Source organism: Sedimentibacter acidaminivorans (genome assembly GCF_017873955.1).
Classification (GTDB): domain Bacteria; phylum Bacillota; class Clostridia; order Tissierellales; family Sedimentibacteraceae; genus Sedimentibacter; species Sedimentibacter acidaminivorans.
On sequence record NZ_JAGGKS010000009.1, the window covers coordinates 1 to 57,671 of the forward strand.

The following is a 57,671-nucleotide window of genomic DNA, read 5'->3' on the forward strand; positions in this document are numbered from 1 at the left end:
TTCGCATCGCTATAAGTATAATGTCCTGTTAATGTCTGTCCAACTTGTGTCGTCCCCGTTATGCTTTGAACCGTCGCTGTAGGTGCTGCTTGCGCAGTTATGATTGCTCCTACTTTAGCACTTTCTACTGCAACTCCTGTTGTTGTTCCCGTTGAAGCTACCGGCGTTACTTCAAAGCTTATATATTTTCCGAGATCTGCAGCCTGAAGTAAATAAGTAGTTGCTGTTGCTCCTGCTATTGCTGCTTTATTTGTCCCAGATGCATCATCTGAACGGTACCACTTGTAGGTTGACGTACCTTCCGCATCTGAGTTCGCATCGCTATAGGTATAATGTCCTGTTAATGTCTCTCCAACTTGTGTCGTCCCCGTTATGCTTTGAACCGTCGCTGTAGGTGCTGCTTGCGCCACTGTAACCGCATTAAAGACACTTAACCCTGCACCGGTAATTGCAAATTCGTTGCTAGTAGTAGCATCATTGGTATATTGCTGTTTTGCTCCATCCGTATAAACCGTATAGGTAGCAATATCACTTGGCAATGTAAAAGCTATTGACTTATAATAACTTTCCGGCACCCACTCAATAACTGGAGCGAGCACAGTACCTACGGAATTGCGCATCTCTGTTTTCGTATTACTATTTTCAGCCGTAGTAAATGTTGCCATTAAAATATATGAGTTTATAGCGCTTCCCGTAACAGCCTGAATTGCAAGATCGCCATATTCACTTAACGCTTTTATTTTAGTTGACGCTTCAATAGTAATCAGAGCGCCTGGGCTTGTAATTCCACCACCGATGCCCGCAGCGTAGACGTCACCTATAGCTATAAGGGTTGAATTTTCAGTAATCGCTATCGTCCCTCCACTGGCACCAGATTTTCCACTCCCTACACCTGAACTATTTTGTCCACCTGCGGTTGTAACAATTGAATTGCCGCAAATCGTTATTTCTCCGCCGCTACCGTATCGACCCCCACCAATACCTGCACCGCCGTAATCACCGCCTGTGGCTGTAACAATTGAATTACCGCAAATCGTTATTTCTCCGCCTTCACCCTGGATTCCACCGCCACCGCCAATACCTGCACCGCCGGATCCTCCTGTAGCGGTTACCGTTCCACCGCTTATGTCAATCGTACCTCCAGACTTCAGTCCGCCGCCGCCAATGCCGGCACCATCACCATTACCTGTAGCTGTTACCGTTCCACCGCTTATGTTGACAGTAGCACTCGTCCCAGACATATTTCCACTTCCGATTCCCGCACCGTAAGTCCCACCTGTCGCTACAATTGTTCCGCCGCTTATATTAATGGTACCATTGTTTCCACCATTACCAGTACCGATACCTGCACCACCTGAACCAGTTTGTCCTACTCCTGTGGCAGTCACCGTTCCGTTATTTATTGTTATTATACCTGCACTGCCTTCATGTCCGCCCCCCATGCCTGCAGCATAAAGTCCACTTGTAGCGGTTATTGTTCCGCCATTTATAGTTATTGTACCTGCATTTTCTTTTTCTCCTCCACCGATGCCTGCAGCCCGTGATCCTCCTGTTACACTTAGAGCTCCGGATCCATCAATATTCAGGGTCGTACCGCTTGGAGCCTGCAATCCAGCCTTATTATATCCGCTTTTAAATGTATTTGTACCCGCAAGAGTTAAATTTACCGTTGCACCGGTCATGTCAAAAGCGCAAGCATCCGAAGTTGCACTTATATCAATTTCCACACCGTTTAACGTGATGTTGGCGGTGATGCCGCTTTGGACCACAATTTTATCCGATGTTGTAGTTACTGAGCTTATGCTGATTGCAGTACCGCTTGTTATCGTAAGAACATCTCCTGCATATGTATAATCTGTATTTAATACTCCACCAGTTACCGTCAAGCCCTCTGCTGCATAAACTGTGAATGTTGAGACCGGTAGCATGGCTAAAACCATGCACAATATCACTAATAAACTTGTTGTTTTTATTTTCATATTTTTTTCCTCCTATTTTTATCTGTCCTTGCTACTTGCTTATTTTTTACTGGGCATAGCTTCCTTTTGACCCACCTGCCTCAAAATACTTTCGGCTTGAAAATCCAAGAATACCTGCGGCTATAGAGGTCGGAAACATACGAATAGCACGATTTAATTTTGTCACACTATCGTTATAAATCAACCTGCTAGTAGAAACCATCTTCTCATATTGATCCACAGCATTCATTGTTTTGATATAGCTACTATCCGTCTTTAAATCTGGATAGCGTTCTGCCACCTCAATAATTTTCTCCTTAACCTCATCAATGATATTTTCTTGTTTGATCACATCGTCAGGAGAAGAGTCCTTCGTTATAGAACGTCTTGCTTGAATGATCTCTTTTATCGTCTTGTATTCATGTTCAACATATCCCCTGGTTAACTCCAAAAGGGATGTCAACATATCCCATCTTGATGATACCTGAACTCCAATTTGTGACATGGCATTGTTAATATTTTCATCCATAACCACAAGGGTACGCTGTACAGAAATGATCCAAAAAATAAGCGCCACTATAATAGCTCCAGATGCAATAATGTAATACATAAGTTTTCCTCCTTTTTTTACAGTAAAGCAAATTTGCCATTTTCTAATTTCTTTTATAAGGTTCTAAAGCCTGTGTTAGGTAGTTCTGCCTACAATTATCAATTAAATGTAATTTTGATATTTAAGGTTTACTCTGAAATTATAGCAGATTTATCATTAATAAAATGTCACTTGCATGAATTGATACATTTTCGACATGAAACGATTATCTTATAAGATTCTTTTACAACAGCTTCACCCGTAATATAAGTTGTTATAGACTTTTCATCACATATATTCTTATATCGATTAATAATTTCACTACTAATCTCATTTAAAGATACACTTTCAAAATTAATTTCGATTGGTTCAGAATCTAATTTCGACATTTCCAACATCTTTTTTATAATTTTATCCATACGATAGACATTAGTCTGAATATGACTGGCATAATGCTCTCTTTTTTCAGTATGAATATCTTTGATCATCCAATACCCTAATTGAATTTTTATAAGGCACTACTAAATAAATAGGGCGGGTACGAAAAAATCATAAAAAAATCCCCCTATCTATAAGCTGAAAATAGATAGGGGGGTGCCGAAAATATTTATTTTTTATTCTCCGTTAAAATAATTCGTGTCCATTAGTTATTAATAAGCTTCGATTCTACCAACAAATTCTTAATTCCCTGTGCTGCTTCTGCATAAGTTATATTTAATTTAGGCGATATTGTTGTTGTGCTTGTACCATTAAATACATGAGCCGCTAATACTTCTTTTACATAGCTTGTAGCCCAGTGGCTTACTTCTTCAAAGTCTTTATAATTCTGGTATCGATTTGAATCCATTCCAGTAAGCTTAGTCATCTTCATAGCTCTTTGATACATCGTCATAGCTTCTTCTCTCGTAATTAACTCATCGGGTTTAAAGGTCCCATCCGTGTAGCCACATACAATACCATATTCACTGGCAACGAGAATGGCTAATGTTCTTTCTCCGGTGCTGCTCACGTCTATAAACTTATTCTCATGGATCGTTTCTTCCCTGTATAAGCCTAGTGCACGAACAATATATTCTGCAAAATCTCCACGGGTAATGGCTTTATTTGGTTCAAATTTCTCTGGATTGAAGATGACAAGTCTTGAGGCCATATCATTGACCGCATCTTTAGCCCAGTGGTTCTCAACAGATTCTACTGTAATTGCATGCCAGATGACAGCGTAATTAGAATTTGTCAAAGAATTCAACTTCGCATACCATTTACCATCCTTAAAGAAGACTTCTGTTGGTACATGACTGTAGGTTCCGTCCGGGTTAAATACGATACCAGTAGTGATTTTACTCTGGTCCACTCCTTCTGGGATTTTCATTATTCTTTCTACATAGTTGCTAAACTTGCTAATTTCCACTTCTTCTGTTGTACCATCTGTTTTTGTGGTTTTTGCAACAATTTCAAATTCAACCGGTGGGAATACAAGCTCCGCACCATTCGCTTTGGCTACTTCGTTGTACTTCTTTACCACCGTCTCATTGAGATTGGTAATCTTCACTTCTACCTTGATGTCAGCGAGATCTTTTTCTGAAATACCAAGATTTTCCGCTACCTTGCTAATTGTAAATTGTTCAGCCGGAATGATGTACTCTATGGTGTCTCTCTTGATGGATACATCAAAAGTATTGTCTTCAAGTTTTTTAACAATATCGCCTGTCAGTTCAACTTTAGCAACTTCTGATTCCGTATCCGACACTGGTACTTGGATGGTGTTGCCACTTCCTTCTGTGTTATTTTTCACTGCATCTTCTATCTTTCCATCAATAGCTTCGCTATTAACAGCTATCGTTACAATACGTTTGCCTTCTTCCTCCGATTTGGCTTCTGTTCCAGCTTCTTCCTCTTTTCCGTTAACAATTACAAACACTTTTTCTTGCACTTGTGGGATTGGTGTTGAATCGTCTCTACCTGATGAACTGCTGCCACCTGAGGATGGCAATTGAGCAATAGTCTTACTTACATTTACTGTATCACTTGCACCATTTAATGTAAGATTCACTGTACCTGTAATAGCACCTGCTGTAGTACTTGTAGCCTTGGTTTTATTAAAACTGTTTGTATCATCCCATTCTACATTTACATCATGTAGTGTGGCATTTGTTGCATTAGTAAGAATAGTCTGTGCTGTGGTTTCGTTGCTCACTGTCAAATTAGAAATTGCTGTTTCAATTGAAGTTTTTGCTTCTGCTAATTTATCAGTATCAGTATGTTCTTTTGTCCACGTACCTGTTTGGGTGCCAGTATAAGTTCCGACACCTCCTGCAAGGTAAGAGCTTCTGAAATTGTTGTTCTTTGTTAGCATATTATCCCCAATTGTTATGTCTGCTTTTGACATTTTGATTGATGTTAATTGATTAGCATGAAATGCCCTACTTCCAATACTTGATACACTATCTGGTATAATAATTGTGGCTAGGCTGTTTGACCGAAATGCATCTTCGCCAATGCTCGTTACACTATCTGGTATTGTTACAGAGGTTAATTGCTTTTCATTGAATGTATCAGATCTAATATTTACAACATCAACTCCACCAATAGTACTTGGTATTACTACATCTTTAGGGCCATCATTTGAGTAATCAGTTATTGTACCTGTACCTTCCTCAAACGTAAATAATGACGGTAATTGTTCAAATGCTGCTGTGATGATACCTTCCTCAGCGTTATTAGTTGCGTTTCCTGTTACGCCTGCTGCTGTGAAGAAGTTTTCTGCTACACCTGTTAATGTGTATCCTGCTTTTGGTGTCAATGTGATTGTTGCTGTGTAGATCGTGCTTGCTGCAAATGTTGCATCTGCTGGTGACCATGTTACTGTTCCTGTATATTGAGCTGTTTCTGTGATTATTGTGACTGGTGTTGCTCCATTGACTGGTGCCGTTACTCCTTGTATCGCTGGAATGTTGATCGCTGATAATGCTATAGTCTTACTTACATTTACTGTATCACTTGCTCCATTTAATGTAAGATTTAATATACCTGTAATAGAACCTTCTGTAGTACTTGCGTTGGTTTTATTAAAACCGTTTGTATTATCCCATGCTACATTTACATTATGTAGTGTGGCATTTGTTGCATTAGTAAGAATAATCTGTGCTGTGGTTTCGTTGCTCACTGTCAAATTAGAAATTACTGTTTCAATTGAAGTTTTTGCTTCTGCTATTTTATCAGTATCAGTAAGTTCTTTTCTCCATGCACCTTCCTGGGTGCCAGTATAAGTTCCAACACTGCCTGCAAGGTAAGAGCTTCTGAAATTGTTGTTCTTGTATAGCATAGAGTCCCCAATTGTTATGTCTGCTTTTGACATTTTGATTGATGTTAATTGATTAGCATGAAATGCCCTACTTCCAATACTTGTTACACTATCTGGGATAATAATTGAGTCTAGGCTGTTTGACCGAAATGCATCTTCGCCAATACTCGTTACTCTGCTTGGTATTGTTACTGAAGTTAGTTGGTTTTCCCTAAATGCTTCATCGCCAATACTTATTACACTATCTGGGATTATAACATTTGTTAATTGATTTTCAAGAAATGCCTGATAACCAATACTTTTTACACTATCTGAAATTTTAACTGATGTTAATTGATTAAAACTGAAGGCATGATCACCAATACTTACAACATCAACTCCACCAATAGTACTTGGAATCACTACATCTTTAGGCCCTTCATTTGAGTAATCAGTTATTGTACCTGTTGCTGGAACAAATGTAAAAGGCGTATCTGCTGCAAATACCTGTGCGGTTCCTATACTTGTAACTAATAATGTTAATACTAATAATTTACTTAATAATTTTTTCATTTTTAGAATGCTCCTTTTTTCTTTTTCAATTATTTTTTAATAATTAAGTTACTCTCTATTCCTTACGCGAAAAGCGTTTATTCTATTTCCTAGCAAATCATTTTATTATCCATAATTTTAGCATATTTCTACAAAAAAAAGACCAAACCTTGCCAACTGGTAAGATTTGATCTTAACTTTATAATCTTAAGGATATTATTTAGGAATTGTTATAATTATCTTTGTCCCAATGCCCATCTTACTTTCTACTTTCAACTCCCCTTTAATGCTTTCAACAATTCCCTTTACCACCACTAGTCCTAGCCCTAGACCGTCTTTTGTCCTGCTATGGTCAATCCTATAAAAAGGTATAAGGATCTTGTCAATCTCTTCTTGATCCATCCCTATGCCACTATCTTCTACTGTAATAATCACTTGTTCATCTAACCTATATTCAACCTTTACTTCTCCCCCATCCTTATTATATTTAAATGCATTATCCACAAGATTATATAACATTCTATCAAACTGAAGAGGCTTAATCGGTAGTAAATAATCTTCTTCCTCCCACACCACTATAAATATTTGATTTTTCTGATTATATATCTGATAATGACTTTTCAGTTTTTCAAGACTTTCTTTCATGCTGGTGGTGTAATCCCCGCCTACATTACTTTCTAGATTGAGATACGCATTGATGTTATCTGTCATCTTTTCCAATTCTTGTACGGCTTCTAAACTGGTCTTTGTGTATACTTTCTTCTCATCACCAGCCATATCGTATTTTTCTAACATTTGATTATTGAGTTTAATCACTGAAAGTGGCAACTTTAAATCGTGACTAATACCCCTAATCAATAAAACTCTTTCGTATTCTTTTTGCTGTTTCTCATATTGGGCCATCTTATTTAGATAGGTCTTAATTACCGCAATCAAGAATCCTAAGACATAAATGATACTGCCAACTTGAGGACCATTCATAAGAGATGATAAATATCCTTCTTTAAAATAGTTTAATTTAATTAGAATCCAATAAAGATTAAATCCTGCAAAAACACTATAAGTGGTTAATAAAATCATGCTGTATGGCTTATCTTTGATATGGCCAATCACGGACATAGAAATCATCACAATAGCGCCCATTAGATATATTATTAAAAATGCAGGGCCATTCACTTCAAATATATATTGACTGGCTAAGATTAAAAACAACCCTAAATATAAAATAATATAGCGCCTTTTTATTTTAAATTGATATAAGGTATAGAGTAGGCTTTGATATAGGAAATAATTGATCGCCGTGGTTAAACTTTCAAAAAAATAGAAATTATGACTGGTAATACCAAAGACCTCACTGAATATATGTACTTCTCCTGAAATACTCCATTTAAAGACGGAAACAATGCTTATTAAAAGGATACTGAACATATATCTGTCCCGATCTCTACGATAAAGCACACTACTGATGATTAAAATAACAAAAAAACAAATCCCCATAAAGGTGTTAACCATGGTTCTTAAAGCAAGATATTTTCTTATAGTATCTTTTGTTCCCAGTAAAAAAAATGGTTTCATCTCATTAATTGTTTTGTTTTGTAATTGTATTTTAGCCCTATAACGGCCATCTATCTCTTTATAATCTCTTTCATTTAGTTCAAACACACCATAAGCAATTTCATTCGTGTAGCCGTCTAAGGTTTTATCATAATTTTGCATTCTGAGTTCATCCGCTATATAAATAGTGTAGGCATACTCGCCACCTTCAAAAACGAATGCTATTTCCTTTTTATCAGAAGATTCTATATAAAAAGTATATAACTCTTCATTATTATATGCCAATATTAACGCCTTTTTGGAGGTCTCTAAAACTTCATCTACATAAATGGTATGCAAATCATCTTTTATATAGTCAGTTACCTTTAGATTAAACCCATAAAAACTATAGATTGTCAATATTCTTATTACAATTAATATAAAGATAGCTAACCCTATTTTTTTAATGACATCTTTATGCATCTTTTTGTCCTCATTAACATACCACCAGTTGATAGCCCTTGCCATAAGCTGTTTCTATGATAATTTCTTGGCTACCAATCTCTGATAAATTCTTTCTAAGCCTCGCAACTAAGGTCTGCATACGATAATTCTCATTCATTTCTTCTTTAAAAAATTCACTGAACTCTGACTTATCAAGATAACTTTTTTCCTCGTACTTTTCAAACAAAACCTTTAAGAGTTTAATTTGACTGGGTTGGATATTAAAGGTTTTACCTCTACATGTTAATTTATTTGTATCGACATTAAAATCAATATCACCTACTTGAATTTCGCTTAACTGTGATATCATTCTTCTTCTCATAGCATTCAACTTATAGATCAATTCATATAAGTCAAATGGTTTAGTTATATAATCATCAGCCCCGTTTTCATAGGAGATACACTTACTTTCTCCATCATCAAGTGCCGTGATCATTAAAATCCTACTATTGTGATACTTCCTAAAAAAAGGAATTAAATCATATCCATTTCCATTTGGCAACATAATATCAAGGAGGATAATATGTGGACGTTCAACCAAAAATGTCTTTTTTCCGCCATCAATGTCTTTCTCGCCAAATGCCATGTATCTTTCTTTATTTAACATATTCACTAAGCTTTCATTTAAAGATGCCTTATCTTCTATCACTAGCACTTTTATTTTCATAGGTTTTTCCTTCTATCTCCCCGTCCACATTCGAAATGCACAAGGCGTATATTCTCATTTAATTTTAACCTAAATTATTCAATTATTAATAATAAATTCTGAACTCAGTTTTCTATCATAATTTTACTATTCTTTCTTTACTACTTCAAGTGCTTTTAAAATTACTTCCATAATTCTATCGGACGTTTATGTTGCACCACTTACAACCTGAAAATCTTTAGAGACTTACTATCATTATTTAACTCTGTTTCCTTGAACCCGCACTTCTTTTATGTTGGATGATTCTGATAATAAAAGTATTTTATGAAGCAAGTCCTCTGTATTTTTTTCTTTATAGAATCTTGGAATATTGTTATTAATATCTATTATTTGAACGTCAAACGAATAACCCTTTTCAAGTTTTCCTATTGGTAAGTCCAATGCTATACCAGCGGCTACCGTAGCAGAATAAAAAGCATTGTTAAGAGTTATGGAAGAGTCTTTTCTTCCTCTTACATCGCTTTGAAGTGAAGGATTAACTCCATCTTGTAGCATTCTTGAAGAAATAACAGCTTGTCGTATAGCTTGATACATACTTGGACTATATCCACCTGATATATCCGTTGCCATTCCAATATTAACACCTTTGCTAGCAAAATCCTTTAATGGCAATACTGAATTTGCAAAATATGCATTTGACAGCGGACTATGTGCAATAGTAGTTTTCTTCTCAGCTATCAGTTCCAAATCGTCTGCTTCTAAGAATGGAGCATGTGCAATAACTGTCTTACTTGTAATTAAACCAAACTTATCTAGTGCTTGAGCATCATTTAATCCATATTTTTCTTTTACAAATTTATGTGCCCAATCACTTTCACTGCAATGAGTTTGAATGTGTACATCATATTTCTTTGCTAACATTCCTAATCCTTCCAATACTTCACTGGTACAGCTTGGAATAAACCTAGGCGTTACAACTGGATAAACTTTTTGTTTATATAAACCTTTAATTTTTAATACTTCATTAATAAATTTTTCCGTTTCATTTATAGCTTCTTCTGGCGAAGAATCCCTACAATACTCAGGATTAGCTTTTGCTTCATCCATTACAACCTTTCCAACTAAGCCGCGCTGACCTAATTCACCGCATAGCCTTGCTAATAATATTGATGGCTCTGTGTCTACTGTAGCAAAATACAATGCTGTTGTTGTACCATGTCTTAATGTCGAGCTTATGATATCGCGATATACATCATTGGCAAACTCTAAATCTTTGTATTTTGATTCTAATGGAAATGTATATTCACCAAGCCATGTCTCTAGTGGTTTATCTAGTGCAGTACCTGCCTGTGGCCATTGTGAAGCATGAATATGTAAATCTACAAAACCCGGAAGCATAACCTCTGAATCAGAAAGTATTCTTAATTTTCCATTTTTCAAATATTTTAGCCTAATTAAATCATAGTCTTTATCTTTTTCTTCGTAAACCTCAACAATATAACCTTCATCATTTACACAAAATATGCCATTGTTTACATACCTTATTTTATCAAAATCCAAACTATAAAATGCATTTCCTTGGATTGCTGTATTATTTAACATAATTTATTCTCCTATTTTTCTTATTATTCATGATTAATAAAGATAGTTACATATATCAATTTACAAAAGCTTGTATTCAAATAAATAATAGGTCAATGAGAAGCACGAAGCCACTTTGTGGCGGCGCTTCGCGTTATTCAAACAAAAACAAGACAAGTAGGATATAGAGATTCTAAAAGTGGACGCTAAAGCGGAAAAGATAATATATAAAATGTTGAAATATATAAGAATATACTTCAACATTTTTTTAAAAAAAATAAAAATAGACGAGTTTTAAATTATCAATTAATATTTAATAACCACAAAAAATATAAAAAAACATTAAAACCACCTACTTTTATGAAAAAAACATACCATATAAATCAAAAAAAATCAATACTAGAATTTACAAGAGGACCACCTTTTTGAGAAGAGAAAATATTGCAAATCAGATTTTTAGGATTTAATTCTTGCAGGCAACACCCAGATTTGAACTGGGATTCCCTACAAAATCTCTTTATTAAAATGTCCTCTTGTGTCTGTTTCCTGATTAAAGACAGCTTTATCCACTCTGCCATTTAATTTGCTTAAAGCCTTCTTAATGGTTTTCACAACCTGCTCTTTTGATTCAACTGTGAAGTTTAATCTGAATGCCTCGATTCCTTTTATGCTTTGTAGCTCATCTAAAAGATTAAGAGTCTTTCCATTAAGGATAGTCGTTGTACAATCATCATGAGAAATGATAGGGAATGTTCCTTGCTCATCTTTTAACTCATAGCTCTTTGTTTTGCAAATACCGCATTGATTCATTTTTTTCATCGGACAATATTTTGTAAACATCAAAGGAGCCTTACCATATACAATCAATTCTAGTGCAGGATGGCCGTCATTTTCTTCATAATAGGCATTAATTAAATCTTCAATTTGTCTCTTATTCAATTCATAAGATAAAGTTACTCGCGCCGCACCTAATCTATATAATTCATAGCAACTAGCAGAATTAACAACATTTAGAGAATAGTCTGTAATAAAAGGATTCGTTTTTCTGTAGTGATAAATTCCGCCATATCCTCCGATTAGTAGCTGCCCTTCTTTTTCCATGTAATCATTCTGGTTTCTTCTAATAATGTTTTCAAAATAGATTTCCTTAATTCCACAGCTCACGCAAGCATCATACTGTTCCTTAGTCGTTACAGAGGCTGTAAGGTATGGTTTTTCAGAGGCAAAGCTTATTTTTTCTTTTGCTTTCAAAGCCTTGGTTCTTTTCTTTTGGCTGTTAAGCTTTAAGTCATATAAGGCCTGTACAATATCTCTTCTTGCTGAATTTAACAGTTTAGCTGGAATAAATGCATTGCATACCTCAAAATCTACATGATTAAGTTCGAATATAGTATCATTTAATCTTGAAAATTGCTTTATTATCTGCTCTTTTGTTGTTGGATTATTAATTGCTTCGCCTAGTATTTCATCGCTTTCATATAAATAATTAAAGCCTAAGCCCTCCGTATCAATGATAAGCTTTGAATCTGGATATGCATACACTCTAATATCTAGGTTAAACCGTTTAAATTCTTTTTCCAGTGATGATTCTAACTCTTTGTAATATAGATAATCCTTCGATATATATACTAAATCACCCTTGGACAACTTTTCTTTAATTTTGATATAGCAGACATCATCTGCTTTGTTGATTAAATTGCCATCTTTATCGTACAGTTTTACAACAGTTAAATTAACATCTTCATTGTTATGATTTATTCTGATTATATCGTTTTGATTTAAAGTGCGTGTAAGTGTTATTTCATACATGTCTTTAACAATCTTGCTAATTCTTCCAATTTCATAACCAAAGTTATTAGGCCTTAAGATGTTTGTAATATCTTTCTTATCTTCGTGAAACAAATATCCTTTAGTAAATGTCCTATTGAATGTTTTATTCAGATTTTCTTTATCTTTTTCGGTTATTTTATTATCTAGGGCCAAGCGATATTTTGATACAACATTAGCAACATACGCAGGCTCTTTCATTCGACCTTCTATTTTTAATGAGTCAATTTCTTTTAAATCATTGATATAATCGATTGTGCTTAAGTCCTTAGTAGATAGAATATAGTTTTTCCCTAAATATGTATCTGTTGTCTTATCAATTAGTTCATATTCCTTACGACATGAACCGACACATCTTCCGCGATTTCCGCTTCGATAGCCGATTAATCCAGACATTAGACAGTTTCCAGAATATGATACACATAAAGCTCCGTGAACAAAAATTTCTAAAGGTATTTTAGCTATTCTTCTTATCTCTTTTACTTTCTCAATCTCAACTTCACGGGACAGAACAACTCTTTTAGCACCAAGTTCTTTAAATAATAAAGTCCCGTCTAAATCGTCTATTCCCATTTGAGTTGAGCAATGTGATTCCATATCAAGAAAGTTTTTAACTATATAATCGAAGGCAGCCAGGTCCTGGACGACAATTCCATCAACACCGATTTCACTTAATTCATGCATCTGCCCTTTCATATCTTCAACTTCGTTTTCGAAAATGATGGTATTCATTGTAACATAGATTTTAACATTCCTCAGGTGCGCATACGTAACAGCCTCTTTTAACGATTCTAAATCAAAATTAGATGAGTATGCACGTGCACCAAATTTTTGCATTCCTAAGTAAATTGCATCACAGCCATTAGAAATTGCAGCTTTTAAAGCTTCCATATTTCCTGCTGGAGCTAATAATTCAGTCATTTTTTCCTCCATACTACCGCTATTGTGCGCTAAGCGCTTCTAACCGGTTGCAAAGTTTTTCTATCTTATAATTGTGTGTAAAATTAAGCTATCGCCCCCCTTGACTTAGGGGGTACACCTTTACGCAGTGTATCATCTTTCTATCAAAACACACGTGTAGACGGTTGCACTGCTTACGAGAAGCGAAAGGCGACTGACAGCATTCTACGACGAAGCCGCATTACGACTGAAGAAGCAGATGTACGGCCGCTTAAGGTTTCCCAAGAAGGGCAGCTAAACGGTCCTCTAAGGAAATTTTCCCTCAACTAATTAGTATGAGGTAACATATAAAAGGCTCTAAACCAGCTCTATTGACTCTCCTTCTGACCTGATAAATCCAGTTAACTGCAAATCTTCAATTCTATCTATTGCGATACTTCTAATTCCTAAAGTCTTCTTTGTTGTTTCATTCAATTCAATTAATTCTGCTTCCAAAATATTATCTAGTAGCCAAGCTCGTTCAACCTTTGAAATAGACTAAAATGGTTGTGTTTATATTTTCCTATTATTAATAAATTCCTCTTGCGACATATAATGCATATATCCCTTAACTTTATTATAATATAATTAAACCTATCATTCAACATTTTGTTTAGAAATAGGATATAAGTCTTCTAAAATTGAAGAAATTGTATGACAAAAAGGATACGAGGGCTCAGCCTCAACGTTAAGAAATTATATGATAAATTGGAAGCATAATTGCAAAAGTGAATATTTCAATAAAAGCACAGGAAAAAACATAGAAATTATTGAAAGAAAGAATTTAATAAAACTATTATATAGACCATTAGATAAAATAAAAGAATTAAATAAAGAAATATTAGAACATGTAAGTTTACAATATCCAGAGTTTATAAATATAGTAAATTTAGTAAAACTTATAGAATTTTCCATCAGCCAATGAAATATTATATTTCTTGCCTCCTAATGATATGAATAATTCTTCAGTCTATAAAAGATAGTGCTTTAAACACTCTCTTTTTAGGTTTTATTGGCTTAACATTGTCATAGTGTTATATAACATCTGTGCAACTTCTGCTCTCGTTGAAGTTGCAGTGGCTGTTACTGTTCCATTACCATTACCGTTTATAATATCTCTACTAACAAGGTACTCAGAGGCTTCTTTTGCATAACTCGATACTTCAACGCTATCAGTAAACTCTGATAACTTATCTCCAATATCAGTTAAACTATCAAGCTGACCATTCTTTTCCATTGCTTTATACACCATATACATCATTTCTTCACGTGTTATTGCCGTATCAGGTGCCATAGTATCATTATAAAATGTGGGTAATATGCTATTTGCTTTAGCTCTTCTGATGTAGTCATAATACCATTTTCCTTCTTCAACATCCTTATAGTTACCCTCTGCATCTGATGTTAAATCAAATATTCTTACCATTAGAGTTGCAAACTCTGCTCTTGTTACAATGCCTGAAGGTGCATATACACCCTCCGCTCTACCATATACTATTTCTCTTGCTCCAATATATGTTACAGCCTCATAGAACCAATCTATTTCCTTCACATCTTCAAATATTACTAGATTATAGCCAACTAAATATTTACTAAAGTGGTCAGTCTTAAAAACTATATTTCCTGTATCGGGGTTATAACTACCTTGTACTTGCTCTAGTTCTCCACTGTCATTAAGGAAGTAAACAACTAAAGCATTAGTGTCTTGACCTTCTTTTGGTGTATATGGAATAGATATTTTTACATAACCACCACCAAAGTCTGAAACTTGTTTAGATCCTTTTGTTACTGTAAAGTCAAATACTGGCACATCTGTATTAGCTAATATTTCTCTTACTTCTTCTGATAGCGTTTCTAAATCTACTGTTTCTACTGATATGCTTACATCACCTGATGAACTAGCATTCTTTAATGTTTCTATAGTTTCACTATCAAACTCTAGGCTTACCATACGATGATTTATTTTCACACTTGCATCCGTATTATCAGCAATATCATCAAATGAACTTCTTGGTATTACTACTTCAATGTTTTCAGTTTCTTTTGTGGTATCAAGGCTTATTTTGATAATTGTATTTTTCCCATCTTTTTCTGCTTTTTCAGCTCCTTCTATTAGAGCGTTAACAGTATTTTTGTCTGCTTCTGCTATCTGAGTATCACCTTTAACTTCTACCTTAACTTTAACAGATATTTCTGTTTGGCCCTCATCATTTATTGTAGTTTCTATTTCTGCTGTAGGAATTGTAGAATTTCCACTACTCCCGTCTGATGATCCGCCAGATGAACCGCCACTTGTTGATTGTGCAGCAGTTGAAATTGTACCTTCAGTGCTTACCGCTGATTCATAAGTAGTTGTCGTTCCTTTTACTCTTTGAGTAAATGTATAATTTGTACTGACTGTTAATCCGCTAAACACATTACTGTCTTGCCATGTACCACCATCTTTTCTATACTCATAACCTGATGTTGGGGATAGTGTAATGCTAGTTGTTGTTGCACTTTGTTTTGTTGGTGCATTTGGTGTAGCTAAAGTTTGTTTATCTACTGTTGTAGTCGCACTACTTTCAATAAAATTATCTCTATTTCCGTTTCCAATATCTGTATCTCTTACTTTTACATTTATTACACTTTCTATTTCATTTTCAGTTAATGTATATCTATTAGAAATAGCTCCGTTTATATCTACTCCATCAGCTTGCCACTGATAGACTAAAGTTCCAAGCTCATTTGTTCCTGATACGCCTACTGTTAGGGTTTCACCAAAGATTGCATTACCCGTTATCTGAACTGTACCAAGTAAAGCATTTGGTGGTGCCTCCGGTGTAGTCGCATCAAATACAGTTGCTGGAGCTGATGCCTTATGAGTTAAAGTTTCTTTTGCTCTTGCATATAAGTCATAGTCTGTTTCTGGAGTAAGTCCAGTAAATGATGTTGATGTTTGCCATGCTGTATTGATATCAAGTGCCACGCCATCATCAACACATGCAAACTCTACTCCGTTTTGTGCTATTACTACAATAGTATCATAAGTAATTGCACTCGTAGTTGTCACTTGCTGTGGCGTGATTATAGCATCTGCTTTTTGCACTACCCATGTTGTACCTTCTTTTATCCCTATACAGTCATCCGCTGTTACTTCTACTTTTATATACCTACCAATATCATCGGCAACTATTATATAAGTATTATTTATTGCATTTGTTATCTCCGTGGTATCTCTATACCACTGATAGCTAAAGTTATCAGTATCGCTATTATCTCCAGTTATACTTAGACTTACTGTTTCATTAAATACTGGTAAAGGGTTACTTACAGTTACTGTTGCTGTAAATTCTGGTGCTGATATTGCTACTATAGCGACATTTGTGTCAATTGTTGCAGTTTGAGTTCCGTTTACTGATGGAACATCATGAGCATCATTAGTTACCGTGCAATAGTAATACCCTGTTCCTGCTGTTGTTATGTCTAGCGTAGTATTTGTTCCTAATGTTTGTGGATTTGTTTTATTTACGTCATCACAGGTATACCACTGATACATTATCCTCCCATTATCAGATGTGGTAGATGTTGCATTAAGAGTTATTCTATCTCCTCTTGTTCCTGTTTGATTACTAAGTGTTGGAACTGTAGGTATCTGTGCATCTACTCTTGCTACTACAGTAATATTAAATGTTGCTGTTTCTCCACCGTATGTTATTGTTACATCTTGAGAATTTCCTACTGTATTAAGCGTATCTCCATTGGCAGGACTTGAGATTAGATCATCTTTGCCTTTTCTGTAATTTGTTCCATCATCGTAAGTTACTTTAACTTCTATACCTGTTAAATCTAGCGTTTCACCTTCTACATAATTAGTAGTTGTAGGCTCTGTTATAACCTCTAATCCACTTACTGCAGAAGGTATCCACTTAACAAAAAATGCCATGTCTCCCGTTGAATCTCGCGGTACGCCTGGCGTCCCATTATTAAAATCACTATCTGTAAACCAACCATCAAATGTATAACCCTCTTTTGTTGGTATACCTAATGTGATAGGGAGTGTTTCCATAGAATATGTTGTTGGTGCATTGCCAAGATTTGTAGCACCTTCCATATTATTATATGTGATGTTATATGTTATGGGTGTCCAATTAGCATAATACGTAGTATCTGTTGGTATAGTTTGAGGGAAAGTAGCTGTAGCACCTGGACCCCAATGCCATACATCAAATATATAGCCAATTCTGGTTGGATTTTCAGTAGGTGCTGTCACATTCTCACCAAGATTAACTAACTGATAAGTATGTTCTCCATATCCATAACCACCATTGCTGTTAAATGTTGCTTGGAATTCTTTTATATGTACATTCGTATTATCTGGAAAAATTTGAACCGGAGCAGCCAAGCTAATAATTAAACCATATGCATCACTTAGATTCTCACAAGAATTAAACATATACGGATGTAATCTCGTTACACTCTTTGGAATTGTTATTTCTGTCAATCCTGAACCTGCAAATGCATAATCCCCTATACTTGTTACACTATTTGGTATAACTACTTCTTTCAATGATGTACAACTAGAAAACGCACTAATACCTATACTTGTTATACTATCTGGCAAAATTACTTTTGTTAAGTTTGTACAACTAGTGAATGCACCATCACCAATAACTTTTACAGGTCGAGTACCTATAAAAGGTGGTATAAATAAAATGCCTTCAGCATCTGTATTACAATCAGTAATGGTTACTAAACCAGTTGAATCTTCAGTATATGTTAGTACTACATTAGTACCTTCAACTGCATAATCTGCTGCATAGGATATGATGCCAAAACTCATAACACAAGTTAGCAGTACCACTAAAAATAATATTTTTTTCATAATTCCCTCCTAATCTATATTACCCAAACTATATCCTGTCATCTTCATCTTGTCACAAAAAAACTCTGAACGACTCGTATTTGATGGTGAACTGTACTGATTAGGGGGGTGAACATTTTCATATATCTTTACGAACAAAAAAAACTAAGCAAGTAACTTATGCTTAGTTTTTTTTTGCGGAATCCAAGGCCTCTATTCAATCTCAAAATATTTTTTAACTTCTTGCAGATTGGTTTTTCCAATGAGAAGATAGGGCTGGTCTATACTTTTTTTGCTTCTTATTCGTTGTATATCCTGTACAAAAATACAGCCGCCTCAGCACGTGTGGAATAAGCAAGTGGGTTTAGCTTATCCCCTGATCCGGAAATTAAGCCTTCCTTAACCATGGTTGCTAGGCTTTCTATAGCATATGCGAAAATGTCTCTTTTATCACTGAATTCATCTAGCACGGTGGTATCACTTGTGGTAACTAAGTCTTGGTAATTCTCTAGGGCCCTTGCTGTCATCACTATCATATCTTGTCTAGAGATATTTCCCTTGGGATTAAAAAGGTTGTTTCCAATCCCTTCTGCAATACCGATTTTTTTAGCAATGCCCATAGCTTCATAATAGTAATCACTCGGTTTAATATCATCAAAGTTACTGTCAAAATCTGATGTTAAGCCTAGCGTCTTGATCAATAGCACCAGATAATCAGCTCTGGTAATATTTTCTACTGGAGAGTAGGTTGTTGTAGAAGTTCCGTTAATGATGCCTTTAGAGGCCATGATTTCTATAGATTTCCTTGCCCACTCCACACCGCTCAAGTCGCTGAAGGTTTTTTTAACATAAGCTACGGCATAGTAACTGAAATGGGTGGTCGTAAAGGTCACTGTACCGGTTGCAGGGTCATAACGCCCATTTGGTATGGAAACTGCATTCCCTTGACCGTCGATATACCATATGACGATATGTTCTGGGGCAAGCAACTCCATGGCTGTAGGTGTATAGGGTATTGATACTGATACAGGTGCCTCAGGGTTATTCCATCGGGCTTGTTCCCCGTTTAGGTTAAATGTAAGCTGCACTAAAGGCCTGTCATCAATAGCTTCTCTTTCTTCATCAGAGAGAGTAGATTTATTACCCTGTCCTATGGTGATGCTAAGTTTCTTTCCCTCTACTCCTGGAATGTTTGAAAACATATTATCAGGTATAGTGATACTTCCTACATCGGTAGAGAAAGTCAATGCGCTTTGCCCATGAGAAGTAGATTCGGCAACAGTTGGAAATTTCAAGGTGTAGTCAGTCACATTAGGGATAGAAGGCATAGTTATTACGGTTATCCCATCGTCGTCGAACACGTTGTTTGCCAGAGTTTCCATATCTACCGCAGAGCTACCAGTATTTAAATTTACACTGACTGGCAGCGTGGTTTCTGGTGTATCGGCTCTTGAAACAACTGCCTGATAGGCAGGTGTAGGATGGGAAGTACTGGTTCCTCCACTGGAACCAGTCACTGTAATTGGCGCGGTGGTTGTATTACTACCATATCCCGCCACTACTTGAAGTACTCCTGGCGAGACATCAGGAACCTTAAATGTATCGGAATAGCCTCCGTCACTATTTGATAATATGGAATTCAAATAAACGATACTGCCACTTGATTCCAAAACTTTTATAGTTATCCATATCTCTGGGTCTGCAGTTCCTGAAACTGTCACTTCATCCCCTGGATAAGCACTGTCCGGAGTTGCTATTACGCTGACATCTGCTGCAAAAACTAAACAAGGCGTCATTAATGACAAAGATATAATAATGCATATAAATATACTAAACGTTTTACTACCGAGCTTATTCAGTGTTTTTATCATCATTTTTCACTCATCTCCTTTCAATGTGACTATAGTATTTCTGGATTTGTTTCTGAATTATTGGTTAAATCATCTACTATAAAGGCTTTGATAATATCCCCCTCTTTTACATTAAATGCAGCTTTTGCTCGATTTACCGTATCAAAATCTGCCTCTGTTGCATTTATCCCTATCTGCTGCCCATTTCTTAAATGTACAAACACACATACCTCATTGCCACCGTGTCCTGTAACAGGAGCTATGGCTACAGAAAAATATTTAAACCCTGTTATTCCTTCATTGACAGTCATCATAGGTATGCCGTCATCTGTATATCCCCTTGTATAGGCTGAATCTTCATCTAGCTGGATAATATACGCGCCGTTTCCGCAGCCTAAATTAACGTTTAATGTTAAAGTTTTGCTCACCTCACTGCCATTGGTATCGGTTACCTTGACTTCTATCGTATAATTGCCTTCACTTAAAAATGTTCCTGTTATTTCTCCAGTTATTTCACTTAGGATAAGTTCTGTAGGAAGCCCTGTTGCTGTCCAGGTATAAGGCAATGTTCCCCCTTCTGCACTTAAGGTTGCCTGATAGGTTCCTCCTACAATGCCTATGGGCAAGGTTTCATTATTGATTGTTAATGCTTCTTTTCTTGTAACGGTGATGGTATAAGTCTTGGTACTTTCACCGTCTTTTCCTGTTACTACTATGTCAATGGCATTTTCTCCTACATCAAGACTAACTGGTTGGGATGGCTCCCCTCCGTTTACTCTGACCGTTGCATCACCATCCATCAGCGTTGGACTTATGCTAATAGCTTCAGTGTTATAGGGAACAGTGGCTGTATACGCTGTAGTAGCCAGATTAAAAGTTAGACTTAATGTCCCTTCACTTAAGGTTATATCACTAAGATTCACATCACCCGTTCCTCGATTGACTGTTACTGTATAGGTTTTAGTAGAAGCATCCTGAGCAACCACCATAACATCAATAGGATTTTCTCCAACTTCCACTGTTATTGCACTGCTGGTTGTAACACTTCCGTCTATAAGCACTAATGCTTTATTGTCTGATGGTATGGCACTTATATCAATCGTCTCCGTGTCATTGCCTGCGTTGACATAGTACTCCGTAGTATCCTTATCAAAGCTAAGATTTCCTTCGCTTAGGGTTAAGCTGCTTAAATCTGCATTGTCCACCGTCCCATTGATAGAGAGAATATACGCCTTTTGGCTAACGCCATCAGAAGCTGTGACCACAACGGGAATTAAATTCGCTCCCTGTTCAAGATAAACCGTTTTGGCCACGCTGTCAGCTGCCGTGTCCCCGGCAATGGTCAGGGTAGCCCCGGCATCTGCCAACTGGGCTGTGACGTCTATGCTGTCTATGTTTGGAACGGCTTCCACTTGGTAGACCACGGTGTTTTTGTCAAAGGCCGGGCTCAAACTACCAGCGCTTACTGTCAGGTCGACCAGGTCGATGGAGAAAGTCTGGTTAATAGTCAGGGTAAAGTCTTTCTCATCAGTTTTACCGTTTACATCGGTGACGGTAACCCTTACATTGAAGTTGCCCGTGTCTTCCGGGGTACCGCTGATCTCGCCGGTTGATTGGGCAATGGAAAGCCCTGCCGGCAGTCCGTTAGCACTCCACGTATAGGACCCGGTTCCGTCCAGGGCTGTTAAAGCCCCATTGTAGTACGGTGTCCCGATAATCCCGGTGGGCAAGCTGACACTATCGCTTACAATATTAGGATTCATAAATGTAATACTTTCGCTTACTGGGGTATTAGCATATTTGGTGTGGTGCGGTTCGCTGTATTTCTCATTCCAAAACCTGAGCGTATAGCTGTTATCACTTAGGGCCACCGGCAGGTTAAAAGTAGCCGTGCCGCTTTCGTTGTCCGCCGTCAGATTCTTGATGACGCCCCGGTAGGTATTGCTGCCGCTGGTTAGCTCTACACCAAGATAATTACTGTCGCCTGTGAAGGCGTCGCTGTAATTAACGGTGATTGCGCTGCCGCTGGTTCTGCTGCCGGCGTTCACATCACCGATGGTCAGTGTTTGGCTGCTATCAGCCATGGTTAATTTCATATCACCGGTGATTGGCGTTACTGCTGAAAGATTGCTCTCTACCGTCGCAGATGCGCCGCCTACCGCGTCAGATACGAAGATGACAGATGACAGATTTAATTTAAAAGCGGGGCGAATACCGTAGCTGAAGGTCACACTGCGGCCCCTCGAGTCGACATCGCCATTGCCGTCGACAAGGAGGACTGCACTGCTGCTGCCATAGCCAGGCGACCGCAACCACCAGCGACCCCTCCCTTCACGGTCTGCCTTTCCACCAGGGAAATAGGTGGGATTATTCGCCTCATCTGTTGAAAGTAGGAATGCCTTTTCACCAGCCGGATATCGAAAATTGGCTTTTTCCTCCGTTGTAAAGGAATCTTGAAATTCACCATTGAGCCAGTTGTATACATCAGAATTTTCATAATCGTTGGAATTATTATCAAATGCCCTCCAATCCACAGAATCATCCGCCAGCAGCAACAGTTCGCTGCTACTTTTATCCAGTATGCGCCACTTAATGGGGCTGCCGTTATATTTCCCATAATAGATATGCTGGTAGGTTGAAGCAACACCGGTATTTCCCTCCGGCCCTTTTAAATCGCTGGACGTTCCCGCCTCTACCGTCTCTGCCCATGCCTCCGTGGGCAGTAGACCCATGACCATGATGGCCGCCATCAAGAGCGACAGGATTTTGCGTTTTACTTTTGCTTTCATGATTCTCCTCCTCTATTTCGAAAAAATTATCTCATATTTATATATATAAATAATAGCGTGTGATTTTTATTTTGTCACAAAAAAACAGTGAACAGCTTTTATTTTAAGGTAAACGTCATAGATTAAAGTAGTGAACGTCATTAAGCACAAAAAAACTAAGCAAATAATTCATGCTTAGTCTTTTTTGTAGGCTCTTTTTAAACCCTTATTTCATATAGTTTTATGTCTCAATAAAGATGTTTATTCCATATCTAAATATTGCTTTACTTCTTGTATGTTACTTCTGCCAACAGGCACCTTTATATCTTCATAATCTAGTAGTAATTCATAAGTACTACCTAGTATTCTTTTTATCCTATATATATATTCCATGTTTACAATATAGCTTCTATGACACCTTAAAAATCCAACCTCTAATAGTTCGTTTTGCCAAAATTGTAGTTTTTCTTTAGATGTAACTTTCTCTTTTTTTGTCACCAGTATGGTTTTAGAGTCTAATGATTCAATATATAAAATATCTTTTATTTTTATAAAAGTTGTACTATCTCTTCCTTTTACACTTATCTTTTCTGGCAGTTGAGTTTTACCTTTAATGACTTTGATTTGATTATCTCTTGAGCCTTTTATTCTATCTATAGCTGTTATAAGTTTTTCTTTTCTTATAGGTTTTAACAAGTAGTGTGCTGCACCTATATCAAAAGCATCAATCGCATATTGTTTATATGCTGTTATAAATATTATGCTTATATTGCTATCTATTTTCTTTATTCTTTTAGCAAGCTCAACCCCGGTAATCTCAGGCATTTCTATATCCAAAAATGCTATATCTATATTCATATCAACTATATTTACAAGAGCTTGTATACCATCAGTATAAGTAGCAATGACTTCTATTTCATCTATACTCTCTATTGAAAATTCAAGTTCACTTATAAGTGCTTGCTCATCATCAACAATTATGCATCTTAACATTTTTTCCCTCCTACTGGTATTTTTATGGTAATACAAGTTCCTTGGTTTTTACTACTTTTGATCATTAAATCCGTATCATAATAAAGTTTAAGCCTTTTGCTAGTATTATTTATACCTACGCCTGTACTCTCTTGTTTTAGTAATTTAAACAGTGTATCTTCGTCTATACCTTTACCATTATCTTTTACCTGTAAAGATATATAATTATCCATCTTCTTGACTAAAATCTGAATTTTTACGCCTTTAATATTATCCTTCAATCCATGCTTTACTGCATTTTCTACAAGGGGTTGAAATATTAAGCAGGGTACTGTTATATCAATATTGTCATCAATATCATAAACTACTTCTAGCCTATCCCCAAACCGTACTTTTTCGATGGTTAGGTAAGATTTAATTAACTCGATTTCCTCTTTTAAAGCTATTTGCATATTTTCACTATCATAGTCAAACTTTCCTCTTAGATATGTGCTTAAATCCAATAGTAATTCTCTTGCCACATTGGGTTCTTGTCTACAATACGTTATGATTGTATTGATTGTATTAAATAAAAAATGTGGTTGTATCTGTGCATGTAAAAAATTAAGCTCTGAATTAAATATACTTAACTGATATTCTTTTGTATTTTGGGATAATACATAGGCAAATATTAGTAAATATATGAAATAAGTATAGGCATTTATTTCTCCTATTTTAGAATAAAATACCCCACTTCCTCTTAATATGTCATGGAAAGCACCAAAATACATTATAAAGCTACCTATACATAGAAGAACAGCTCTTTTTCTCTTCTTAACAACAGCTTTTACAAGTATATAACTTGAATATACCAGCATTATAAAAAATGAACCATCATAAAAAGCATCTTTAGAAGAATATACTGGTATATCTGTAAAAATAATAAAAATAGAAAAGATAATTGCAATGATCGTAAATATCTTGCTAATATGTTTCAAACGTTCTTCTTTGAACAAGCTTTCTGATATTAACATTAAAAATACACCACCCCATATATAACTTATATAATATAAGCTGGATGATACCATATAAATCAAACCTTCAGTATTATTAATCACGAGTAAGTTTTTTGTTACTATAACTCTCGTTATAGCAATCAAACATCCAATGGAAAAATACAGATTGTACTTCTCTTCTTTGTATGAAAAAAACAGATATAAAAAGTAGATAAAAATGGTCGTATATACACCTATTGAAAAATAGTCCATATTAGTTAGCATAATCATATCCTTTTGAATTTTCTTATTTATAGTGTATATCATTGTCTTGTCGATAGTCAATAAAATATACATGAACAACGCATTATTGACGCTCATCTGTATCGTTTTAGTGGGTGAATGGAATTTTGATTAAGTCATTCACTACTTTTGATTACGGTAAATTCTTACGATACTGTTTCAAAATAGTTTATATGCACCAAGTACTAAATCACTATAAACACTTACTATTGTTGTTTAAATCTTTTTCAGGTGCATTTAAACGCTTTTGATTAAACTTCTCATATTCTTTTTCAGCCAGTTCCTTAGCTACTTCATGAGAAATAGAACCTGCACCAGTAAGTATGTCTCTCTCATTAAATTTTAGGAAGGCATTCAATTTTTCTTCCCAATCCTTCATATACATAGGGTTACGTCTTTCAGCTTGATCTTCTGCATAATCTAGGTACATGGTTACAATTCTATTCAGTGATTTTATTTCTTTTTCCGTCAAATAATTCTTAGCAACGGTAATATCCCCTTTACGCACCTTATCACCCTTCCAAGTAGTAAGCCCCATATCGTCCTTTGAGGCATCGGCTCTTTGTTCAATGAGTTCTGCTGCTGTATGTCCATGAATGGCAAAACGAAGCTTGTTTTGCACCGTTGCAAAGAACTTTTTAGCTTCTTCTGATTTTCCATCATAATCTATAGATAGGGCATAGATATCCGTGATTTTCTTATAAAATCTTTTTTCTGATGCTCTAATATCACGTATACGCTCTAAAAGCTCATCAAAGTAATCATCACCGATATTACGCATACCTTTAAGGCGTTCATCATCCATGGTAAAGCCTTTGACTAAATACTCATTTAATCTTTCCGTTGCCCATCGTCTAAATTGGGTGCCTCTACTAGATCGTACACGGTAGCCTACGGCAATAATCATTTCAAGATTATAATGGCGTGAATTTCTCTGAACCGTTCTATTTCCTTCAGTTTGAACTTGTAAGTAATTCTTACAAGTTGAATTTTCCTCTAATTCACCTTCTTCATAAATGTTTTTTATATGAAGTGTTATATTTTGAGGCGTTGTTTGATAAAGCTCGGCAATGGCTTTTTGTGTCATCCACACTGTTTCATTTTCAAGCCTAACATCAATTTTTGTTTTACCGTCTTCCAATTGGTAAATAAGAATATCTGTTTTATTCTCCACATTATCCCCCCTTTCAATAATTTATTAATCAATTCGTCAGACACTGTCTGACGTTTTTAAGTGAACTATCCGGTAAATTCCGGATAGTTCATCTATGTTCCCAATTATTATTTTAATTTTACCACAGTGGTTACAACTTAACCACATAAACCTCGCTTCATTTTGTATTTTCTTTCCAACTCAGCTTTAATCTTGATGAATTCTTTTTCTGAAATCATCTTTTCATCAAGCAGGCTGGAAAGCATGGCTAACTGTATTTGAGTTTTAGTTGTTCATTTTCATGCTCCATTGTTTAACTCCTTTTTGCACCTCTACTTATAAGCCGATTTTTCTAGGGGTCTGGTCTATTCATTTTTCATTTTAATTTTTGCCCCTCACTATTAAGCCGAAAAATCATAGGGGGTGTACGAAAAAAAGTATAAAAAAATCCCCCTATCTATAAGCCGAAAATAGATAGGGAGGTGCCGAAATTATTTTATTTTTAATCTCCGTTAATTATCTGTGTTCATTAATCATTAATGAGTTTTGATTCGACCAATAAATTCTTGATGGCCTGTGCTGCTTCTGCATAGGTCAGATTTGATTTTGGTGAAATTGTTGTAGCCGTAGTTCCGTTAAAAACATGTGCTGACAATACTTCTTTCACATATGATTCTGCCCAAGGACTTACAGTTTCAAAGTCTTTATAATTCTGATAAAGATTTGAATCATCTCCAGTAATCTTTGTCATCTTCATGGCTCTTTGGTACATGGTCATGGCTTCTTCTCTGCTTATAGATGCATTTGGTCTAAATGTACCATCTGTATAGCCAGATACTATTTCATATTCATTGGCTATTAATATAGCTAAAGTCCTATCTCCACTAGAAGTCACATCTTTGAACTTATTCTCATAAATAGAGTCTTCTCTGTAAATTCCCAAAGCCCTAACAAGATATTCTGCGAAATCTGCTCTTGTTATGGCTTTATTGGGCTCAAATTTTTCAGGTTCAAAAATTACAAGTCTTGAGGCCATGTCATTTACCGATTCTTTCGACCAGTGGTTTTCTACTGACTCTACAATAACCTGGTTCCAGATAATCGAATAATTAGAATTTGTTAGAGAGTTTAGGGATGCAAACCACTTGCCATCTTTTTGGTACACTGTTGTAGGTACATGACTATAAGTACCGTCTTGGTTAAATACAACACCTGTTGTAACAGTTTTCGGGTCTACACCTTCCGGTATTTCCATAACTCTTTGAACATAATTGTTAAACTTACTGATAAACACTTCTCCAGTTGTACCATCCGCTTTTGTAGTCTTTGCAACAACCTCAAAAGATACTGGTGGAAAAACAATCTCTGAACCATTTGCTTTTGCGACGTCATTAAACTTCTCAACAACCGCTTCATCTAATGTAGTTATTTGAACTTCTAATTTAATATCTACCAAGTTACTTTCTAAAACATCAAGATTTTTAGCGACAGAACTAATAGCGAATTCCTCTGCTGGAATCACATATTCAACCATATCTCGTTTAACAGAAACATTAAAACTGTTGTTTTCTAACTTTTTGATAATGTCACCTGTAAGTTCAACTTTAGCAATATCTGAAGTCGTATCTGTAACCGGCACTTGAATAGAATTTATAGCACCAGTTTTATTATTTTTAATTACTTCATCTACTTTGTCTTCTACGGTTTTATTATCTACCGTGATTGTAACGATAGATTGACCGTTCTCAGATGTTTTTGTTTCTTTTCCTGCGTTTTGTTCTTCACCATTGACGATAACAATAACTGGTTCATCTTTGGGTGGTTGCGGTGTTACTGGTTCATTAGAAGAACTACCACTGCTACTACCTCCACCTGAAGAACCTCCACTGTTAGGTGGTGTGTAATTAGGTATATCCATTTTAAGGGGATTACTTACATTTCCAACATCATCTTTTACAAGAATATAAATATCTTTTGCGCCTGCAGTTAATCCCGTTGGATTTGCAATTGTTGTCTCTGCTGTTGTACAAGTAATTCCTGCGCCAGTCGTATTAATTATTGGAGCTGTTGCCCCGTCTGCTACCACTTCATAGTAATAAGTCCCTGTTTCGTCTGATGTAAACTTAACGGTTCCTGTTGTATTACTTGTTCTACTTATAGCACCCGATGTTAAGATTGGTGATGTAATGTCTATTTGAACTTCCTTTGTCCACGCACCCGTTTGGGTTCCTGTATAGGTCCCTATTCCACCAAGTCCATAAGCGCTTCTAAAGTTATTGTTATCCGTATGAAGTAAAGAATCATCTAAATTTGTATCAGACCTCTCCATTGTTATTGAAGTGAGGTTGTTGTTAAAAAATGTGCTTTCACCAATATCTTCTACACTATTAGGTATTGTGATTGACGTTAGTAGGTTGTCATCAAATGCGTTATAACCAATAACCGCAACCGATTCAGATATTACTATTGCTTCAAGTTTATTGCTTTTGAATGCCATATTACCTATATTAGTCACAGAATTAGGAAGTGCTACCGAGGTTAAATCGCTACCCTGGAAAGCTAAAGTTCCTATAGTAGTGATACCACTTTCTATAAACACATTTGTTATACCTAAATTAATTAATTTTTCTTTGTTCTCATCAATATTAAAATGAGCCATCTCCCCCGTTCCACTAAGAGTCAATACGTTACCATTAACATTTTCTGTAATATTATCACCCCAGGTTATTCCTGTGGATACAGGTGGTACTGTCTTAGTCCAAGAACCATCTATATACTCATAAGTTCCAGCTACTTTACTTTCGCTAATATAAAAATCTTCAAATCCTATGTTAGAGCCCATTGTAGACTCAACATTTTCATGCTCTTCATCAACTCTATTTATTGTAACATCTTGACCTATTGTTATGCTCGTCAATTCATTAGCCGTAAATGCATAACTATCTATCGTAGTAACCGAGTCTGGTATCGTTACTGATGTTAACTGATTATCCGCGAATACTGCTACGCCTAAACTAGTAACTGAGTTTGATATTGTCACCGTGTTTAACTTATTAGTTAAGAATGCCTCTGCACCTATAGTAGTAACCGAGTTTGGTATTGTTACTGAAGTTAAAGCGCTATCTACGAATGCACCTTCACCTATAGTAGTAACTGAGTCCGGAATCGTTATTGATGTTAACTTATTATCACGAAATGAATAGGCACCAATAGTAATAACTGAATCTCCTATTGTAGCTGAGGTTAAGTCGTCATTGCTATTAAATGCATAATCACCTATCGAAGTAACTGAGTTTGGTATTGTTACTGATGTTAACTTATTATTATGGAATGAATATTCGCCAATAGTAGTAACTGAATCTGGTATTTCTACTGATGTTAATTCATTATCATAAAATACATAATCACCTATTGAAGTTACTGAAGTTCCTATTGTTACAGAGGTTAAATCATTATATGAGAATGCATAATTGCCTATTGAAATAATTCCATTTCCAATTACTACTTCTTTAATTCCGTGAATTGATGTTAACTCATCATTATCACCACCAACAAAATCATTCATCGGACCGGTCCCACTTAAAGTTAACACGTTGCCGTCGATACTCTCTGTAATGTTGTCGCCCCAGGTTACTCCTGTGGTTGGTTTAACTACTAATAAATCTAATGCTGCTTGAATTTTAACTACTTCAGCATCTAATTCTTCTTGAGTATTTTCACTAGTTAAAGTTAAATTAACCGCACTCATTGAAGTAGTGTATGCACCCCAACTCTCTGAAGTATACTCTGTTTCTTCTAAAGCATTTGCTTCCGCTACTTTAGCATCGTAAGCTGTTGTGTCTACTGCACCTTCTTTTGTCCAAGAACCATTCGCATACTCATAAGTTCCAGCTGCGTTAGCTACACTGTCGTAGTAAATTTTAAATGAATTCGCATACACCCCTAAAGAACTGCTTGTTATCACCACCGAGTCTGAGATTGTAATACTTGATAAATGGCTACCATAAAATGCGCTAGCACTAATACTCTCCATACTATCAGGTAGAATTATGCTAGTTAGATTATTGCTGTAAAAAGCTCCAGTTTCAATGTGCGTTACACTATCGCCAAATGTCACACTGGTTAAATTGTTATCGAAAAAAGCACCAGCACCAATACTCGTAATTCCATCAGGTATTACTACACTGGTTAAATCACTATAAGCAAAAGCATTAGCTCCAATACTAGTTGCACTAGCAGGGATTACTACACTAATTAAATTATTGGTATGAAAAGCATTATTCCCTATAGTTGTAATACCATTACCAATAACAACCTCTTTAATGCCTAAATCTTTTAAAACTGATTTGTTATCGTTGCTACCGAAGTCATTCATCGGACCTGTACCAATTAGGGTTAAGGTATTACCACTAACACTTTCTGTAATGTCAGCTCCCCAGTTTATTCCTGTGTTTACTGGTGGTGCTACCTTGTATACCATAACTTCTTTTGTATTTGGTGTAAAATTAAATCCTGCTTTAGAAAACTCAAGTGTCACATTATCCCCGCTAGCTATAGTTATATTAGATATAGCAAATGAATATCCTTTCGTTCCATTAGTAGTTATAGAATCTAACGTCGCTCCTGTAAGGGTAACGTCAGTCATTGTTAGACCTATTTCCGTATTGTCAGTGTCAAATAGTACTACAATATCATCTGTTGTCATTATACCAGGTATACCGTTGCAGGAAATACTGCCAATAGTTACTTCCTTCACAGGTGTATCTGCGTATATCACCACAGGTATGCTTGTGACTAGTAATACTAATACTAATACTAAGGTATTAATTTTCCTCATTTTATTCTCCTTCTTTCGTGACCTATGCCACCTTTTCTGATTTAAATCAATTATGATTTTTTTGCACATATTAAATAAAATTACAATGTCCTTCAATTTACATATAATTATTCCTGCCATCCACTAACTTAAATTCTACTCTATCACAGAAAAGTCATTTGTGCGGATTTTGGGGTAATTGCACTTATTTTAGGGGTAATTGCCTTTTTTTATAAAAAAACGACTGAAAGTAATTACTAACAGTCGCTTCAATGTATTTAATTATAGATAGGCTTAATTTCCATTGAGTACAATTTGAGTGATAAATTTGCCCTTCGTTACGGAGAATCCCGCCGTACCATCGTAATATTCGGCAGTGTAAAGGATGCTCTTGGTACCTGTTCCACCGATTGTTTTTTGTGTTAAAGGTAGGTCACCATCAAAGGTGATGTCTGATAGACAGGTATTGACCACCTTAACCCGTAAACGGTGATCAAAATATTTAATGGTCACGCTGATTTCTTTTGCATGATCCTCTGGAAGACGAAGGCATCCTTCTAGAGCATTTTCTAAAACATTACCAAGGACACATGTAAGATCAATATTATCAATGCCAATATTTTCTGGAATATTTACTTGGAACTCAGTTTTTATGTTTTCACTCTCTGCTTTATTGGCATAAAAATTCAAAATACTATTGGCAATAGGATTCAAACAAAATGTATTGGCATGATGGCCATCTAACCCCTCATCAAAACTGATAATATAAGTCCTTAGTTTATCCATATCGCCACTTTGCATAAGTCCCATAATCACAGCATTATGGTGGTGCATATCATGTCTTTGCTGAAAAGCTAGTGCTGCAGCGGACTTTTGTCTAGCTAATTCTGATTCCCACAATTTTTCCTGTTGGGCCATAAGTAATTGACGTTTTTCAAGTGCGTACTTTTCAACAATGGCACTTGCCTGTATATACAGAAGATAGTATACGGCTAAAAACAACAGATAAACGGTCAAAATAATGAATCTGGACCAATTATCACGATTCCAATACCAATAAGGCGTAGGATAATAGAGGATCATAATTTGAATGATTAAAAAAATTAGAGGTACTAAGGTAGCTGCTCGCCATTCCTTATCTAAAGTCTCTACAAGCCTTCTAAAACGTCTTCTTATGAATTTATATAAGAGAGTGGAAATAATGACATATATCAACAATCGAATCAAAATAAGTTCAGCGACAAAAGCACTACCCGCCACATGGCTAGCCAAACTGTCACCAACATAACCAATGGCTACATATATGTTAACAAAAGTAAGAAAACTAAAAAGTGATACAAAAAAAGGGTCGTCTGAACAAATCAAAAACCAAGAAAGCTCTATTCCCAGAATAAATAAGATGGCAATACTGCTTACAAAATTAGTACCCTGCATAAAAATTAAATAAGAAAGAATGCATATGCCACACAACATCACTGTAAATCCAGTTATAATTCGTCTTTTGACCGGCTTTTTGAAAAGCATAAGAGAAGACGACATGAGGGTAAAACCAATAACGGATTGAAAAAAAGAAATAAAAAGTAACACATTGTACAACATATTCGCTTCCTCCTTTCTTTATTCTAGCCTAGCATAAAATGATGCAAAAAAACTTTTTTGGGGTATTTGCCATCTATTTTGGGGCATTTGCCTTTATTTATACCTCTGTAGACATTTGAAAACTAAGAAACGCTTCTTTAAGTTTTTTATAAGCACGATAAGGATAAGTTAAGTGTTCTCCTGAATCAAAAATGATGGTATCCTTCCTGATCTGTCGAATATGTTTCAAATTCAAATTTATAGAAACACCACATCTTACGAAAAATTTTGCCGGTAATAACAGGTCAAAAAGTTCAGTTGCTGTCATACGCACCATAATTTTCTCCCCTGTGATTGTATGAATGGTCTGGTAATTATTTCTACCCGTTTCAGTATAAACAACATCTCTTAAAAAAATCCGCACAATCCCCTCAGATGTTTTGAGTGTAATCATGTGACGACGTTCAACCTTTAATCGTTTTAAAACCTTGTCTAAAGCCGAGATAATATTACTTTCTGTATAGGGTTTAATGAGATAGTTTGCAGCATCCACTTCAAAAGCATCAATCGCGTGATCTCTGGAGCTGGTAACAAATATAATTTCTCCCTTGTCATCAATCTGGCGCAGTTCACGTGCAGCATCTGTACCAAGCATACCCGCCATGTAAACATCTAATAGAAATATGTCAAAACTCCCGTTCTTCTCCACGTAAGACAACAACTCTAAGGGCGCAGAAAAAGTAACTATTTGAATATCATATTGCGGTTTTTTTTGTATGTACTTCGCAAGAAAATCATGAGCACGCTCAAGTTCCTGCAGCTCATCATCACAGATTGCAATTTTGATCATAAATACACCTTCACTTCGTTAATTTCTTATATCCCTACATTTCACATCCAAAAGCCAAGCCTAACGATAATTTCATCTTTTAGTTCCTTATTGCGATAATTCGCAATATCCGTCTTAAACATAAAAAGCTTGGTTTTTAGCGGTATATGGGCAGATATGATTAGTCTTTTTTGTATAGTGCTACTATAGTCTCCACATGCGGTGTCATTGGAAACATATCTACACATTGTACCTTTTCAACTTTGTACCCACTATTTAAAAAGAACGGCAAGTCTTTTTCTAAAGATGTTGGTTTACATGAAATGTATATAAATGTGTCCGGTTTATAGTCTATAATTTTCTGTATTGCTTTTGGATGTATTCCTTCTCTTGGTGGATCTAGTACTATTATATCCGGTTTGTCATTTAGTTCATCAATTTTTGCTAATACATCTCCAGCAATGAATGTGCAGTTGTCTAGATTATTAAGTTTTGCATTTTCATTTGCTTTTTCTACTGCTTCTTCAACTATTTCTATACCTATAACTTTTTTTGCTGTTGGTGCTAAAATTTGACCTATTGTTCCTGTTCCTGAGTATAAGTCAAATATTGTTTTATCCTTTGTTCCTCCTATGAAATCTCTTACTATTGAATATAATTTTTCTGCTCCTAGTGAGTTTGTTTGGAAAAAAGAATATGATGAAATATTGAAATGAAGCCCTAGTAGTTCTTCGACTATTTTATCTTCTCCATATAAAACTTTCATCTCATCAGCTCTTGCTACATCTGCTACCCCATCGTATTTTGAATGAGCTATGCATTTTACTATTCCTTTTAGGTTCATACTCATTATTAAATCTACGAATTCTTTTTCATTTAATATACTTTGAGTAGTTGTAACTAAATTTATGAGTATTTCTTCTGTTTTTACTGTTTTTCTAACAATTAAATAACGTAAAAAACCTATATTTGTTGTTTTATGGTAGAAAGTTTGGCTATTTCCTTGGAAATAGTCTAATATTGTACATAATATTTGTCTAAAATCCTCGTCTACTATAGAACATTCACCTGTATTTATTATGCTGTGAAAGCTATTACTTTTATGCATTCCTAGTGATAGTGGCCCGTCTTTTATTTCATCACCAAAAGAAAATTCCATCTTATTTCTATACTCTGTTTTTTTAGGGCTTTCTACAATTGGTAGAAATTCGTAATCATTTGTCAAAACATTGCCTAATATTGATTTGACCTGATTTGATTTTATTTCAAGCTGTTTTTCATAAGGGACATTTTGATATGAACAACCGCCACAATCATAAAAATGCTTACAGTTCGAATCTTGCTCATATTCTGCTTTTTCAATTACTTCTAATGTCCTTGCTTCTATAACGCCATGTCTTATTTTTGATATTCTTGCACTGATTTTTTGACATGGCAATCCACCTTTGACTACTACTTTTTTGCCATTATATGTTGATACACCCTTATTTGGAAATTTTATATCATCTATATTAACTTCAATTATATCGCCTTTTTTCATTTGTTCTCCTGTTTTGATTGATTTTATATTTAACACGCATTTCCATGCTTCGTTTACAATTTTAATATGATAAAACTCATTGTAAAAATTTTTATATTTCAACTTCTACTGGTGCAGCTGTTAAATCTTCTATGACTAAAGATTCTTCTCCACCTGTATCTTTTGTGATTTTATTAATATTTATCTTTACATATTTTGCATAGCCGATTGCTGCAGTAGTTCCATCTTCTAGAATGATTTCTCCCGTTCCTTCAAATAACAATCTGGAGTTCCTTGTAATCCTTCCTACTGCCTTAACAGGTTTGTCTAATGGAACTGGTTTTTTGTATTTGATATTAAGTTCTACAGTTACTCCCCATGCATCAGGTTCTGTAATCATAATTGCTCTACCAATTATTTCGTCTAATATTGCTGATATTACTCCACCGTGCATTCTGTCTGGATAGCTTTGATGTACACTTGAAGGGGTTGAAAACGACATAAGTTCACCATTTTCAAGTTCATAAAATTTAGTATTTAATGAATCTTTATTTTCTATTCCACAAACAAAACAGTCTTTGCTTACATGTTGTTTTTTATTTACTTTATATTTCATTTAATATACCTCTTCTATGTTTATTGAAATTTGTTAGTATTTATTTGATGTTAATATAATACATTAATCTTGTTTATTAGTCAATAAATAGGAAGTTATTAAGAATGAATAAGAAAATCGACACAAACAATATATTACTCATTGCTTATGTCGAACTATTAAATCTAGTTTATATAATTAGTAGTCTTTCTACCATTAAGTTTATTGCTTTTTTTATGTTTTCATTTAGCCTTATATTTGAAAAATCCCCTACATAATGCAAAATACCGTATGCCGGAAGGCTTACTCCTTGTAACAAATTTGAAGGAACTGGAATTGACACCATACCCATATGTTGAGCAAATATATTCATTGTATTTAAACACATATCTCCCCCACCTTCTGGATTGGCAGATGTGGAAAATGCAAAAAATTTCTTACCCCAAAGTTTAGCTTCTGGCCAACATGGTGAAAATGAATCCATAAATGATTTCATTGCTCCTGAAACATTCCCATAATAAGTTGGTGAACCCATAACTATTATATCACTATCAAGTACTTTTTCTACATTTGCCACTTCTATATTCATTATTTCATCTTTATACTGACCTGCTATTGGAAATTGTTCTGAAAGACTCTCAAAATTTGAATCCTCTACCCGATAAATACTAACATCTGCACCATTATTTTTAAATTGTTCATAAAAGTTTTTTGCAATTAGATAATTATTTCCACAAACACTATGAAATATTATTGATACCTTTTTATTTGACATTTTTTAATACTCCTTTTTATCATTACAATTTAAATGGTTTTCTTTTTCATCATCAGAGAATAAATCGCTCAGATAGTTTTCAACTTCTATCGCATTTTCTAGTTTTAAAGTGTTCTCTGCTATTTGTTCCATATCTTTTTTATTTAACCCTCTTATTATATACCTTGAATTCAATATTGATGGTGAATTCATACTAAACTCATCTAAACCCATACCTAAAAATACTGGTATTAATTTTGGGTCTCCTGCGGCTTCACCGCACATTCCGACCCACTTTCCAGCTTCATGAGCATTTTTGATTATACTGGAAATTAGTCTCAGCAATGCTGGATGGTATTGACTATAAAGATGTGATAATTTTGAATTCATCCTGTCAACAGCCATTGTATATTGTATTAAATCATTTGTACCTATACTAAAAAAATCAACTTCCCTTGCTAATAAATCTGATATTATTGCGGCTGATGGAATTTCTATCATTATCCCTATTTGTATATTTTCTTTAAATGCTATACCCATTTTCTTAAGTTCTTTTTTTTCTTCTTCAAGAATTCTTTTAGCATCTTTTAACTCTTTCATCGTAGATATCATTGGAAACATAATTTTTGCATTACCAAAAACACTTGCTCTTAGTATTGCTTTAAGCTGTGTTCTAAATATTTCTGTGTCACCTAGGCAAAGACGAATAGCTCTATACCCTAAGAATGGGTTCATCTCCTTAGGAATTTTTAAATATGGAACTTCCTTGTCTCCTCCAATGTCTAAAGTTCTAATTATTACTGGTTTATCCCCCATACATTCTAAAACTTCTTTATATTCCTGAAATTGTTCTTCTTCAGAAGGTTTACAGTTTCTATTCATAAAAATAAATTCACTTCTAAATAGTCCGATTCCTTCTGTATCATTTTTCAATGCAAGTTCAACATCTTTAGGTGATCCTATATTTGATAAAAGTTCAATTTTATAGCCGTCTTTAGTAATAGTAGGAAGTCCTACTTGTTTCCTAAGCTCTTTATTTATTTTCATTTCTATTTGCTTTTTTTTCATGTAATATTTAGCTTGTTTTTCACATGGGTTTATCATTACTTTCCCTGATTTTCCATCACAAACTACAATATCACTATCTTTAACTTTTTCTAAAATACCTTCTATACCAACAACTGTTGGTATTCCCATTATTCTGGCCATAATAGCAGCATGAGAAGTTTTCCCGCCTGTTTCTGTAATCATAGCTGAAACTTTTGATTTATCAAGCAGAGCAGTATCGGAAGGAGTTAAGTCCTTTGCAATTACTATTGAGTTTTCATCCATTTTATCATAATCAGTTACATTAATGCCTAATAGAATCCTCAATATTCTTGACATAATATCTTTTATGTCCTCAGACCTTTCTCTTAAGTACTCATCTTTAATACTTTCAAACATCTTAATATACGAATTTGCTATTTCATTTAAAGCATATTCCGCATTAACATGTTCATTGTTAATTTTCATTTCAACTTCTGAAATAAAAGCTTCATCTTCAAGTATCATCTCATGTGCTCTAAAAATTTGCGCCTCTTTTTCCCCCATATTTTTAAGAGTCTTCATGTATATTTCTTCTATTTCAAGTCGACAAACCTCCAAAGAATTTTTAAATCTTTTTACTTCAGAATCAGTATCATTTACTTTAATCATCTCAACATCTAGAGCTTTTTTTTGAATTATAAAAGCCTTGCCTATTCCAATACCTTGAGATACTCCTAAACCTTTCATAAATTCACAACCTTTCAGCCTTTATAATTTTTGATTCATCGTGTAGTAAATTATATGTCTGTAATGTAGAAATACTGGTTATTAATTATTATAATTGCTTTTATTCAATGCTTTCTCCTTTTGAAGTATACTAATAGAAATGAAAAAATTATGAGAGCTCATCTACATAAGCTTATTTTGAATATATATTACATTTTAACGTAATGTGTATTGAACAAGTACACTCAATTTATATTTTATACAATTATATTACTAAAAGTTGTTAACTGTCAATGAAAAAATATTGAAATATCAACAAAACTTATGGTAATGTTTTCACGATTGTCGAGCTATATTGTTAATTTTTTTACAACTATCGTATATAAAATCGGTACTTTTAACCATATCACTACTTTTTTATTGACAGCCACCTGATTAGTGATATTATGTTAATATAATATAAAAAATGTCGAATTCTTAGATATTATCTAGAAAGGAAATATTATGAAAAAAATTATTAGTTTAATATTATGCTTTACTATATTTTCTGCTATACACCAAACTTCATTGACTTTTGCAGCAGATACTCAGTGGTGGGATGATATTTCTACCGAATCAGAAAACCCATTAATTAAGGTCAATAAAGAAGGTTTATGGGGTTATATTGATAAAACTGGAAAGATAGTTGTAAACACATATTGGAATAATCTTTGGCCATTTAGTGAAGGACGTTCTTTATTCACTAAATATAATATGTATGGATTTTTAGATGAGTCGGGTAAAATTATTATTGCTCCAGATTGGGAACATGCAGAAAGTTTCTCTAACGGACTTGCTCTAGTTAGATTAAATAACAAATATGGTTTCATTGATAAATCTGGTAAAACAGTAATTAAGCTTGATTACGATTATGCAGATAGCTTTTCAGATGGACTTGCTATAGTATCTGTTAATAAAAAATATGGATTCATTGACGAAAAAGGTGATTATGTAATTGAACCTACTTTTGATAGTGCTGAGTCATTTGTTGATGGATTATCAGTTGTTGGAAAGAATAAAAAATATGGAGTTATCGATAAATCTGGTAAAGTTATTGTGGATTTAATTTGGGATAACATAGAACCATTTTATGAAAATTATGCCTCTATAGTTAAGGATGGAAAGGTTGGTTTCATTGATAAAACTGGCAAAGTTATAGCTCAACCTATTTGGGATGATGCCGTAACCTTTAATCAAGGTCTTGCCTTAGTTAGCAAAAATAACTTATGGGGATTTATCAATAATAGTGGTAGAGAAATTATAAAACCTCAATTTGATTATGCTAGTTTGTTTATAAATGATATTGCTATTGTTAGAAAAGATGGAAAGTATGGATTTATAAATAAAGTTGGTGTTTCCTTAAGTGAAATTAAATGGGACAGCTTGTATAATTTCTCTGAAGGGTTAGCTGCTGTTGAACTTGACAATAAATACGGTTATATAGATACTAGCGGAAGTATTGTGTGTCAACCTAAATTCGAAAATGCTAGTAGCTTTTCTGAAAGATTAGCTGCTGTTGAAATTGACGGTAAATGGGGTTATATAGATAAAAATGGTACTTTAATAATTAAACCAATTTGGGATTACGCTGGTAAGTTTAAAAATGGTCTTGCTGTTGTAAAAGAAGGTGATAAATATTCCTTCATTAATACAAATGGTGATTTTGCTTTTCTTCCGCTTTATATAAGTGATGAAATGAAGGCTATTGGAACTCTAGGTCTAATGATTGGTGATGGCAATGGACTAACACCTGAGTACAGTACTAAAACATCAACTAGACTTCAAGCAGCAATAATGGTCTTAAGGATTAAGAATCTTGAGAGCAAGGCAAGCGCATTTACTGGAACAAGTAACTTTAATGATGCAAATCTACAAACTTGGACTATAGGAAGAAATATCATGGGATATTTAAAAGCAAATAAGAATGTTGGTTTCATAGGTGATGAAAATGGTAATTTTAACCCAAATGACATCCTTACTGAAAAACAATATACAAAGGTCATGCTTGAAATGCTGGGTTACAAAACTAATGTAGATTTTACTTGGGACAATGTGGAGGAGTTTGCTAAAGGCATAGGAATAGAACCATTAAATTCAACTAAATTTACTAATAATGATTTAGCTAAAGCAACTTTTAAGTTTTTAAATGCAAAGACGAAATCAGGTGAAAGATTAATTGAACAGTTAATCAGAACAGGTGAAGTAAAAAAAGATAACGCTGTAATATCTGGGCTAGTGAAATAAACTCATAACAAAAGCAAAGCAGACAAGTTCATAAGAACTTGCCTGCTTTATTTACATATGCTTTTACTTAGTTATTAGGCATTTCAACCATTTTTATTTGAGTGTTATTTTTATTAAACGCTTTTTTATAACAAATAATTCCAATTGGCAACCATATCAATATAAAAATAACCATTTCAAGAATATTAGGAACAACAGTTTTAAAATCCATACCTTTCATTAATACTTCCTGAACAATTTTAGCATAATTAATCAAAGGCCAACAAGCCCTAATAATAATTTCTAGTATTTTTGGCATTTGGTCAACAGGCCATACACATCCGCTAGAAACAAAAGTCGGAAGAGACAACATAAATGAAAACTGGGAATATTTTACTCTAACCTTTGTCATTGAAGAAATCAAAAGTGACGGCCCTGTAAGTGCAATAACAAAAAACACAGTCATAACTATAACTGTACCTATGTTTCCAACTATAGGTACATGAAATAGATTTATAAGAATAAACATACACATAGCCACCGAAGGCAATATTCCCACGAAACAAGAGCTTACCGCAGCAAGCACTTTTTGTGTAACATTGCCACTAGATAGGTATTCACTATGTCTAATAAAAGTTGATCCCATTGCCGAAAGCATTAGTTGTTGCATAAATACTGCTAAAAAGCAGGTAATCAGGTAATTCATATAGGTCATTTTGGGGTCAAAAAGAATTCTCTCACCAATATTATAAGTAAGTGCAATGTTCTGAGCCATCTGTGGTGACAAATCTTTACCTTGAATTAACTTCATCTCTATTCCTGCGGATATTGATTGAGTAATTAATGTTGCTTGTGCAATTGCATTGTTTGCAACAACAATATTTGTGCCGTCAGTAATTGCTAATATCTGCGAAGACTGATACGTAGTAACCTTACTCTCAAACCCATTGGGAATAAAAATACCCATTTGTGCTTTACCATCATCTATAAGGTTTTGAAGTTCTTGCCTTGAAGATGGATAATTTGTAATTTCAAAACGCTCATTTGTTAAAAAATAGTTGCTAACAAGATGACTCAGACTTGAACCATCCTCGTCTAAAATAGCAATAGGTATGTCATTCACATAATCATTGTAATAAACTCCCCCAAAGTATAGCGTCAGGAAAATTGGTCCTATAAAAAGAAGAATCATCATTCCCCTATTTTTAAATATCGAGAGGAATTCCCTTTTGAAGGTCTCTATGAAAATCATCGTCCATCAGCTCCTTATCGTCGATTTCTTTTTCTGCAATAACCATAACTACCTCTGTCAGAATCAATACTATTATTCCAAATATAAATAGATATAAAACATCATTGGTAAGCTGTTGTACTGATATTCCTTTTAAATATACAGCTCTAATATTATTGGCATAATGAGTAAATGGAATGTATTTGGCAAAGCTTTGATACCCCGAAGGCATTGATATAAGCGGCCATGTTGTTCCTGCTGTAATAGAGTTTGGAATAAATACAATTGCTCCTGCAGTTAAAGCAATAATCCTATTTTTAATCAATGTTGATATTAATATACAAAAAGCTGATACTGAAAAGCATAGTCCAATAGATAAAACCAAAACGCTTAACAAACTTCCTCTAAAAGGTACCTGGAATAAACTAACTTGTAGGATAATGCAAATAATATAACTTAAGCTACCACATAAAGTATAGAATAAAACCTTACCCGTCGCATATCCCAATCTTTTCGTCTCATCTACTTTAAATATATTCTGATTAATAGATATAGTAGCTACAAGCGCTAATGCTGCCTGTATATATCCTGCTAATAAAACGGGAGCTAAAAAATCCTTAAAACTTTTCGAAGGATTATAAAGCATCCTATTATTGAACTGAAAAGCCTGAGTAATGTTATATGCCTGTTTATATGATATACCAAGTCTTGTAGTTAACTGTTGTATCGTGGCACCTGCCTTATATGTTAAGAGAATCTCTGTAGCTTTTGCTTTGGCTGTACTTGTAATTGACATATTACTTCCATCATAAATCATCGATAACGTTGGTGATTTCAACGCTGCAATATCATTGTAGAAGTTCTTTGGTATAATTAACCCCATACGAGCTTTACTATTTTTCATTAATTTTTCTAGTTCCTGCTCATTATCAAGATAGTATGTTACATTAAAAGTCTCATTCTTATCAAATGTTTCTACAAGCTGCCTGCTAAAATTTGAATTATCGTAATTAATTACTGCTATTGGAATATCAGTTATAACGCCTTTGGATAATTCCACACCAAGTAAAATTACACAAAGTATTGGCAAAACAAATAGTATAAGCAAATTCATTTTATTTGTTAAAAATATTACGCATTCTTCTTTAATGCTTTTTATAAACATATCTTCACATCCTAATTTGTGAAATCTACAACTGCCGTCATACCAGGTCTAATTGATTCATCTAAATTATTGAGGACTATCTTTACACCAAACGAAACAATATCAAAATTTCCATTTTCATTAGTAGCCTTTTTAACTGCAAAATCTGGTTCTTTATTAATTGTAACAATGGTACCCTCGAAAGTTTTTTCCTTAAAAGCTAAAAGTGATACATTTACGATCTGCCCCTCTTTTATACCACCTAATTTGTCTTCGTCCAAATTCACATTAATCCAACAGTTTTCCAAATTACTAACAGTTCCTATAGATGTACCTGTAGATACAAGTTCTCCTTCATCTGAATTGATTGTAGTAACTGTTCCATCTATTGGTGATTTTATAACTGTATCTTTCAAGTAAACTTCAACCTCTTGTAAACCTGCTTTCGCTTGGTCTAGTTTACCTTGTGCTGCAACAAGCCCTGCATTAGCTTGATTAACCTGCGCAAGGGCAATATTTGAAGCCTCATTTACTTGAGCAAGCAAAGATTTACTAGATAATATACCTGCTTCAGCCAAAGACAATTGTGCACTAGCAGCCTTTTTATCTTCTGTTCTTGCTCCTTCTTTTGCCATGTTTAAAGTTTGCTGTGATACATCCATTTGTGTTTTGATTTCTTCAAGTTTTTGCTTTGAAATTGCCCCTCCATCATATAGAACAACTGCCCTATCATATGTGGATTTCCATAAGTTATATGCACTTTCCGCTTGTGCGACTTCTTGAGTTCGTGCCCCATTTTCAGCTTTTTCATTAACAGCGCTTGCCATATCCCTCTGACTTTCGCTTGCTTTAACACCTGCTCCAGCTTGTTCAACCCTTTCTAAAGCTACCTGATAAGCACCCTCAGCCATATCAACCACCGCTTGAGAAGCATCAACACCTGCTTGTGCCTGTGCAATTTGTGCCTCTAATTGCGCTTTCTTAGCTTGAAGTTCTTCGCTAGATATTTCTACAATTGGGTCTCCAGCCTTAACTTGCTGTCCTTCTTCTACATAGAATTCTACTATTCTGCCTGGTATTTTAGTGTTTACACTGACATCTTTAGCAGATACAATCCCTTGGATTATACCTGATTCCATATTCCCTCCATATATTTTTGTTGAACCTATTGTTATTCCCAAGGCACTAACAATCACTACCAATGCAATTACTATTTTTTTAATATTCTTACTAACCCAATTTTTATTTATATACTTCTTAATATTTATTTTTTTAATTTCCATAAGTGCTATTCAACCCTTTCTAATTTTATATTAATATTAAATTTATTCTAATAAATGAGTATTCCAGCATCATTATAATATTTTATTTTTGCCATTGTGTAGTTATATCTAATTTGAGCGACCTGCGACTCAACTTCTGATAATTTTTCCTGGGCTGCAATGAGTTCTACAATTGTTCCTGAACTTTCCTCTAAATTCATCTGCTTCAATAGTGAATTTTCTGCACCAAATCCTTGCTCATATTTTAATTTAGCAATTGACTCAACTTCTTCCGCATTCTTAATGAGCTCATTTGATGCTTCTAACATTTCTCCTACTGCAACCATTGTTTCATAAGATTGGTTGATTTCATATGTTACGATAGTTTTTGTTTTATCTAACTGTAATTCCGCACCTTCTCTTAGAAGTTTTGCTTCTTTACGTCCTTTAGTATCTGATCTGTATTCAGCTCTAGAATTTAATATTTTTTCATTTAACTGATAGATCATAAGTTGACCAAGGGTTTGCTGAATTTCAATTCTGTTAGTCAAACCAGTTTTTAAACCATCCTCTAAACTTTCTTCTGTAGTATCTTTAAGCATAGAATCTTCAAGAGTAATTTCAGTGTTCATATCCAGATTCATATTTTTCTTAAGTTCAAAAATAGCATTCTTATAATTTGCCTCTGCAAGACGACAAGAAATTACAGTACTGTCATAATACATTTTGCTAAGAAGGAAGTCGTCTTTTGCTTTCATACCATTTTCGTAAGATAGCTTTACCATATTATATTGTTTTTCACCGCGCTCTTTAGCAATTTTTTTCAATTCAAATATTTTTTCTGCATACAGGGCATCATAGTAGTTTTTTTGAATCAACATAGCAATTTGGTTTCTATAAATTCCTTTTGCATATCTAGTAACATTAAGATTTACACCAGCCATTGTAACCATTAGTTCACTGGCATCATTTGCGTCAAGTTTAATAATGCTCCCAAAATCAATCTTTGTATTAAGAGTTTCCGAAGTATCTTTAAGTACTGAATTAAATTCTTCCTTCTTCAATTCAAGCGTTGTTTGAGCCTCATTTAATGCAACATTGCTCTGATCAATTGTACCTTGGCTAGATTTCAAACCAGCTTCAACTTTTTCTGAAATTTTACCAGAGATATATTCCGCTTCAGCAGATGAATATCCACACTTAACAAGTTTATCTTTTATATTTGATCCTGCTGATATAGTGATTGGATTGCCAGTTGGGTCAGTATATTCTATTGATGATGGTGCTATTCCCATATCCAAAGCAGCTTTGGCCTTATCTAATTGTTCTTGTTTAGAATTAAGTAGTTTTCTCTTATCAAAAATCTCATTCGAAGCATCCTGAAGTGATTCCTTTGCATCTTTTAAATCTTTAGAGTTTGAATTAGCATTTTGTGTAGCTATGATTGCAATTTGAATTTTATTTTCGAGTATTTGGATATCCTTACTGTGTTCAAGTCCATACTCAACCGCTGATTCTGCTGTTAGATTTAAAGTTTGTTCTACATTTCCATCATTGGTTGAATCTTTATTTTTCTCCGACTTTTCATCGTCCGAACTACTAGGAAGTGTATAAGGTGGGGCTTCAGGTGTGGATATGGTTTCAGCATATACGGAGCGAAATGAAGAAAGAAAAATCATTGTCACACATATGTATGTTATTAAATTTTTACTACTCATAATTACTATATCTCCTTTATTATTTTTATTTACAAATATGAATTTCAATTTCTTTAGAATTTACATGCAATTGTTCTATAAAACTATTAATATCTATTTCACCATCCCCTAAAACAATATGTTTAACATCAGTTCTATCAATATAATTGTTAATTATTGCAATCGGATTATCAGAAAAGAAAACCAGCATGTTTGCATTCAAATTTTTAGATGTGGTGAACAAATAATCTAATTCCTTGTTAGATTTATTGCCCCAATCAACTTTAGGTTGCACATCCACTACATACAAGCTAGTATTTGTCATATCTGCAATTCTTCTACCCTCTCTTATCAGTCACCCACATTCAAACTGCGCTGTTACACAAACCATTGTTACATTTTCATCTTTTACTGACTTGTTAAGCATTCATTTGCCTCCAACTTACAACTTTTATTATTGAATTTTAACTTATTATAGATTATAAAAATGGCTCCAATATGATATGATTGTGAACAATTGTGAATAAAAATTTATAAAAAAATATATATCTTTATTAACAAAGATATATATTTTTAATTGGCTATATATTATTTATTCTCTATCTGAACAGTAAATTCAAATGAACTTCCTTTCCCATGCTCACTCTTAACATTAATCTCTTCACCCATTATATTTAGTATTTCCTTTGCGATTGATAATCCAAGTCCAGTTCCTCTTTTAGACCTCGATTTATCACTTTTATAAAACCTATCAAAAATAAAAGGCAAATCCTCCCTATCAATTCCAACCCCATTATCTTTAATTATAACTAAAACATCATTTGCTCTCGCCTCAGTAAGAATCTCTATTTGTCCACCTTTTGGAGTGAATTTATAAGCATTGTCTAATAAAATTACCATCACCTGTTCAATTCTATCATAGTTTGTATAAACCTTTGGTATGGATACAGGATTATATATAAGATTTATATCTCCATCTAATATCTTAAATCTATCATAAACCATCTCTATTATAGAATTTAAATTAACTGATGTTTTATCAATGATTGCATCATTAGTTTGCAATCTTGAAAGTTCCATGATATCATCGACAAGTCTAGAAAGCCTCAAACTTTCTTTGTAAATAATTTCATAGTATCTTTTAATATCTACTTCATCTGTAACTATGGAATCCATAAGTGGTTCAATTAACCCTCTAATAGAAGTGAGTGGAGATCTAAGTTCATGAGATACGTTAGAAACATAGTCTTTTCTCATTGTTTCAAGTTTTTCTATTTCTGTAATATCTCTAAATAAAACTACAGCACCTACCGAAATGTTTTTTTCATCTTCTATAGAGGCTATAACCACTCTCATAACAACGTCTTTGTTTGTACAGTTTTTTATTACAGAGTATTTTCCTTCTATAACCTGAGATAATTCATAAAGCTCTTCATTTAGAATGCCAATGTCATCTACACATTTCCCTTTAATCTTTTCTTGCTCCAACCCAAACATTTCTAAAAAAACTTTGTTGAAATGTGTAATACACCTGCGCTCATCAACTGCAATCATGCCTTCTTCTAAACTGTTTAAGACCTGATAAAGTCTGTTTTTTTCAATATAAAGTTCTGAAACATTCTTGTATAAATCAACAGACAATTTATTTATAGTCCTGCCTAATAGACCAACTTCACCCTTTAATGTCTCATCAGCTCGTATAGAAAAATCTCCTTCAACCATAGAAAGTGCAACTGTTACGACATTTTTTATAGGTTTAACAATTCTCTTTAAAACTAAATATGAAAATCCTATGCCCAACGGAATTACTATAATCATTGAAATAACAAGAGCTTTATAGAATCTTTTTCTTTCCTGCAATAAATCAGTCATATCCAACAAAGCAAATATTGCTCCTGTACTTTTATTATTTTCAATAACTGGAACTCCTATTAATACAGCTGGTTTTTTTGTAGATTCATACATTTTTTGATATATTTCATCACCGTTCAAAACCTCTATTAAAGCTTCCTCTATTTTTGTTTTAATAGATGGGTCTATTATACCTTTTGTAGCAAAAACAGCAGTTCCATCAGGATTTATGACCATATATTCACTAACATACTCTTTTGAAGCATTCATTAGAATGTCTTCATATGTATCTTTACTCAAATTTCCCTTTTGATATTGGATTGTAAACTCTGTCAATACTGAAAGATCTGGAACAAATTCTTTACCTCTATAATCGGCCTTCATACCTTCCGAAAATAATAAGCTTAAAAAAGAAACTAAAATTGAAGAAAAAAACAAGGTAATGAACATTAATAACGTTACTCTTCTAACTATTATATTTTTCATATTTTTATTCTACCTCAAATTTATATCCTACACCGTACACTGTTTGGAGCCCCCATTCGACTCCCTCTTGTGGTAATTTGGCTCTTATTCGCTTAATATGTGTGTCAATTGTTCGCGTATCTCCATAATAATCATAACCCCAAACAAGATTTAGTATTTGTTCTCTAGAAAATACTTGTCCTTTATTTGATGCTAAAAGATACAGAGTTTCAACCTCTTTAGGTGTTGATATAATAACCTTACCATCATATTTCACCTGATATTGTTTAAGACTTATTTCCAGTCTATCAAAATATAATGTTGATGCCTTCCCGTCTGCAGCATGCTCTGTAATTCGTCTTCTAACTGCTTTTATTCGTGCAACAACCTCTCTAGGGCTAAATGGTTTTACAATATAATCATCTGCACCAAGTTCAAGACCAAGAATCCTATCTATTTCTTCACCCTTAGCTGTTAACATTATTATTGGAACTGTACTTTTTTTCCTCACTTCCTTACAAACATCTAGTCCATTAATTTTTGGCATCATTATATCTAAAACAATTAATGTTGGCATAAGATGTTTTATTTGTTCAAGTGCCTCTTCTCCATCATAGGCAGAAAAACAACTAAATCCCTCATTTTTTAAGTATATTTTTAGTGACTCATGAACTATAGGATCATCATCACATATTAGTATATTAACATCTTGCATATAATCACTCCCTTACTACTTAATCTAATATCAAACTAATAAGTGTCTTATAATAAAATATAATAATTAACTAAATTAGTCAATCTATATATATTGATACGGGTAAAGAAAAAAATTGGTACAAAGCAAACAAAATCACTTTATACCAATTTGTATTATACAATTATGTTAATTAATTTTTTCTAATTTCATTCCTGTGTCAATACCATTTAGGTTTTGAACTTCCATGTTATCATTAGATGATTTTTCTATAGTTACAGCTAATGTTTCGCTCTTAATAAAACTCATAAATTCTTCAACAGCTTTATCTATATCAGATGAACCATCATAGAATATTTTGATTTTATCCATCATTTCATATCCGTTATTTTTTCTCATTTGTTGAACTTTTGAAATAAATTCTCTAGCGTATCCTTCGTTTATTAGCTCTTCAGTGAGATTTGTATCTATAATAATAAATACATTATTGTCTGTAGATACATTATAACCTTCTTTTGCAGATATACGGATATCTAATATTTCTTCATCAAGTTCTACAGTTTGACCGTTAACTGTAATCTCATATTTTTGTCCTGATTGTACAGCATTTATAATATCAATTGCATTAGCAGTAGCTAAGGCACCAGCAAATGCTTTAACATTACTACCTAGTTTAGGTCCTGCAAGCTTAAAGTTTGGTTTTAAAGTAAAATCCATAAATTCATTTAAATCATGCTCAAACACTACTTCTTTTACATTTAATTCTTCTTTAATAAGAGGAACCAAATCAGAAATAAGTTCTTTATATTTACCATCAATATGGATTTTGCTTATTGGTTGTCTAACCTTTATCTTAGAATTTTCCCTAGATGCTCTTCCTAACTTAACAAGTTCTTTAATTAAATCCATTCTTTTTTCAACATTTTCATCGATTAAACCTTCATTTACAGTTGGATAGTAGCTTAAATGAACTGAAGTTTCACCTGTCAAGTTTCTATATATTTCTTCTGATAAATATGGTGCAAATGGTGCAGTAAGCTTAGCTATTCCTTCTAGTATTTCAAATGTTGTATTATAAACTGCTTTTTTATCATCAGTAAGTTCTGTAACCCAGAATCTTCTTCTTGAACGTCTGATGTACCAGTTAGATAAATCTTCATTAACAAATTCTTGAATTGCTCTTACTGTTTTTGTTAAGTCATAAACAGACATACTTTCTCTTACATATTTTACCAAATTATTGTATTTTGATATAATCCATCTATCCAATTCAGGTCTATCTTTGTATTCTACAAAAAATTCTTTAGGATTTACTGAGTCTGTATTTGCATATAATGCAAAGAATGTATATACATTCTTGATTGTTCCAAAAAATTTACTCAATACTTCTTTTAAACCATCTTCATCAAATTTAGTTGGGGACCATGCTGGTGATACATACAGTAAGTACCATCTAAGAGCATCAGCTCCATACTTATCAAATAATTCGAATGGATCAACAGTATTTCCTTTTGATTTAGACATTTTCTTTCCAAATTTATCAAGAATTAAATCATTAACCAAAACTCTCTTGTATGGTGATTTTCCTTTAACAAAAGTAGATATGGCTATTAATGAATAAAACCATCCTCTAGTTTGATCTATACCCTCGCATATATAATCAGCTGGGAATAACTCATCAAATTTTTCCTTGTTTTCAAATGGATAATGATGTTGTGCATATGGCATTGCTCCACTATCAAACCAACAATCTATAACATCTTTTACTCTAGTCATAGGTTTACCACAGTCTGGGCATGTTATATGAATATCATCAACATATGGTCTATGAAGTTCTATTGTTTTTTCATCCACTTCTTCTATAGCTTTTTCTGCAAGTTCTTTTCTAGAACCTATGCTCTCTAAATGTCCACAAGTACATCTCCAGAGTGGAAGAGGAGTTCCCCAATATCTACTTCTTGAAATAGCCCAATCATTAAGATTTTCTAACCAGTTACCAAATCTTTTTTCTCCAACGAAATCAGGATACCACTCAACAGTGTTGTTGTTTTCTATTAATTTATCTCTCAGTTTTGTCATTTGAATGTACCAGCTTGGTCTAGCATAGTACAATAATGGTGTTTTACATCTCCAGCAATGAGGGTAATTATGAAGTATAGCTTCTTTCCTGAATAATTTGCCTTCTTCTCTTAACCATTTTAGTATTGCAGGGTCTGCATCCATAACAAACATATCTTGCCATGGTGTACCTTTAAATCTACCAGTGTCATCTACTGGATTAACTACTGGTAACTTATATCTAACTCCTGTATTGTAGTCGTCTTCACCAAAAGCTGGCGCTGTGTGAACTATTCCTGTACCATCCTCTGTTGTTACATAATCTGCACAAGTAATAAAGAAAGCTTTTTTGTCTACCTGAACATAAGGCATAAGTTGTTCATATTCCATGAACTCCATATCCTTACCTTTCATTTCAGCTAATACTTCGTATTCTTCTTTTATTATCTTATCAACTAATGGTTTAGAAATATAATATACTTCACCTTTTTCTTCTTCCGTTCCCTTAGTCTTAATTTTTAAATAATCAACATCTGGGTGTACAGTTAATGCTACATTTGATAACAATGTCCAAGGTGTTGTCGTCCATGCTAAAAAATATTCATCTGCATCTTTTTTCTTAAATTTAACATATGCAGTGACCGTTTTTATTTCTTCGTATCCCTGTGCAACTTCATGAGATGCAAGACCAGTTCCGCATCTAGGACAGTATGGAAGAATTTTGTGACCTTCATACATGTATCCTTCTTTATTGAATTTATCTAGTATCCACCAAACTGATTCAATGTAGTTATTGTCAAGTGTTATATACGGATTGTCAAGGTCAATTAAATAAGCCATGCGTTCAGTCATCTGTCTCCACTGACCTTCGTATGTGAAAACTGATTCTCTACACTTTTTGTTAAATTCAGCAATACCGTAATTTTCGATATCCTGTTTATCTTTTAATCCAAGTTGTTTTTCAACTTCAATTTCTACTGGGAGACCATGAGTATCCCAACCTGCTTTTCTCTTAACTTGATATCCTTCCATTGTTTTAAATCTGCATACAGAATCTTTCAATGTTCTTGCTATTACATGGTGAATACCTGGTTTACCATTAGCAGTAGGTGGTCCTTCATAAAAAATAAATGGTTCATTTGCGCTTCTTGTCTCAACGCTTTGATGTAATAAATCTATTTGTTTCCAGTATTCAGAAATTTGATGTTCATTATCTTTATATGCTTCTTTTGATATGTCCTTAAATAACTTCATCCTTTGTTCCTCCTTATTTTATTTTATATATAATGTAATTAGTTAAAGCACAAACTAAAACGCAGTCTCATTCTCAAATTTATTTGCTAACTCCGTTCGCATAAATTTGCAATTCGTTGCGGTTGACCTGCCTCTATTTTTCAGAAAAACCACTCTGAAAAATAGTGTTAGAACATACAAAAGTCCCATGTCAAAAGACATGGGACGAAAATTCCGCGGTACCACCCAAATTACATATTTGCATAAACAACGCAAAAATGCATCTTTAATATTTAACGCATACTACGTAATTCCCTACTACCACTTCAGGAATTAAACTCATGGATGATATTCACTGTATTTGGAATTATAATCTCACACCTACTTGATTATTTCTCTTTAATACCGTACACAGCTACTGTTCCAATCACTGTCATTTAATTATTTTACTTCTGTATTATAATATATTAAATTAAAAACAATGTCAAGTAATAAAATTTTTTATTACCAACGTTCTTTTTTAAATGTATATTGATTAACATTTTAGAAACAATATATTTTAGAATGTATTATTAACCAAAATTCTAATATAAAAACAAAGAGGTACATATGGAATATCCAAGAAATTCATATTGGCACGAAACAGCCACAATAAATACTAAAAAAAATACTGATATAAATGAAAAAAAATACGATATATTAATAATTGGGGCAGGACTAACTGGGTTAAATACTGCTTATCTATTAAAAGATACTGGATATAAAATAGGAATAATTGAAGGAACAAATTTAGGTTATGGTGTTTCAGGATATAGTTCTGCTAAAATAACCATTCAACATAATTTAATATATGATTACCTAATAAATAATTTTAGTCTTGAAGAAGCGAAACAATACTTAAATGCAAATTTAGAAGGACAAAAATTAATAAAAGAAATCATCCGAGAAAACAATATACAATGTGATTACAAGGAACAAACTTCATATGTTTATGCAACAAAAGAAAATGAAATAGAAATGCTTAAAAAAGAATTAGATTCATATCAGAAACTGTCAATTGATGGATTTTATGCTGAAAATTTAGATATTCCAAACAAGGCACTAGGTGCAATTGGAATAAAAAATCAAGGTCAGTTTAATCCAATTAAATATTTATATAGTCTATATAACATCTTAAAAAATAGTTCATCATGTGAAATTTATGAAAATGTAAGGGCACTAAATATCGAGCCTGGAAGCAAAAGAAATGTTGTAAAAACACAATTTGGAAATATATATGCTAATAACATTATCGTTGCATCTCACTATCCTTTTGATAATGATTTTGGACTATTCTTTCTTAGACTCTATCAAGAAAAATCATATGTAATGGCGGTTAAAACAGATATTAGTCCATTTGATGGAATGTATATAAATGTTAATGATCCTATATACTCAATGAGATATCATTTTTCAGATAAAGAAAATTTATTAATTTTAGCTGGTGGTAACCACAAAGTTGGAATAAAAGATAATGAAGAAGATTCATATAATGAGCTTGAAAACTTTTTAAAACAAAATTTTAATAATTATGAAATAAAATCTAGATGGTCAACTCAAGATTGTATGACTTATGACAAAATACCTTACATAGGAAAATATTCCGATAATATTGAAAATATTTATGTTGCTACAGGTTATAACAAATGGGGAATAACTCATTCTGCTGCCTCTGCAATAATAATTAGAAACAAGATATTAAAAATTCAAGATGATTTCGCAGAAATTTACAACCCATCACGAATTACGCCTATACTATCATCAAAAGAATTTTTTTCAAATAGTAAAGATATCGCATCTGGTTTTGTAAAAAGAGTTATACCTTCTTCTGACGATATTTTCAATGTAAAATCAGGCGAAGGTAAAATAGTAAATTATAATGGGAGAAAAGTTGGTGTATATAAGGATGAATCAGGTGATTACTTCTGCATAAACCCAGTTTGCACTCACCTAAAATGTTCTCTTTCTTTTAATGAAGCAGAAAAAACATGGGATTGCCAATGCCATGGTTCAAGGTTTGATATAAAAGGCAAAATTTTAGAAGGTCCAGCTGTTCATTCACTTCATAAGGTGAAAATTAAAGAAGCTTAAAATATTTAGTAAAAAGTAGCTGCAGATATTATGAATGGTCTACAGCTACTAATACATCAACTTTTATAATATTTTTTCCTTTAAATTACTGTTATACATCTTTTCTACATCTTCTACACACATAGGCTTACTAAACAAATATCCTTGAATATAATTACAACCTACCATTCTTAATCTTTTATACTGCTCCAGTCTTTCAATTCCTTCTGCTGTTACTTCCAGATTTAAACCATGAGCTAGATTTATTAGATTATCAATAACATTAACATTTTCAAGTTCTAAAAATTTATCACACAAAGATTTATCGAGCTTAATTTTATTTACTGGAATATATGTTAAATAACTTAGCGATGAAAACCCTGTTCCAAAATCGTCTAGCGAAATTGCAATTCCCATATCCTTTAATTTATTTAAAAATTTTAATGATTTATCTGTTTTTTCAAACAATATACTTTCTGTTATTTCAATTTCAATGTATTTAGCTTCAATTCCATTTTTATTCAAAACTTCACTTAAAAACTTTAAATAACTAGTATCCCTTAACTGTTTGCTAGAGAAATTTATTGAAACTGGTTTTAATTCAAACCCTTTATTTCTCCAAATTACTAGTTGTTCAATAACTTCTTTTGTTACCCACCTGCCTATATCCAATATCAAACCATTTTCTTCAGCAATATTAATAAATGTACTTGGATAAATTTCATAATTTTTAAGTCTTATAAGCGCTTCAAAACCAACTACCTGAAATGTCTCAACATCAACCTGAGGTTGATAAAGCAATGTAAAACCTTCATTTTTCAATGCATCTCTTAAAATAAATTCAATTTCAGCCTTAAATGTTAATTCATCCTTCATGTCATTACTAAATATCATACTTATGTTTTTACCTGAATTCTTTGCTTTGTACATTGCTGTATCAGCATTTGCAATCAGTTGATTCATATTGTCACTATCAATAGGAAATCTTGTAATTCCAATACTAAACTGTATATAATTTTCTATATTATCTATTTTGAATGAATCATTGAACAAATCTATAATTTGATTTACATATTCATTTATATCATTAACTTCCTCTACATTTAGTATTAATATGAGAAATTCATCCCCACCAAACCTGGAAACAAATAAATGATCGTTTATTATGCTCTTCAATCTAATTGAAATTTGCTTTAACACTTCATCCCCATATGTATGTCCTAATGTATCATTTATACCCTTAAAGTTATCAATATCTAACAATAAAACAGCACCAGACTTTTTATTTCGAAGTTCATCCCTTAATTTGTTAGAAAATTGTATTCTATTAGGAAGATCTGTTAAATAATCATGGTGAGCAAGATATTCTATTCTATCATTTTGATCTTTCATTTCAACCATATTTTCTTGAATTGTATCATATTGAACTCTTAACTCCTCATCAGAAGCAGCAAGTTCTATATAAGTCTGACTTAATTTTATATTGCTATCCGTTAATGCCTTCTGTATAGATCTACGATTTATATTATCAATTATTGTTATCGATAACACTATAACTAAAAATAAAATAACTAACATTAGTATTAGCAACGCTTCTTTATTTTGTTCAAATGGATTTGCTTTTTTATTTATGATAATTGCATCTCTTGGTATTAAATTTTCATCAATATCATATTTTTTTATAATATTATAATCAAAAATATAAACATTCGGTGTTTCATAAATTATATTAATTGACTCAATGGATATTCCGCTTAGAATATTCAAGACCATATCTGCAGCCATTTTACCCATTTTTGTATAAGATACTAATTTACCTCCTAAGAGACCTTGTCCAATTCCTCCTATTGATGCCCTGTAAACAGGAACATTCGTATGCTCTCTAAGTATGTCAACTGCATCATCTATAGTAATAGATTGTCCAGTTTTATCAACAAACATGGATAAATATAATAGAATTGTTTCTTTGTCAACGTTTTCTAGTATTTGTTCAAGTTCTTTGAATGTATGTTCAGAAACATTAATATCTTCAAATTTTAACTCTTTAAAGTCATTTTTATAACTATAAAATTGTTCTTTATCTCCTACTCCTGTCAAGGTATTATCTACAATTGCAACAACCTTTTTCGCACCTTCATTAAGACTCATTGCAATTTGTATATTTTCTTTCAGCGATGTTTCTTCTATAATACCAGTCATGTTTTTATATTTCTTTGCGAATCTAGCCCTATTAATATTATTGATACCCAAGAAAACAACAGGAAGGTTTTTAAATAAACCGTCTCTGTTATCTATAGCAAATTGCAGCGCACTATCATCCCCAACAATCACCGCATCATATGTTTTTAGATTATTCATTTTATATTTAATTGATTGGTGAAAATTATATAAATGCTCATCATTACTAAATCTTTTAGTATCCATATATTCTATATCTAAATTTATTTTATATGAATTTAAAACCGATTGAATACCTTCTATTTGGTCTGGTACAGAAATAAAGTTTTGGTTGTACGAACTTATAAATAAAACATTCTTATTTGCCTCTTCACCATAAACTCTACTACTAAAAGATATACTAAATAGTACAATTAAAAATATAACCATGTTAATCTTATTTTTATTTGCTTTAGCCATTTTTATCATGGGTAAGTCCCTCCGCCCTACAATTAACAAAATGCATACCTAGCTTTATATTTTTGAATTTATTATGTTTATTATGTTTATTATGTTTATTGTGTTTTGTATTTTATTTAATAAGATACACAATAAAATAATATCATAAAATCTAACAAATTATAACTACTAATTAGAAATTATATACCCAACTATTTTAGTAAGTAACAATTTCTTATTATTAAACACTTTTTTATTTAAAAGGAGACATTCATAATAATGTCTCCTCACTCTTAAATTATAATTATTTGTTATTACTATTTTCTTTACTATACTCCTTGTTTTTTTGCAAACTCACCTATTCTTTTATCTTGCATTGAAATGTGTTTTACTAACCAATCAAGTATCATTTGATTAGCATTAATAATAACACTAATATTTGCCCCTGAATTCTCATATTCTTTTCTTAAATCAGCCAATTTAGAAATAAAACCAATGTGAAGTTGTTTTTGAACATTATATTCTGGATAATTAATACTCAACATATACTTTTCCTCATCTTTAAAATGAGTTTTTGTATACTCATCTAAAAAATCAAACATTTTAACTATGTAATCCTTCGACTTACCTTGCTTACCTGCTTCAAATAATTGGTCTGCCTTCTCAAACCATGTTTTATGTTGTCGGTCGATAAGTTCTACACCAACTGCTAAATCTTGTGTCCACGTTAGAGCCATTTTATAAAATCTCCTTTAAATATATAATATATACCAATTAAACCAATAATTTAAACACTTAATATTATTAAGTAACTGTAATATTATTGTTTACATCCCGTAAATTTTAAAAACATCATCTGTATAAGTACCCTTTTCATTGTAAATATACAATGGGGGTTCGAATTTAAGTTCCGGGTTTCCATATTTTGAAG

At 33.5% G+C, this 57,671-nt stretch carries 36 protein-coding genes and 1 other annotated feature (1 of these 37 running past the window's edge); of the genes, 3 read left to right on the forward strand and 33 right to left on the reverse strand.

The features are described 5' to 3' along the window. From J2Z76_RS13640 to J2Z76_RS13675, 8 genes are all read right to left on the reverse strand, one after another. The coding region (locus J2Z76_RS13640; protein ID WP_425347569.1) for a beta strand repeat-containing protein at positions 1-1,979 on the reverse strand (1,979 nt) is incomplete at its 3' end. 46 nt (positions 1,980-2,025) lie between these two features. After that, positions 2,026-2,568, reverse strand: coding sequence for a LemA family protein (locus J2Z76_RS13645; protein WP_209512630.1), 543 nt, complete (start codon positions 2,566-2,568; stop codon positions 2,026-2,028). A gap of 167 nt (positions 2,569-2,735) precedes the next feature. Continuing rightward, the gene (locus J2Z76_RS13650; RefSeq protein WP_209512631.1) at positions 2,736-2,966 is read right to left on the reverse strand and encodes a HAMP domain-containing histidine kinase; all 231 of its coding nucleotides are present in this window, start codon (positions 2,964-2,966) and stop codon (positions 2,736-2,738) included. 224 nt (positions 2,967-3,190) lie between these two features. After that, the gene (locus J2Z76_RS13655; RefSeq protein ID WP_209512632.1) at positions 3,191-6,400 is read right to left on the reverse strand and encodes a leucine-rich repeat protein; all 3,210 of its coding nucleotides are present in this window, start codon (positions 6,398-6,400) and stop codon (positions 3,191-3,193) included. A gap of 195 nt (positions 6,401-6,595) precedes the next feature. After that, positions 6,596-8,440, reverse strand: a complete 1,845-nt coding sequence (locus J2Z76_RS13660; protein WP_209512633.1) for a HAMP domain-containing sensor histidine kinase — start codon at positions 8,438-8,440, stop codon at positions 6,596-6,598. Continuing rightward, positions 8,409-9,071 (reverse strand): response regulator transcription factor, encoded by a 663-nt coding sequence (locus J2Z76_RS13665; protein ID WP_209512634.1) that lies wholly within the window; start codon positions 9,069-9,071, stop codon positions 8,409-8,411. The genes J2Z76_RS13660 and J2Z76_RS13665 overlap by 32 nt, the downstream gene beginning before the upstream one ends. Before the next feature lie 246 nt (positions 9,072-9,317). Further along, positions 9,318-10,664 (reverse strand): amidohydrolase family protein, encoded by a 1,347-nt coding sequence (locus tag J2Z76_RS13670; protein WP_209512635.1) that lies wholly within the window; start codon positions 10,662-10,664, stop codon positions 9,318-9,320. A 483-nt stretch (positions 10,665-11,147) separates the two neighbouring features. Continuing rightward, complete coding sequence (locus J2Z76_RS13675; RefSeq protein WP_209512636.1) at positions 11,148-13,391, reverse strand: U32 family peptidase; 2,244 nt, start codon at positions 13,389-13,391, stop codon at positions 11,148-11,150. Between the two features lie 718 nt (positions 13,392-14,109). Between J2Z76_RS13675 and J2Z76_RS13680 the strand changes: the two genes are divergently transcribed. After that, positions 14,110-14,334 (forward strand): hypothetical protein, encoded by a 225-nt coding sequence (locus tag J2Z76_RS13680; RefSeq protein ID WP_209512637.1) that lies wholly within the window; start codon positions 14,110-14,112, stop codon positions 14,332-14,334. A gap of 84 nt (positions 14,335-14,418) precedes the next feature. Here the strand turns inward: J2Z76_RS13680 and J2Z76_RS13685 are convergent, their stop codons facing one another. The 14 genes from J2Z76_RS13685 to ptsP all read right to left on the reverse strand — a co-directional run bounded on the left by J2Z76_RS13685 (position 14,419) and on the right by ptsP (position 38,139). Next, positions 14,419-18,273: a leucine-rich repeat protein gene (locus tag J2Z76_RS13685; RefSeq protein WP_209512638.1), complete on the reverse strand. Its 3,855-nt coding sequence runs from the start codon at positions 18,271-18,273 to the stop codon at positions 14,419-14,421. Positions 18,274-18,551: 278 nt separating this feature from the next. Continuing rightward, the gene (locus tag J2Z76_RS13690; RefSeq protein WP_209512639.1) at positions 18,552-20,126 is read right to left on the reverse strand and encodes an S-layer homology domain-containing protein; all 1,575 of its coding nucleotides are present in this window, start codon (positions 20,124-20,126) and stop codon (positions 18,552-18,554) included. 26 nt (positions 20,127-20,152) lie between these two features. Continuing rightward, positions 20,153-22,891, reverse strand: a complete 2,739-nt coding sequence (locus J2Z76_RS13695; protein ID WP_209512640.1) for a cadherin-like beta sandwich domain-containing protein — start codon at positions 22,889-22,891, stop codon at positions 20,153-20,155. Between the two features lie 240 nt (positions 22,892-23,131). Continuing rightward, positions 23,132-23,863: a LytR/AlgR family response regulator transcription factor gene (locus J2Z76_RS13700; RefSeq protein ID WP_209512641.1), complete on the reverse strand. Its 732-nt coding sequence runs from the start codon at positions 23,861-23,863 to the stop codon at positions 23,132-23,134. Continuing rightward, the gene (locus J2Z76_RS13705) at positions 23,857-25,197 is read right to left on the reverse strand and encodes a sensor histidine kinase (RefSeq protein ID WP_342455053.1); all 1,341 of its coding nucleotides are present in this window, start codon (positions 25,195-25,197) and stop codon (positions 23,857-23,859) included. The genes J2Z76_RS13700 and J2Z76_RS13705 overlap by 7 nt, the downstream gene beginning before the upstream one ends. A 115-nt stretch (positions 25,198-25,312) precedes the next feature. Continuing rightward, positions 25,313-26,293 carry a virulence RhuM family protein gene (locus J2Z76_RS13710; RefSeq protein WP_209512643.1) on the reverse strand — a complete coding sequence of 327 codons (981 nt, stop codon included), beginning with the start codon at positions 26,291-26,293 and terminating at the stop codon, positions 25,313-25,315. A gap of 137 nt (positions 26,294-26,430) precedes the next feature. Then, positions 26,431-26,538: an SHOCT domain-containing protein gene (locus J2Z76_RS17015; protein ID WP_342455054.1), complete on the reverse strand. Its 108-nt coding sequence runs from the start codon at positions 26,536-26,538 to the stop codon at positions 26,431-26,433. Between the two features lie 263 nt (positions 26,539-26,801). Continuing rightward, positions 26,802-31,109: a leucine-rich repeat protein gene (locus tag J2Z76_RS13715; RefSeq protein WP_209512644.1), complete on the reverse strand. Its 4,308-nt coding sequence runs from the start codon at positions 31,107-31,109 to the stop codon at positions 26,802-26,804. Positions 31,110-31,382: 273 nt separating this feature from the next. Further along, complete coding sequence (locus tag J2Z76_RS13720) at positions 31,383-32,687, reverse strand: sensor histidine kinase (RefSeq protein ID WP_209512645.1); 1,305 nt, start codon at positions 32,685-32,687, stop codon at positions 31,383-31,385. A 97-nt stretch (positions 32,688-32,784) separates the two neighbouring features. Further along, the gene (locus J2Z76_RS13725) at positions 32,785-33,516 is read right to left on the reverse strand and encodes a LytR/AlgR family response regulator transcription factor (RefSeq protein ID WP_209512646.1); all 732 of its coding nucleotides are present in this window, start codon (positions 33,514-33,516) and stop codon (positions 32,785-32,787) included. 160 nt (positions 33,517-33,676) lie between these two features. Continuing rightward, positions 33,677-35,035 carry a 23S rRNA (uracil(1939)-C(5))-methyltransferase RlmD gene (rlmD, locus tag J2Z76_RS13730; protein WP_209512647.1) on the reverse strand — a complete coding sequence of 453 codons (1,359 nt, stop codon included), beginning with the start codon at positions 35,033-35,035 and terminating at the stop codon, positions 33,677-33,679. Between the two features lie 91 nt (positions 35,036-35,126). Next, positions 35,127-35,630, reverse strand: a complete 504-nt coding sequence (locus J2Z76_RS13735) for a PaaI family thioesterase (protein ID WP_209512648.1) — start codon at positions 35,628-35,630, stop codon at positions 35,127-35,129. A gap of 169 nt (positions 35,631-35,799) precedes the next feature. Next, a complete protein-coding gene (locus J2Z76_RS13740) occupies positions 35,800-36,384 on the reverse strand; it encodes a flavodoxin family protein (RefSeq protein ID WP_209512649.1) in 585 nt (194 codons plus the stop codon). 3 nt (positions 36,385-36,387) lie between these two features. Beyond that, the gene (gene ptsP, locus J2Z76_RS13745) at positions 36,388-38,139 is read right to left on the reverse strand and encodes a phosphoenolpyruvate--protein phosphotransferase (RefSeq protein ID WP_209512650.1); all 1,752 of its coding nucleotides are present in this window, start codon (positions 38,137-38,139) and stop codon (positions 36,388-36,390) included. 483 nt (positions 38,140-38,622) lie between these two features. On the opposite strand from ptsP, the gene J2Z76_RS13750 reads away from it, so the two are divergent. Beyond that, entirely contained in the window at positions 38,623-40,401 is a 1,779-nt protein-coding gene (locus tag J2Z76_RS13750; protein ID WP_209512651.1) for a WG repeat-containing protein, read from the forward strand. A gap of 67 nt (positions 40,402-40,468) precedes the next feature. On the opposite strand, the gene J2Z76_RS13755 is transcribed toward J2Z76_RS13750, so the two are convergent. The 8 genes from J2Z76_RS13755 to ileS form a co-directional block, all read right to left on the reverse strand. Then, positions 40,469-41,632: an ABC transporter permease gene (locus tag J2Z76_RS13755; protein ID WP_209512652.1), complete on the reverse strand. Its 1,164-nt coding sequence runs from the start codon at positions 41,630-41,632 to the stop codon at positions 40,469-40,471. Further along, positions 41,586-42,776: an ABC transporter permease gene (locus tag J2Z76_RS13760; protein WP_209512653.1), complete on the reverse strand. Its 1,191-nt coding sequence runs from the start codon at positions 42,774-42,776 to the stop codon at positions 41,586-41,588. The genes J2Z76_RS13755 and J2Z76_RS13760 overlap by 47 nt, the downstream gene beginning before the upstream one ends. A gap of 11 nt (positions 42,777-42,787) precedes the next feature. Then, positions 42,788-44,038 (reverse strand): HlyD family secretion protein, encoded by a 1,251-nt coding sequence (locus tag J2Z76_RS13765; protein WP_209512654.1) that lies wholly within the window; start codon positions 44,036-44,038, stop codon positions 42,788-42,790. 47 nt (positions 44,039-44,085) lie between these two features. Beyond that, positions 44,086-45,735: a TolC family protein gene (locus tag J2Z76_RS13770; RefSeq protein WP_209512655.1), complete on the reverse strand. Its 1,650-nt coding sequence runs from the start codon at positions 45,733-45,735 to the stop codon at positions 44,086-44,088. A gap of 25 nt (positions 45,736-45,760) precedes the next feature. Beyond that, positions 45,761-46,039 (reverse strand): hypothetical protein, encoded by a 279-nt coding sequence (locus J2Z76_RS13775; RefSeq protein WP_209512656.1) that lies wholly within the window; start codon positions 46,037-46,039, stop codon positions 45,761-45,763. Between the two features lie 263 nt (positions 46,040-46,302). Next, positions 46,303-48,051, reverse strand: a complete 1,749-nt coding sequence (locus tag J2Z76_RS13780) for an ATP-binding protein (RefSeq protein WP_209512657.1) — start codon at positions 48,049-48,051, stop codon at positions 46,303-46,305. A 4-nt stretch (positions 48,052-48,055) separates the two neighbouring features. Then, positions 48,056-48,745 carry a response regulator transcription factor gene (locus tag J2Z76_RS13785; RefSeq protein ID WP_209512658.1) on the reverse strand — a complete coding sequence of 230 codons (690 nt, stop codon included), beginning with the start codon at positions 48,743-48,745 and terminating at the stop codon, positions 48,056-48,058. A 168-nt stretch (positions 48,746-48,913) separates the two neighbouring features. After that, the gene (gene ileS, locus J2Z76_RS13790; protein ID WP_209512659.1) at positions 48,914-52,036 is read right to left on the reverse strand and encodes an isoleucine--tRNA ligase; all 3,123 of its coding nucleotides are present in this window, start codon (positions 52,034-52,036) and stop codon (positions 48,914-48,916) included. A gap of 197 nt (positions 52,037-52,233) precedes the next feature. Beyond that, positions 52,234-52,455: a binding site (T-box leader), on the reverse strand. A gap of 169 nt (positions 52,456-52,624) precedes the next feature. Here ileS and J2Z76_RS13795 point away from each other — a divergent pair. After that, complete coding sequence (locus tag J2Z76_RS13795) at positions 52,625-54,145, forward strand: FAD-dependent oxidoreductase (RefSeq protein ID WP_209512660.1); 1,521 nt, start codon at positions 52,625-52,627, stop codon at positions 54,143-54,145. Positions 54,146-54,208: 63 nt separating this feature from the next. On the opposite strand, the gene J2Z76_RS13800 is transcribed toward J2Z76_RS13795, so the two are convergent. From J2Z76_RS13800 to J2Z76_RS13810, 3 genes are all read right to left on the reverse strand, one after another. After that, a complete protein-coding gene (locus tag J2Z76_RS13800) occupies positions 54,209-56,770 on the reverse strand; it encodes an ABC transporter substrate binding protein (RefSeq protein ID WP_245210469.1) in 2,562 nt (853 codons plus the stop codon). 299 nt (positions 56,771-57,069) lie between these two features. Next, positions 57,070-57,477, reverse strand: a complete 408-nt coding sequence (locus J2Z76_RS13805) for a bacteriohemerythrin (protein ID WP_209512661.1) — start codon at positions 57,475-57,477, stop codon at positions 57,070-57,072. Positions 57,478-57,567: 90 nt separating this feature from the next. Beyond that, positions 57,568-57,671, reverse strand: the final stretch of a protein-coding gene (locus tag J2Z76_RS13810; RefSeq protein ID WP_209512778.1) for a tRNA1(Val) (adenine(37)-N6)-methyltransferase. It continues 634 nt past the right edge of the window; only the last 104 of its 738 coding nucleotides appear in the window; its start codon lies off the right edge, out of view; its stop codon occupies positions 57,568-57,570.

Bases quoted from the DNA above. Each gene is read 5' to 3' on its own strand.
- J2Z76_RS13645 (WP_209512630.1), bottom strand. From the start codon at position 2,568: ATGTATTACATTATTGCATCTGGAGCTATTATAGTGGCGCTTATTTTT.
- J2Z76_RS13800 (WP_245210469.1), bottom strand. From the start codon at position 56,770: ATGATAAAAATGGCTAAAGCAAATAAAAATAAGATTAACATGGTTATA.
- J2Z76_RS13655 (WP_209512632.1), bottom strand. From the start codon at position 6,400: ATGAAAAAATTATTAAGTAAATTATTAGTATTAACATTATTAGTTACA.
- J2Z76_RS13805 (WP_209512661.1), bottom strand. From the start codon at position 57,477: ATGGCTCTAACGTGGACACAAGATTTAGCAGTTGGTGTAGAACTTATC.
- J2Z76_RS13650 (WP_209512631.1), bottom strand. From the start codon at position 2,966: ATGGATAAAATTATAAAAAAGATGTTGGAAATGTCGAAATTAGATTCT.
- J2Z76_RS13740 (WP_209512649.1), bottom strand. From the start codon at position 36,384: ATGTCAAATAAAAAGGTATCAATAATATTTCATAGTGTTTGTGGAAAT.
- J2Z76_RS13690 (WP_209512639.1), bottom strand. From the start codon at position 20,126: ATGATGATAAAAACACTGAATAAGCTCGGTAGTAAAACGTTTAGTATA.
- ileS (WP_209512659.1), bottom strand. From the start codon at position 52,036: ATGAAGTTATTTAAGGACATATCAAAAGAAGCATATAAAGATAATGAA.
- J2Z76_RS13780 (WP_209512657.1), bottom strand. From the start codon at position 48,051: ATGAAAAATATAATAGTTAGAAGAGTAACGTTATTAATGTTCATTACC.
- J2Z76_RS13685 (WP_209512638.1), bottom strand. From the start codon at position 18,273: ATGAAAAAAATATTATTTTTAGTGGTACTGCTAACTTGTGTTATGAGT.
- J2Z76_RS13760 (WP_209512653.1), bottom strand. From the start codon at position 42,776: ATGTTTATAAAAAGCATTAAAGAAGAATGCGTAATATTTTTAACAAAT.
- J2Z76_RS13735 (WP_209512648.1), bottom strand. From the start codon at position 35,630: ATGAAATATAAAGTAAATAAAAAACAACATGTAAGCAAAGACTGTTTT.
- J2Z76_RS13675 (WP_209512636.1), bottom strand. From the start codon at position 13,391: ATGACTGAATTATTAGCTCCAGCAGGAAATATGGAAGCTTTAAAAGCT.
- J2Z76_RS13715 (WP_209512644.1), bottom strand. From the start codon at position 31,109: ATGAGGAAAATTAATACCTTAGTATTAGTATTAGTATTACTAGTCACA.
- J2Z76_RS13700 (WP_209512641.1), bottom strand. From the start codon at position 23,863: ATGTTAAGATGCATAATTGTTGATGATGAGCAAGCACTTATAAGTGAA.
- ptsP (WP_209512650.1), bottom strand. From the start codon at position 38,139: ATGAAAGGTTTAGGAGTATCTCAAGGTATTGGAATAGGCAAGGCTTTT.
- rlmD (WP_209512647.1), bottom strand. From the start codon at position 35,035: ATGAAAAAAGGCGATATAATTGAAGTTAATATAGATGATATAAAATTT.
- J2Z76_RS13670 (WP_209512635.1), bottom strand. From the start codon at position 10,664: ATGTTAAATAATACAGCAATCCAAGGAAATGCATTTTATAGTTTGGAT.
- J2Z76_RS13755 (WP_209512652.1), bottom strand. From the start codon at position 41,632: ATGATTTTCATAGAGACCTTCAAAAGGGAATTCCTCTCGATATTTAAA.
- J2Z76_RS13750 (WP_209512651.1), top strand. From the start codon at position 38,623: ATGAAAAAAATTATTAGTTTAATATTATGCTTTACTATATTTTCTGCT.
- J2Z76_RS13705 (WP_342455053.1), bottom strand. From the start codon at position 25,197: ATGAGCGTCAATAATGCGTTGTTCATGTATATTTTATTGACTATCGAC.
- J2Z76_RS13795 (WP_209512660.1), top strand. From the start codon at position 52,625: ATGGAATATCCAAGAAATTCATATTGGCACGAAACAGCCACAATAAAT.
- J2Z76_RS13725 (WP_209512646.1), bottom strand. From the start codon at position 33,516: ATGATCAAAATTGCAATCTGTGATGATGAGCTGCAGGAACTTGAGCGT.
- J2Z76_RS13765 (WP_209512654.1), bottom strand. From the start codon at position 44,038: ATGGAAATTAAAAAAATAAATATTAAGAAGTATATAAATAAAAATTGG.
- J2Z76_RS13785 (WP_209512658.1), bottom strand. From the start codon at position 48,745: ATGCAAGATGTTAATATACTAATATGTGATGATGATCCTATAGTTCAT.
- J2Z76_RS17015 (WP_342455054.1), bottom strand. From the start codon at position 26,538: ATGCTTTCCAGCCTGCTTGATGAAAAGATGATTTCAGAAAAAGAATTC.
- J2Z76_RS13695 (WP_209512640.1), bottom strand. From the start codon at position 22,891: ATGAAAGCAAAAGTAAAACGCAAAATCCTGTCGCTCTTGATGGCGGCC.
- J2Z76_RS13770 (WP_209512655.1), bottom strand. From the start codon at position 45,735: ATGAGTAGTAAAAATTTAATAACATACATATGTGTGACAATGATTTTT.
- J2Z76_RS13720 (WP_209512645.1), bottom strand. From the start codon at position 32,687: ATGTTGTACAATGTGTTACTTTTTATTTCTTTTTTTCAATCCGTTATT.
- J2Z76_RS13660 (WP_209512633.1), bottom strand. From the start codon at position 8,440: ATGGCAAGGGCTATCAACTGGTGGTATGTTAATGAGGACAAAAAGATG.
- J2Z76_RS13680 (WP_209512637.1), top strand. From the start codon at position 14,110: ATGATAAATTGGAAGCATAATTGCAAAAGTGAATATTTCAATAAAAGC.
- J2Z76_RS13775 (WP_209512656.1), bottom strand. From the start codon at position 46,039: ATGACAAATACTAGCTTGTATGTAGTGGATGTGCAACCTAAAGTTGAT.